Origin of the sequence: Streptomyces sp. CWNU-52B (assembly GCF_047444975.1) — a bacterium.
In the GTDB taxonomy this organism is placed as follows: Bacteria; Actinomycetota; Actinomycetes; order Streptomycetales; family Streptomycetaceae; genus Streptomyces.
The window spans coordinates 507965-563918 of the sequence record NZ_JBLFJV010000005.1; the positions used below are offsets into that span (position 1 = coordinate 507965).

Annotated in this window: 52 protein-coding genes, 1 pseudogene and 1 riboswitch (2 of these 54 cut by a window edge); of the genes and pseudogenes, 27 read left to right on the top strand and 26 right to left on the bottom strand. The window is 71.4% G+C overall.

Annotation, left to right across the window (positions count from 1 at the left end; translation table 11 throughout):
* From ACLVWQ_RS05110 to ACLVWQ_RS05125, 4 genes are all read left to right on the top strand, one after another.
* Nucleotides 1-203: the 3' portion of an ABC transporter substrate-binding protein gene (locus ACLVWQ_RS05110; protein WP_414106937.1), read on the top strand. It extends 1102 nt beyond the left edge of the window; only the last 203 of its 1305 coding nucleotides appear in the window; its start codon lies off the left edge, out of view; its stop codon occupies nucleotides 201-203.
* A 161-nt stretch (nucleotides 204-364) separates the two neighbouring features.
* Nucleotides 365-1225: a carbohydrate ABC transporter permease gene (locus ACLVWQ_RS05115; RefSeq protein WP_414107398.1), complete on the top strand. Its 861-nt coding sequence runs from the start codon at nucleotides 365-367 to the stop codon at nucleotides 1223-1225.
* Nucleotides 1222-2058 carry a carbohydrate ABC transporter permease gene (locus ACLVWQ_RS05120; protein ID WP_414106938.1) on the top strand — a complete coding sequence of 279 codons (837 nt, stop codon included), beginning with the start codon at nucleotides 1222-1224 and terminating at the stop codon, nucleotides 2056-2058. Before ACLVWQ_RS05115 ends, ACLVWQ_RS05120 begins: the two co-directional genes overlap by 4 nt.
* A gap of 179 nt (nucleotides 2059-2237) precedes the next feature.
* Nucleotides 2238-2648, top strand: a complete 411-nt coding sequence (locus ACLVWQ_RS05125) for a MerR family transcriptional regulator (RefSeq protein ID WP_414106939.1) — start codon at nucleotides 2238-2240, stop codon at nucleotides 2646-2648.
* Between the two features lie 17 nt (nucleotides 2649-2665).
* On the opposite strand, the gene ACLVWQ_RS05130 is transcribed toward ACLVWQ_RS05125, so the two are convergent.
* The 5 genes from ACLVWQ_RS05130 to ACLVWQ_RS05150 all read right to left on the bottom strand — a co-directional run bounded on the left by ACLVWQ_RS05130 (nucleotide 2666) and on the right by ACLVWQ_RS05150 (nucleotide 8593).
* The gene (locus ACLVWQ_RS05130) at nucleotides 2666-3100 is read right to left on the bottom strand and encodes a cupin domain-containing protein (protein ID WP_414106940.1); all 435 of its coding nucleotides are present in this window, start codon (nucleotides 3098-3100) and stop codon (nucleotides 2666-2668) included.
* 169 nt (nucleotides 3101-3269) lie between these two features.
* The gene (gene metE, locus ACLVWQ_RS05135; protein ID WP_414106941.1) at nucleotides 3270-5588 is read right to left on the bottom strand and encodes a 5-methyltetrahydropteroyltriglutamate--homocysteine S-methyltransferase; all 2319 of its coding nucleotides are present in this window, start codon (nucleotides 5586-5588) and stop codon (nucleotides 3270-3272) included.
* A 164-nt stretch (nucleotides 5589-5752) separates the two neighbouring features.
* Nucleotides 5753-5997, bottom strand: a riboswitch (cobalamin riboswitch).
* 75 nt (nucleotides 5998-6072) lie between these two features.
* Complete coding sequence (locus tag ACLVWQ_RS05140) at nucleotides 6073-6852, bottom strand: SDR family NAD(P)-dependent oxidoreductase (RefSeq protein ID WP_414106942.1); 780 nt, start codon at nucleotides 6850-6852, stop codon at nucleotides 6073-6075.
* A gap of 44 nt (nucleotides 6853-6896) precedes the next feature.
* Complete coding sequence (locus ACLVWQ_RS05145; protein ID WP_414106943.1) at nucleotides 6897-7550, bottom strand: maleylpyruvate isomerase N-terminal domain-containing protein; 654 nt, start codon at nucleotides 7548-7550, stop codon at nucleotides 6897-6899.
* 200 nt (nucleotides 7551-7750) lie between these two features.
* Nucleotides 7751-8593 carry an alpha/beta fold hydrolase gene (locus ACLVWQ_RS05150; protein WP_414107399.1) on the bottom strand — a complete coding sequence of 281 codons (843 nt, stop codon included), beginning with the start codon at nucleotides 8591-8593 and terminating at the stop codon, nucleotides 7751-7753.
* A gap of 165 nt (nucleotides 8594-8758) precedes the next feature.
* Between ACLVWQ_RS05150 and ACLVWQ_RS05155 the strand changes: the two genes are divergently transcribed.
* A complete protein-coding gene (locus ACLVWQ_RS05155; RefSeq protein WP_414106944.1) occupies nucleotides 8759-9205 on the top strand; it encodes a winged helix-turn-helix transcriptional regulator in 447 nt (148 codons plus the stop codon).
* Nucleotides 9206-9290: 85 nt separating this feature from the next.
* Here ACLVWQ_RS05155 and ACLVWQ_RS05160 read toward each other — a convergent pair whose 3' ends face one another.
* Nucleotides 9291-10829: a glycoside hydrolase family 43 protein gene (locus ACLVWQ_RS05160; protein WP_414106945.1), complete on the bottom strand. Its 1539-nt coding sequence runs from the start codon at nucleotides 10827-10829 to the stop codon at nucleotides 9291-9293.
* A 149-nt stretch (nucleotides 10830-10978) separates the two neighbouring features.
* Nucleotides 10979-11419: an Lrp/AsnC family transcriptional regulator gene (locus ACLVWQ_RS05165; protein WP_414106946.1), complete on the bottom strand. Its 441-nt coding sequence runs from the start codon at nucleotides 11417-11419 to the stop codon at nucleotides 10979-10981.
* Nucleotides 11420-11544: 125 nt separating this feature from the next.
* Between ACLVWQ_RS05165 and ACLVWQ_RS05170 the strand changes: the two genes are divergently transcribed.
* Nucleotides 11545-12468, top strand: coding sequence for an SMP-30/gluconolactonase/LRE family protein (locus tag ACLVWQ_RS05170; protein WP_414106947.1), 924 nt, complete (start codon nucleotides 11545-11547; stop codon nucleotides 12466-12468).
* Between the two features lie 24 nt (nucleotides 12469-12492).
* On the opposite strand, the gene ACLVWQ_RS05175 is transcribed toward ACLVWQ_RS05170, so the two are convergent.
* Nucleotides 12493-13977, bottom strand: a complete 1485-nt coding sequence (locus tag ACLVWQ_RS05175) for a glycoside hydrolase family 76 protein (protein WP_414106948.1) — start codon at nucleotides 13975-13977, stop codon at nucleotides 12493-12495.
* A 312-nt stretch (nucleotides 13978-14289) separates the two neighbouring features.
* On the opposite strand from ACLVWQ_RS05175, the gene ACLVWQ_RS05180 reads away from it, so the two are divergent.
* The 10 genes from ACLVWQ_RS05180 to ACLVWQ_RS05225 all read left to right on the top strand — a co-directional run bounded on the left by ACLVWQ_RS05180 (nucleotide 14290) and on the right by ACLVWQ_RS05225 (nucleotide 27015).
* The gene (locus ACLVWQ_RS05180; RefSeq protein ID WP_414106949.1) at nucleotides 14290-15393 is read left to right on the top strand and encodes a LacI family DNA-binding transcriptional regulator; all 1104 of its coding nucleotides are present in this window, start codon (nucleotides 14290-14292) and stop codon (nucleotides 15391-15393) included.
* Nucleotides 15394-15512: 119 nt separating this feature from the next.
* Nucleotides 15513-17123: an FAD-dependent oxidoreductase gene (locus ACLVWQ_RS05185; protein ID WP_414106950.1), complete on the top strand. Its 1611-nt coding sequence runs from the start codon at nucleotides 15513-15515 to the stop codon at nucleotides 17121-17123.
* 178 nt (nucleotides 17124-17301) lie between these two features.
* Nucleotides 17302-19446: a hydantoinase/oxoprolinase family protein gene (locus tag ACLVWQ_RS05190; protein ID WP_414106951.1), complete on the top strand. Its 2145-nt coding sequence runs from the start codon at nucleotides 17302-17304 to the stop codon at nucleotides 19444-19446.
* Entirely contained in the window at nucleotides 19443-20090 is a 648-nt protein-coding gene (locus ACLVWQ_RS05195) for a hypothetical protein (RefSeq protein WP_414106952.1), read from the top strand. The genes ACLVWQ_RS05190 and ACLVWQ_RS05195 overlap by 4 nt, the downstream gene beginning before the upstream one ends.
* A 3-nt stretch (nucleotides 20091-20093) precedes the next feature.
* The gene (locus tag ACLVWQ_RS05200; protein WP_414106953.1) at nucleotides 20094-21380 is read left to right on the top strand and encodes a TRAP transporter large permease subunit; all 1287 of its coding nucleotides are present in this window, start codon (nucleotides 20094-20096) and stop codon (nucleotides 21378-21380) included.
* A 107-nt stretch (nucleotides 21381-21487) separates the two neighbouring features.
* Nucleotides 21488-22528 carry a hypothetical protein gene (locus tag ACLVWQ_RS05205; RefSeq protein WP_414106954.1) on the top strand — a complete coding sequence of 347 codons (1041 nt, stop codon included), beginning with the start codon at nucleotides 21488-21490 and terminating at the stop codon, nucleotides 22526-22528.
* A 271-nt stretch (nucleotides 22529-22799) separates the two neighbouring features.
* Nucleotides 22800-23966 carry a glycoside hydrolase family 64 protein gene (locus tag ACLVWQ_RS05210; RefSeq protein WP_414107400.1) on the top strand — a complete coding sequence of 389 codons (1167 nt, stop codon included), beginning with the start codon at nucleotides 22800-22802 and terminating at the stop codon, nucleotides 23964-23966.
* A 267-nt stretch (nucleotides 23967-24233) separates the two neighbouring features.
* The gene (locus tag ACLVWQ_RS05215; protein ID WP_414107401.1) at nucleotides 24234-24695 is read left to right on the top strand and encodes a hypothetical protein; all 462 of its coding nucleotides are present in this window, start codon (nucleotides 24234-24236) and stop codon (nucleotides 24693-24695) included.
* 89 nt (nucleotides 24696-24784) lie between these two features.
* Nucleotides 24785-26299 (top strand): MFS transporter, encoded by a 1515-nt coding sequence (locus ACLVWQ_RS05220; protein ID WP_414106955.1) that lies wholly within the window; start codon nucleotides 24785-24787, stop codon nucleotides 26297-26299.
* A 140-nt stretch (nucleotides 26300-26439) separates the two neighbouring features.
* Nucleotides 26440-27015, top strand: coding sequence for a TetR family transcriptional regulator (locus ACLVWQ_RS05225; RefSeq protein ID WP_414107402.1), 576 nt, complete (start codon nucleotides 26440-26442; stop codon nucleotides 27013-27015).
* 112 nt (nucleotides 27016-27127) lie between these two features.
* Here ACLVWQ_RS05225 and ACLVWQ_RS05230 read toward each other — a convergent pair whose 3' ends face one another.
* From ACLVWQ_RS05230 to ACLVWQ_RS05255, 6 genes are all read right to left on the bottom strand, one after another.
* Nucleotides 27128-29200 (bottom strand): flavin monoamine oxidase family protein, encoded by a 2073-nt coding sequence (locus ACLVWQ_RS05230; RefSeq protein WP_414106956.1) that lies wholly within the window; start codon nucleotides 29198-29200, stop codon nucleotides 27128-27130.
* 207 nt (nucleotides 29201-29407) lie between these two features.
* A complete protein-coding gene (locus tag ACLVWQ_RS05235; RefSeq protein ID WP_414106957.1) occupies nucleotides 29408-30604 on the bottom strand; it encodes an exo-alpha-sialidase in 1197 nt (398 codons plus the stop codon).
* Between the two features lie 98 nt (nucleotides 30605-30702).
* Entirely contained in the window at nucleotides 30703-32220 is a 1518-nt protein-coding gene (locus ACLVWQ_RS05240; protein WP_414106958.1) for an alpha-N-arabinofuranosidase, read from the bottom strand.
* Between the two features lie 87 nt (nucleotides 32221-32307).
* The gene (locus ACLVWQ_RS05245) at nucleotides 32308-33195 is read right to left on the bottom strand and encodes a carbohydrate ABC transporter permease (RefSeq protein ID WP_414106959.1); all 888 of its coding nucleotides are present in this window, start codon (nucleotides 33193-33195) and stop codon (nucleotides 32308-32310) included.
* A 2-nt stretch (nucleotides 33196-33197) separates the two neighbouring features.
* A complete protein-coding gene (locus ACLVWQ_RS05250) occupies nucleotides 33198-34106 on the bottom strand; it encodes a carbohydrate ABC transporter permease (protein ID WP_414106960.1) in 909 nt (302 codons plus the stop codon).
* Nucleotides 34107-34258: 152 nt separating this feature from the next.
* Entirely contained in the window at nucleotides 34259-35626 is a 1368-nt protein-coding gene (locus tag ACLVWQ_RS05255; protein ID WP_414106961.1) for an extracellular solute-binding protein, read from the bottom strand.
* 346 nt (nucleotides 35627-35972) lie between these two features.
* Here ACLVWQ_RS05255 and ACLVWQ_RS05260 point away from each other — a divergent pair, with 346 nt between their 5' ends.
* The 3 genes from ACLVWQ_RS05260 (at nucleotide 35973) to ACLVWQ_RS05270 (ending at nucleotide 38868) form a co-directional block, all read left to right on the top strand.
* Nucleotides 35973-37061 carry a LacI family DNA-binding transcriptional regulator gene (locus ACLVWQ_RS05260; protein ID WP_414106962.1) on the top strand — a complete coding sequence of 363 codons (1089 nt, stop codon included), beginning with the start codon at nucleotides 35973-35975 and terminating at the stop codon, nucleotides 37059-37061.
* A gap of 207 nt (nucleotides 37062-37268) precedes the next feature.
* Nucleotides 37269-37880, top strand: coding sequence for a hypothetical protein (locus tag ACLVWQ_RS05265; RefSeq protein ID WP_414106963.1), 612 nt, complete (start codon nucleotides 37269-37271; stop codon nucleotides 37878-37880).
* Nucleotides 37881-37923: 43 nt separating this feature from the next.
* Entirely contained in the window at nucleotides 37924-38868 is a 945-nt protein-coding gene (locus ACLVWQ_RS05270) for a C45 family autoproteolytic acyltransferase/hydolase (protein WP_414106964.1), read from the top strand.
* 88 nt (nucleotides 38869-38956) lie between these two features.
* On the opposite strand, the gene ACLVWQ_RS05275 is transcribed toward ACLVWQ_RS05270, so the two are convergent.
* Nucleotides 38957-40054, bottom strand: coding sequence for a DUF5937 family protein (locus ACLVWQ_RS05275; protein WP_414106965.1), 1098 nt, complete (start codon nucleotides 40052-40054; stop codon nucleotides 38957-38959).
* A gap of 125 nt (nucleotides 40055-40179) precedes the next feature.
* Between ACLVWQ_RS05275 and ACLVWQ_RS05280 the strand changes: the two genes are divergently transcribed.
* Both ACLVWQ_RS05280 and ACLVWQ_RS05285 read left to right on the top strand, forming a co-directional pair.
* On the top strand, nucleotides 40180-40650 hold the full coding sequence (locus tag ACLVWQ_RS05280) for an aminoacyl-tRNA deacylase (protein WP_414106966.1): 471 nt from the start codon (nucleotides 40180-40182) through the stop codon (nucleotides 40648-40650).
* Between the two features lie 97 nt (nucleotides 40651-40747).
* Nucleotides 40748-41386, top strand: coding sequence for a LysE family translocator (locus ACLVWQ_RS05285; RefSeq protein ID WP_414106967.1), 639 nt, complete (start codon nucleotides 40748-40750; stop codon nucleotides 41384-41386).
* A gap of 40 nt (nucleotides 41387-41426) precedes the next feature.
* Here ACLVWQ_RS05285 and ACLVWQ_RS05290 read toward each other — a convergent pair whose 3' ends face one another.
* Nucleotides 41427-41951 (bottom strand): winged helix-turn-helix transcriptional regulator, encoded by a 525-nt coding sequence (locus ACLVWQ_RS05290; RefSeq protein ID WP_414106968.1) that lies wholly within the window; start codon nucleotides 41949-41951, stop codon nucleotides 41427-41429.
* A gap of 99 nt (nucleotides 41952-42050) precedes the next feature.
* Here ACLVWQ_RS05290 and ACLVWQ_RS05295 point away from each other — a divergent pair, with 99 nt between their 5' ends.
* The gene (locus tag ACLVWQ_RS05295; protein WP_414106969.1) at nucleotides 42051-42836 is read left to right on the top strand and encodes an SDR family oxidoreductase; all 786 of its coding nucleotides are present in this window, start codon (nucleotides 42051-42053) and stop codon (nucleotides 42834-42836) included.
* Between the two features lie 49 nt (nucleotides 42837-42885).
* Complete coding sequence (locus ACLVWQ_RS05300; RefSeq protein WP_414106970.1) at nucleotides 42886-43245, top strand: nuclear transport factor 2 family protein; 360 nt, start codon at nucleotides 42886-42888, stop codon at nucleotides 43243-43245.
* A 79-nt stretch (nucleotides 43246-43324) separates the two neighbouring features.
* Here ACLVWQ_RS05300 and ACLVWQ_RS05305 read toward each other — a convergent pair whose 3' ends face one another.
* The gene (locus ACLVWQ_RS05305; RefSeq protein WP_414106971.1) at nucleotides 43325-43963 is read right to left on the bottom strand and encodes a TetR/AcrR family transcriptional regulator; all 639 of its coding nucleotides are present in this window, start codon (nucleotides 43961-43963) and stop codon (nucleotides 43325-43327) included.
* A gap of 66 nt (nucleotides 43964-44029) precedes the next feature.
* On the opposite strand from ACLVWQ_RS05305, the gene ACLVWQ_RS05310 reads away from it, so the two are divergent.
* A complete protein-coding gene (locus tag ACLVWQ_RS05310; RefSeq protein ID WP_414106972.1) occupies nucleotides 44030-44779 on the top strand; it encodes an SDR family NAD(P)-dependent oxidoreductase in 750 nt (249 codons plus the stop codon).
* Between the two features lie 52 nt (nucleotides 44780-44831).
* Here the strand turns inward: ACLVWQ_RS05310 and ACLVWQ_RS05315 are convergent.
* The 7 genes and pseudogenes from ACLVWQ_RS05315 to ACLVWQ_RS05345 all read right to left on the bottom strand — a co-directional run.
* Nucleotides 44832-45065, bottom strand: a pseudogene (locus tag ACLVWQ_RS05315) (SDR family oxidoreductase); the annotation flags it as partial.
* A 160-nt stretch (nucleotides 45066-45225) separates the two neighbouring features.
* Nucleotides 45226-46254 (bottom strand): alpha/beta hydrolase family protein, encoded by a 1029-nt coding sequence (locus ACLVWQ_RS05320; protein ID WP_414106973.1) that lies wholly within the window; start codon nucleotides 46252-46254, stop codon nucleotides 45226-45228.
* 225 nt (nucleotides 46255-46479) lie between these two features.
* Nucleotides 46480-47358, bottom strand: coding sequence for a class I SAM-dependent methyltransferase (locus ACLVWQ_RS05325; protein ID WP_414107403.1), 879 nt, complete (start codon nucleotides 47356-47358; stop codon nucleotides 46480-46482).
* 105 nt (nucleotides 47359-47463) lie between these two features.
* Entirely contained in the window at nucleotides 47464-48696 is a 1233-nt protein-coding gene (locus ACLVWQ_RS05330) for a glycoside hydrolase family 9 protein (protein WP_414106974.1), read from the bottom strand.
* 42 nt (nucleotides 48697-48738) lie between these two features.
* A complete protein-coding gene (locus tag ACLVWQ_RS05335) occupies nucleotides 48739-50352 on the bottom strand; it encodes a sensor histidine kinase (RefSeq protein ID WP_414106975.1) in 1614 nt (537 codons plus the stop codon).
* Nucleotides 50349-51041, bottom strand: coding sequence for a winged helix-turn-helix domain-containing protein (locus ACLVWQ_RS05340; protein ID WP_414106976.1), 693 nt, complete (start codon nucleotides 51039-51041; stop codon nucleotides 50349-50351). The genes ACLVWQ_RS05335 and ACLVWQ_RS05340 overlap by 4 nt, the downstream gene beginning before the upstream one ends.
* A 111-nt stretch (nucleotides 51042-51152) precedes the next feature.
* Nucleotides 51153-51608, bottom strand: coding sequence for a PaaI family thioesterase (locus ACLVWQ_RS05345; RefSeq protein WP_414106977.1), 456 nt, complete (start codon nucleotides 51606-51608; stop codon nucleotides 51153-51155).
* A gap of 163 nt (nucleotides 51609-51771) precedes the next feature.
* Between ACLVWQ_RS05345 and cbiE the strand changes: the two genes are divergently transcribed.
* Nucleotides 51772-53097, top strand: coding sequence for a precorrin-6y C5,15-methyltransferase (decarboxylating) subunit CbiE (gene cbiE / locus ACLVWQ_RS05350; protein WP_414106978.1), 1326 nt, complete (start codon nucleotides 51772-51774; stop codon nucleotides 53095-53097).
* Nucleotides 53094-53843, top strand: coding sequence for a precorrin-4 C(11)-methyltransferase (gene cobM, locus ACLVWQ_RS05355; protein WP_414106979.1), 750 nt, complete (start codon nucleotides 53094-53096; stop codon nucleotides 53841-53843). Before cbiE ends, cobM begins: the two co-directional genes overlap by 4 nt.
* Nucleotides 53844-53887: 44 nt before the next feature.
* Here cobM and ACLVWQ_RS05360 read toward each other — a convergent pair whose 3' ends face one another.
* Nucleotides 53888-55036, bottom strand: a complete 1149-nt coding sequence (locus ACLVWQ_RS05360) for a cobalt-precorrin-5B (C(1))-methyltransferase (RefSeq protein WP_414106980.1) — start codon at nucleotides 55034-55036, stop codon at nucleotides 53888-53890.
* A gap of 18 nt (nucleotides 55037-55054) precedes the next feature.
* On the opposite strand from ACLVWQ_RS05360, the gene ACLVWQ_RS05365 reads away from it, so the two are divergent.
* A complete protein-coding gene (locus ACLVWQ_RS05365) occupies nucleotides 55055-55852 on the top strand; it encodes a cobalt-precorrin-6A reductase (protein WP_414106981.1) in 798 nt (265 codons plus the stop codon).
* A gap of 22 nt (nucleotides 55853-55874) precedes the next feature.
* On the opposite strand, the gene ACLVWQ_RS05370 is transcribed toward ACLVWQ_RS05365, so the two are convergent.
* Nucleotides 55875-55954 carry the final stretch of a precorrin-2 C(20)-methyltransferase gene (locus ACLVWQ_RS05370; RefSeq protein ID WP_414106982.1) on the bottom strand. 1408 nt of this gene lie beyond the right edge of the window, so the window shows 80 of its 1488 coding nt (coding positions 1409-1488); its start codon lies beyond the right edge, outside the window; the stop codon is at nucleotides 55875-55877.

A 55954-nucleotide genomic window follows, 5' to 3' on the forward strand; every position in this document is an offset into this window, starting at 1 on the left:
CGTGGTCCAGCTACGTCACCATGACGGAGCACCCGGACACCTACCTCAACGTCAGCCAGCCGCGCGGGGTCGCCTGGTGGGCCGAGTGGCAGCAGAAGGCCGACGCCGACATCCAGAAGATGGCGCTCGGCAAGACGACGCCCAAGGAACTGCTGGCCGGCTGGGACACGTACTGGACCGAGAAGCGGCAGCAGGAGAAGTAGCCATGCCCACCGCGTCCGAAGCGACGGAAACGACGAAGACGGGCCGGGCGGCGCAGGCGGGGGCCGCCGGCAACGGGGCCTCCGGCAACGGGGGTGCCCGGCCCGTCCGCAAGGTTCAGCCGGGCCGCCGCAAGCCGGAGTTCACCGCGCGGCGCGGCTTCATGATCGCCCTGTTCATGGCCCCGGCCGCGGTCTTCGTGGCGGTCTTCACGTACTACCCGATGATCGCCGGCAGTCAGATGGCCTTCCGCAACTGGAAGCTGACGGACCTGAGCGACACCTCCTGGGTGGGCCTGAAGAACTTCCAGGACGTCTTCGCCGACCCCGCCTGGGGCACCGTGCTGAGCAACACCGGGATCTGGGTGGTCGGCTCGATCGTGCCCCAGCTGGTGATCGGCTTCGCCCTCGCCCTGTGGCTGCGCCGCAGGTTCCGCTTCCGCGGGCTCTACCAGGCGCTGATCTTCTTCCCCTGGGCGATCTCCGGGTTCCTCATCGGCATCCTGTTCCGCTGGATGTTCAACAGCGAGTTCGGCGTCGTCAACGACCTGCTCCAGAAGGTCGGTCTGATCGACGAGCCGGTCGCCTGGCTGGCCGACCCGAAGACGGCGATGTTCGCCGTCCTGGTCGCCAACGTCTGGTACGGGGTCACCTTCTTCACGATCATGATCCTGGCGGCCCTGCAGTCCATCCCCGAGGAGCTGTACGAGGCGTCGGCGCTCGACGGCGCCGGCAAGGTGCGCACGCTCTTCCAGATCACCGTTCCGTACATCCGGGTCACCCTCGCGCTGACCGTGCTGCTGCGGATCATCTGGATCTTCAACTTCCCCGACCTGATCTTCGGGATGACCGGGGGCGGGCCGAACAACGAGACGCACATCGTGACCACCTGGATGATCAAGATCACTCAGCAGGGCGACTACGGCAGGGCCTCCGCGCTCGGTCTCATCGTCGTCGCCACCCTGCTGGTGTTCGCGACCTTCTTCCTGCTGGCCACGCGCGAGAAGCGAGAGGTGAGGTCGTGATCGGCAAGGAGTCCACGGCGGGCCGGATCACCAAGTTCACCTTCCTGGGGCTGTGGCTGGTCTTCACCGTCTTTCCCCTCTACTGGATCACCATCACGTCGCTGAAGGCGCCCGGTGACATCTTCGCCTTCCCGATCGCCTACTGGCCCGAGCACTTCTCGCTGGAGAACTACAGCGGGCTGTTCGGCAAGGCCGACTTCGGCGTCTACCTCACCAACAGCCTCATCGTGGCCACCGTCGCGGGTGTGGTCGCCACCGTCATCTCGATGCTGTCGGCGTACGTGCTGGCCCGGTTCGAGTTCCGCACCAAGTCCGCGCTGCTGATGGCCGCCCTGGTGACCCAGATGATCCCGACGTTCATCGCGCTGGGTCCGCTGTACCTGCTGATGACCGACCTCAAGATGGTCGACAACCGGCTCGGGCTCATCCTCGTCTACATCGCCGTGTGCATCCCGTTCTGCACGGTGATGCTCCGCGGCTTCTTCGAGAACATCCCGGACGCGCTGGAGGAGGCCGCGATGATCGACGGTCTGTCCCGGTTCGGAGCGCTGTTCCGGGTGCTGCTGCCGGTGATGCGTCCGGGGATCGTGGCCGCGTTCATCTTCAACTTCGTCAACTGCTGGAACGAGCTGTTCCTGTCGGTGACGCTGATGAACAGCGACAGCAACAAGACCGTGCCCACGGCGCTGAACGGGTTCATCTCCAGCTTCAACATCGACTGGGGCTCGATGTCCGCGGCGGCGGTCCTCACCATCCTGCCCACGATGGTGCTGTTCGCCTTCGCCAGCCGGCACATCGTCCAGGGCCTCACGGCCGGCGCGGTGAAGGGCTGAGGAAGAGGGCGCGGCGTCGGAGCACCGGACGGCCAGGTGGAGGATCTTTCCCGTACCACGGGGTGGGAACGGCACGTAACCGACCCAATGATCACATACTCTGCAAAGACGTTCCGGCAGCGATCGACGGGGGCCGCCCATGCTCCGGGCGGCCCGCACAGACGAGGAAAGGCGCCCGCATGAGCAGCGAGCACATGCAGATCGGCGAGGTCGGTGCGCGGACGGAGCTGCCGCTGCGCACCATCAGGTACTACGAGACGACGGGCCTGGTCACCCCCTCCGCCTGTTCCAAGGGCGGTTTCCGCCTCTACACCAGGGCCGATGTCGCCCGGCTGCAGGCCATCCGCCGTATGCAGCCGCTCGACTTCACCCTGGACCAGATCCGCGACCTGCTCGCCGTCACCGACCGCCTGGACTCCGACGAGGAGCTGACGGCGTACGAACGGCAGTCGTTGCTGAGGCGGGTCCGGGAGTACGAGCAGAGCGCCGCCTGGCAGGTGGACAGGCTCCGCACCCAGCTGACGCAGGCCGAGGAGTTCAGGCAGACGCTGCGCAAGCGGCTGAACCGGGACCGGGCCGCCACGGTCTGACCGGGGTCACTCGAAGCTCACTCGAAGGGGCACCCGGGATTCGGGGCGTCCTCGGAGAACGGGGCGCCGTGCGGCAGGACGTAGAGCACGGTGAGCACGACCGGCGTGGATCCCAGGTTGCGGCCGATGTGGACGTTGCCCGCACCGGCCGGTTCCTGGACCTTGCTCCCTCGCGGATAGACGCCGTCCGAGGCGCACGTGGCGTCGAAGTGGCTGAGCGTGCCCTGCTTCACGTACGCGTGGAGCGGCCCGTCGTGGTAGTGCCAGCCGGTCGCCTGACCGGGCGGCAGAGTGATCTCCCGGAGTACGTAGTCGGTGTCGCCGACCGTCTTCTGCGCGATCACCGTTCCGGTGACCCCGGGGCCGGGCGGGGTCGCCCGGGCGGTTCCCCCGGCCAGGACGGTGACGGCGGCGACGGCACCGACCACCGCGGTGCGAAGCGAGGTACGCATGGGCAGGGCCTCCGGGTTCGTGGGGCTGTGCGACAACGTGCCGCTGTGAACATAGAGGCAGCCAGGGGCAGTTGGGGCCGTTATCCGCGAATTCCCTTGCTCGGCGGGCGGCGGGTGGCCGGCGGGCCGGGAGGCGGGGCTCGGCCCGCCTCCCGGCCCGCCGTTCGGATCAGGGCGCGGTCAGTTCCGTGCGGACCGTTCGGGCCGCGGCGACCAGGTTCCGCAGGGACGCCCGGGTCTCGGGCCAGGCGCGGGTCTTCAGGCCGCAGTCGGGGTTGACCCACAGGCGTTCGGCGGGGATGGCCGCAAGTCCCTTGCGCAGCAGGGCCGCGGCCTCGTCCGCGCCCGGTACGCGCGGCGAGTGGATGTCGTACACGCCGGGCCCGGCCTCCCGCGGATAGCCGTGCTCGGCCAGTTCGCGGGCGACCTGCATGTGCGAGCGGGCCGCCTCCAGGCTGATGACGTCGGCGTCGAGGTCGTCGATGGCCTGGACGATGTCGCCGAATTCGGCGTAGCACATGTGCGTGTGGACCTGTGTGTCCGGACGTACGCCGGCGGTGCTGAGGCGGAACGCCTCCGTGGCCCACGCCAGATAGGCCGGGCGGTCGGCGGCGCGCAACGGCAGTGTCTCGCGCAGCGCCGGTTCGTCCACCTGGATGACCGAAGTCCCGGCCGCCTCCAGGTCGTTCACCTCGTCGCGCAGCGCGAGGGCGACCTGGCGCGCGGTGTCACCGAGCGGCTGGTCGTCGCGGACGAAGGACCAGGCGAGCATGGTGACCGGGCCGGTGAGCATGCCCTTGACCGGCTTCGAGGTGAGCGACTGGGCGTACGCCGTCCAGCGCACCGTCATCGGCGCGGGGCGGGAGACGTCGCCGGCCAGGACCGGCGGGCGGACGTACCGGGTGCCGTAGGACTGGACCCAGCCGTGCCGCGTGGCGAGGTATCCGGTGAGTTGCTCGGCGAAGTACTGGACCATGTCGTTGCGTTCGGGCTCACCGTGCACGAGCACGTCCAGACCGGTCTCCTCCTGGAAGGAGATCACCTTGCCGATCTCGTCCCTGATGCGCTCCTCGTACCCGGCGCTGTCGAGCCGCCCGGCGCGCAGGTCGGCCCGTGCGGTGCGCAACTCGGTGGTCTGCGGGAACGAGCCGATGGTGGTCGTCGGCAGCAGCGGCAGACCGAGGTGGGCGCGCTGGGCCGCGGCCCGCTCGGCGTACGGCTGGGAACGGCGGGTGTCGGCGTTCGTGACGGCGCCGGTCCTGGCCCGTACGGCGGGGTCGCGGGTGATCGCCGAGTCGGCGCGCGAGGCCAGGTCGGCCCGGTTGGCGGCCAGTTGGGCGGCGATCGTGTCGGTGCCGCCGGTGAGCCCCCTGGCGAGGGTCACGATCTCGGCGGTCTTCTGACGGGCGAAGGCCAGCCAGCGCAGGATCTGCGGCTCGACGTCACGTTCGGCGCTGGCGTCCAGGGGGACGTGGAGCAGGGAGCAGGAGGCGGCCACGTCGACCCGGTCGGCGAGACCGAGGAGGGTACCGAGTGTGGCGAGAGACTTCTCCAGGTCGTTGACCCAGATGTTGCGGCCGTTGACGACACCGGCGACCAGACGCTTGCCGGGCAGCCCGCCCACGGCGGCGAGCGCGTCCAGGTTGGCGGCGGCCGCCTCGGTGAAGTCCAGCGCCAGTCCCTCGACGGGTGCCTTGGCCAGTACGGGCAGGGCGTCGCCGAGCCGGTCGAAGTACGAGGCGACCAGCAGCTTCGGACGGTCGGTCAGGGCGCCGAGGCCGCGGTAGGCGAGCGTGGCGGCGTCGAGCTCGGCGGGTGTGCGGTCCTGGACCAGGGCGGGTTCGTCGAGCTGGACCCAACCGGCGCCCGCGGCACGCAGATCGGCGAGGATCTCGGCGTACACGGGCAGCAGCCGGTCGAGGAGGGTCAGCGGGTCGAAGTCGGCGGCCACCCCGGGCGCGGGCTTGGCGAGCAGGAGGTACGTGACCGGTCCGACGAGGACGGGCCGGGCGGCCAGGCCGAGCGCGAGGGCCTCCCGCAACTCGGCTACCTGCTTGGCGGAGTCGGCCGTGAAGACGGTGTCCGGGCCCAACTCCGGCACCAGGTAGTGGTAGTTGGTGTCGAACCACTTGGTCATCTCCAGCGGCGCCACCTCCTGGGTGCCGCGCGCCATGGCGAAGTAGCCGTCCAGCGCGTCGGCCTCGACGGCGGCGCGGTGCCGCTCGGGGATCGCGCCGACCATGACGCAGGTGTCCAGGACGTGGTCGTAGTACGAGAAGTCGCCGGTGGGCACCTCGTGGATGCCGGCCTCGGCCAGCTGCCGCCAGTTCGTGCGGCGCAGGCCGTTGGCGGTGGCCCGGAGGGCGTCGGCGTCGACGCGGCCCTTCCAGTAGCCCTCGATGGCCTTCTTCAGTTCCCGGTGCTGTCCCTGACGGGGGTAGCCGTACACGGTGGCCCGTGCTGCCGCGGCTGCGGGCTTGGCTGTCACGGAGATCTCCTTCGCGAGACGAATCCCTGAGATCCCGGCGACGGGACGCGAGCGCGAAGGGTGACGAGTCCGACGGGGACGAACCCGCGTGAGACACCGCGGCCGACCGCCGAACCTGTACGCCGACCCGCCCACGAGGTCACCGGGATGTCCGCGCACGAATGGTTCGTACACGGGCAGTTGGCAGGTCTTCGGACTCGCGAGCACGTCCCCCTGCGCGGAGTTCCGAACACGGAAATCCGCGGGAGACACCTACTGGCCGTCGCTTCCCAGGCCCGGCCGGGCCCAGTGCGTGTGACGGCGGTCGTTCCCACTCACCGCTGCGGGGCAGTCCCGGATTCCCACCGGGTTCCCTCTTACGACGCATCCCGCCTGGCGGACGGGGCGAACCAGCTGCGCCGGCCAGTCTAGGGCCTGTCGCCCCCTGCCCGTCCGCCGGGCGGGCGTGAGCCCGGGTGGGTCCGGTACGCGGCGCGGCCGGCGCTCAGTGGACCGAGAAGCCGCCGTCGACGTGGATCGCCTGCCCGGTGACGTACGCCGACGCGCCGCTCGCCAGGAAGACCGCCGCGCCCGCGAAGTCCTCGGCCAGCCCGTTGCGCCCGGTCAGCGTGCGCGCCGCCAGGGCCGCCACCTTCTCGGGGTCCGACGACAGGCGCTGGTTCAGCGGGGTCATCACGAAGCCCGGGACCAGTGTGTTGACGGTGACACCGTGCGGCGACCAGGCCTCCGCCTGCGAACGGGCCAGTGACTCCAGCCCTCCCTTGGAGACGCCGTACGCGCCGCTCTGGACGAAGGCGCGGTGGGCCTGTTGCGAGCTGATGTGGATGATCCGTCCGAAGCCCCGCTCCGCCATCGCGGGGCCGAACCGGCGGCCCAGCAGGAAGGGCGCGTCCAGGTTCAGGGCCATGACGCTGTCCCAGACCTCTTCGCTCAGCTCGCTCATCGGCGGCCGCAGGTTGATCCCGGCGCAGTTGACGAGGATGTCGGGCTCTCCGAAGATCCCGGCTGCCCGCTCGGCGGCCTCGTGCACGCCCGGACGGGTGCTCAGGTCCGCGCTGACCCAGGCCGCACGGCCGCCGAGTTCGCTCAACTCCTCGACCGTCGCTGTCAGTTCGGCCTCCTTGCGCGCCACGATCACCACGCGGGCCCCGGCGCGGGCCAGGGCCTCGGAGATGGCACGGCCGATACCGGAGCTGCCACCGGTGACCAGGGCGACCCGGCCTTCCAGGGAGAACAGTTCTGAGAGGTAGTGCTGCGAGTCCATGGCGGCACCCTAACGGCGGTACCCGGGAGCACGTACGCGACGGGTCAGCCCAGGACGAGTGGGAGCCGCGCGGCGAACTCGCCCAGCGCGGCCGCTTCCGTGCCGGTAGGCGTCCGTCGCCCGGTGCCGACCAGCAGCGCGTCCCTGTCGGAGAACGAGGCGGGGAACGGGGTCCCGGCGATCCTCTCCAGCGCCGCACGGGCCGCCGCGAGGGTCTCGGCGGGCGGCCCGGCTGCCGAGGGCAGCTGCGCGACGAGGTCGAGGTGGTGCAGCGTCCATTCGAGTACGTACACGGCGAGGTAGTCGCCGACGGTCAGCACCTCGTCGCGGGTGCCGACACGGGCGGTGGGATCGGCGAGGACGGCGGCGCGGCCCGCGGCGGAGCCCACGTCGTCGAAGTGGAACTTGAGCCAGCGGGGCTCCCCGTACGCGGCGGCCAGCCGGGGGATCAGCGCGTCGAGGGGATCCTCCCCGGTCGGGGGTTCGACGAGCTGCCAGTAGGTGACCTGGTCCACCGTCGGTTCCGTGTCGGCGGGCGTGACCAGGGTGATCAGGACGTCCTGGGCGTCGATGACCAGATGACAGACCAGGTCCCGTACGAGCCATCCGGCGCAGCCGGACGGCCGCTCGAAGTCCTCGTCCGGGACGTCGGCGACCGCCGTGCGCAAGGCCGTCCAAGCATGCGAGAAGAGATCCACCGCGGCACGGTAATGCGGGACGGCGACGGCGGGCAAGCGTATTCGTACCGCCGTGCCGCGCCGAGCCGGCTGTGGCGGACCGCGTCCCGGTCCGCGACGGACCCGTGGACGACGGGACGTCGGCGCTGCGGATGGAGGTGGGCACGTCGGCGTCCGGTAGTTGATGTTCTCTTACCGGTCCTGTCCGCTCCTGTCCGGGCCTATTCGGTCATGGCGGCTTCCGCGAGGAACGGCTCCAGCAGGCCGAGCAGTCGGGCGGGGCGGTGCAGCGGGATGATGTGCCCGCAGTCCTCGATGACGTGGCCGACGAGCTGATCGGCCACGGGCCGCAGCTGCTGTGCGAGCGTTCCGCCCACCGGCCGGGCGCCGACGGCCAGGGTGGGCACGGTCAGCCGGGCCGTACGGACGGCCTCCTGGATCTGCCGGGCGCTCGACGGCATCGCGCGGTAGTAGGAGAAGGCACAGCGCAGGGCCTCGGTGCCGGTGTACGCGTCGACGAAGGCGTCCCGGACGGCGGGCGCCACGCCCTGCCCGAGGGTGCCGGCGGCGAGGAACCAGTCGATGTACTCGGCTTCGTGTCCGGTGAGTACGGACTCCGCGAGACCCGGTTCCGCGTGGAAGCCGAACCACCAGGGTGCCCCGTGGGCGAGGAACTCCTCGGCGCCCGGCAGCCCGCCGAGGAGCGACTCCATGACCACGAGCCGCCGTACGAGGTCGGGGCGGCGCATGGCGAGCAGGAAGGCCGGCGGAGTACCCGCGTCGATGCCGACCACGGCGGCGGAACTCACCCCGAGGGCGTCGAGGAGGGCTTCGGCGTCGGCCGCGAGGGTGCCCGCGTCGTAGCCGCCCGCCGTTCGCGCGCTCGCGCCGAGTCCCCGGAGGTCCGGTGCGATCACCCGGTAGCGATCGGCCAGCCCGTCCATCACGTCGGTCCACAGCTCCCACGTGTGCGGGAAGCCGTGGAGCAGCAGCACGGCCGGGCCCTCTCCGGCCAGGGCCACATTGAGGCCGACACCGTTGGCCGTGACCTGCCGCAGCTCCACGGCGGGCCGGGGACGTCCGGCCGCACGGTCGGGTGTGCGGGGCGTACTGCTCGGTGCGGTCGGCACAAGGTCCTCCGGGGCTGTTACCAATGGTGACAACAGAACGATAGGTAAGTACGGTGGGGGCACCAAGACCGCACTTTCGACACAGGTGGTGAGCCCGAGGTGACCGCCTCGCCCGATGGACCTCCGCCCCGCGGACGCCGTGGGGACCTCTTCGACCCGCTGTGCCCGACCCGGCGTCTGCTCGACCGGATCGGCACGAAGTGGATGTCGATGGCCGTCAAGGTGCTGGCGGAGGCGTCCCCGGACGAGGTCCGCTTCGCGGAACTGCAGCGCAGGATGGCCGGTGTCTCGCAGAAGATGCTGTCGGTCACGCTTCAGGCGATGGTCCGCGACGGGCTGGTCGGCCGCCGGGTGGAACCGACGGTGCCGCCCCGCGTGTACTACCGCCTCACTCCGCTCGGCCTGTCGCTGGAAGAGCCGTTGGCCATGGTCCGGGCCTGGGCCGAGGAGCACATGGCCGAGATCGACCACGCCAACCGGCGGAGCCAGGAGGACGACGGGGCTGCCGCCTCCACCTCCGCTGTCACCCCCACTGCCACCGGCTGACGCAGCCACGAGCCACGAGCCGCGAACTGCGAGCCGCGAACGGCGGCGGGGAGCGGGAGCGGGAGCGGAAGCAGTGGTCGGCTGGTCAGGCGAGGGCCGGGCGCAGCTCGAACCAGTCGAACGCCACGCTGCCCCGCGTGGCGTACATGCCGATCACACGGCCGGTGAAACCGCCCGCGACCTCGGTGGTGAGATAGCGCCCGTCGAGTTCGGCGAGGATCTCGAACCCGCCGCCGTCCCTCTCGTACCCCAGACGGAGGGTGTCGGGGCCCCCGCCGCGCAGACCGGGCGGGGGAGGCGCCCCAGGGTCGCGCGAGGTGACCGTGGGCGGCAGGACGTCGGAGGTCGTGACGTCGATCCGCAGGGTCAACGGCCCGACGGGCAGGGCTCGTTCGGCAATGGCGTGGCGCAGCGGGCCGATCCTGGCGACCGCGCGGACCGTGCCGTCGCCCACCTCCACCTCGTAGTGGTGCGCCTCGTCCATGCGCACCGCGAGCCCGCCCCGGCCGTCCTCGCCGACGTCGACCAGCGTGCGCGCGCCGCAGTCGGGGTCGCGCTGGCGGCGCCCGACGAAGAGCGCGCCCGGTGTGTCGAGACTGTCCGCGCGGGCGTGCAGGACCAGGTGGCCCGTCCGCTCGTCGAGACGTACGGCCTCCGGGTCGCTCCGTCGCGGCGACACCCAGCACGGTGCGAGCGCGGGGGAGTCGAAGTCGTCCCGGTGCGGCTCCGGCGGCCAGGGGTGCGGCACGAGCGCCGGAGCCGGTGCGCGCAGGTCCAGCGGTCCGGGCAGCGGCCACTCCTCCTCCCACCGTACGGCTGCCAGGAACGTTTCCCGGCCCATGCCGTGGTACATCGGTGTGTCACCCCGGGGCCTGGTGCCCAGCAGCACCATCCACCAGGTGTCGTCCTGTGCCTGTACGAGGTCGCCGTGGCCGGTGTTCTGCACCGGATGACCGGTACTGCGGTGGGACAGCACGGGGTTGGCCGGATGCGGCGCGAACGGTCCGGGCAGCGTACGGGCCCTGGCCACCGACAGGGCGTGGCCGCGTTCCGTGCCGCCCTCCGACAGCAGCAGGTACCACCAGCCGCCGATCCGGTACAGGTGCGGGCCCTCGGGATACTGCAGTCCGCTGCCCGACCACATCGGAACCGGCTCGCCCAGCGGCCGGCCGGACTGCGGGTCGATACGGACCCCGCGGATCCCGTCCGCCGAGAACACGCACCAGCAGGTTCCGTCCTCCTCCCAGGCCAGATCGGGGTCGATGCCCGGAACGCCGACCGGCACGGGATCCGACCAGGGGCCTGCCGGATCCTCGGCGGTCACCAGGATGGTGCCCGCTCCGGCGACCACGGTCGTGATCAGCCAGAAGAGGCCGTCGTGGTGGCGCAGGGTGGGCGCGTACACCCCCGTGGAGGCGGCGGCCGTGTCGGGCAGCGCCAGCTGAGAGGGCCGGTCCAAGGCGTGCCCGATCAGTCGCCAGTGCACCAGATCGCGGCTGTGCCACAGGGGAACGCCCGGCGCGTACTCGAAACTGGACGTCGCCAGGTAGTAGTCGTCACCGACCCGGCAGACGCTCGGGTCCGGGCTGAACCCCGGTATGACGGGATTGTCGAAGAACACCATGGCCGCCCCTGGAGAGTGCTGAGGAGTCAAGTCCGGCAGAAGCATCGGTAGAGGTTCGGGAGGAGCTCGGCAGGAGCTCGGGAGAAGTGGCGTGCGGCCGGGCCGCGTGGGAACGCTACCGCCGTCGCCTCCCGACGTACGGCCGGATCTCAGACCTGGGTGGCCACCGGCCTCTCGAAGAACGTCTCCAGAGCCACCGTCGCCCGGGTGCCACTCACACCCTCGATCTCGTACAACCGGCGCAGCACGTCCTGGAGTTGCTCGGTCGACCCGGCCCTGACCTTGACCAGGACCGAAGCGTCCCCCGCGATGACGTGAGCCTCCTGCAGTTCGGGAATCGCGGCGAAACGCGCGCCGCGGTCGCCCATCCAGGCGGACGAGTCGACCATGACGAAGGCCAGCACCCCGCTGCCGACCGCGGCGGGGTCCACCTCGACGGTCGTGCGGCGGATCACCCCCGACTCGCGCAGCTTGCGCACCCGTTCATGGGCGGCGCCCCCGGAGAGCCCGACCGCCTTGCCCAGGGCGGCGTACGCCTGGGTGGCGTCCGCCTGCAGCAGGCTCAGCAGCTTCCGGTCCACATCGTCCACGTCACTCTCCTCCGAACCAGTCCCTACAGATCTCTTCGGTGACCATATGTCATCCTGTGAAAAGGGGATCAGTCGGGATACTGTTCGAGGCGTATGAGTCGGAACGACTGAAGGAGAACGGACACATGGCCACCGGTCGCCCCGCGCTGTACGAAGTACTCGACGACAGGTTCCGCACGGAGAAGTGCACCGCTGGGGATCTGCAGCTGGAGACACTCCACGTGGGCTCGCGCTGGGCGGAGGGGCCGTTGTACGTGCCGGCCTGGCGGCAGCTGATCTGGAGCGACATCCCGAACGACCGGATGCTGCGCTGGGACGAGCAGACCGGTGCGGTCGGGGTGTTCCGCTCGCCCGCGGGACACTCCAACGGCAACACCCTGGACCGCGAGGGCCGGCTGGTCAGCTGCGAACAGGGCAACCGCCGGGTCACCCGCACCGAGCACGACGGCTCGGTCACGGTGCTCGCCGACCGCTACCGCGGCAAGCGGCTCAACAGCCCGAACGACGCGGCCGTGAAGTCCGACGGTTCGATCTGGTTCTCCGACCCGGACTTCGGGATCACCAGCGACTACGAGGGCGTCCGCGGTGAGAGCGAGATCGGCGCCGACAACGTCTACCGGATCGACCCGGCCACCGGTGAGGTGCGGCTCGCCGCCGAGGGCTTCGGCGCGCCCAACGGCCTCGTCTTCTCGCCGGACGAGAGCGAGTTGTACGTCTCCGACACCGGGGCCGGCCAGATCCGCGTCTTCGGGGTGCAGGCGGACGGCACCCTCTCCGACGGCAAGGTCTTCGCCGAGATCCCGGAGGGGAGCGACGGCCGCTTCGACAACATCCGCTTCGACGACCAGGGCCACCTCTGGGCCGCCGCCATGGACGACGGGGTGCACTGCTACGCCCCGGACGGCACCCTCATCGGCCGCCTCCTGGTCCCCAACACGGTCGCCAACATCCGCTTCGGCGGCCCGCGGCGCAACCGCCTCTTCATCGCGGCCAACGACACGCTCTACTCGCTGGTCATGGGGGTCACGGCGGCGCCGACGGCCCTTTGATCCCGGGCGCACCGCTTGCCTGGCTCAGGGCGCGGCGTTCATCAGGTCCAGGGCGCTGTGCTGGCGAGCGGCGTCCGTCCTGTCCACGGGGCCGTACCAGCGCAGGCCGTACTGGTCGAGGGCGTTGCGGTCGGCGGCGTGGGCCTGTGCGGCCTGCTTGGTGAGATAGGCCGAGTAGGGGCGGTCGGACAGGGCCGCGTTGAGCTTCGCCAGGCCGCGTACGTCCGCGCCCTTGAAGGACGGGCCGTCGGCGCCGCAGTCACCCGACTCGCAGGGGTCCCTGAGGATGCCGGTCGAGGTGTTGAGCCTGCTGGAGACGGTGTTGGCGTCGGCGATCCGGCGGGCGGCGGCGAGCACGGCGGAATCACCCGTGGCCTTGTGCAACTCGGTGAGTCCACCGATGAGTTGGCCCTGGTTGTAGGACCAGACCGTGCTGTCGCCGACCTTGCAGGTGCTCAGACTGAGGCCGTCGCTCACCGTACCGTCCGAGTTGATCATGCCGGTGCCCTGGAACCAGCTCCAGTCCGCCTTCGCGCGCTGGAGGTACGTGGTGTCGCCCGGGATACGGTTGTGCAGGGCCGCGTTCAGCTCGATGTAGAGGGAGTTGGGGATGGCGTTCTTCACCGTCTTCGCGGTGCTCCAGTACACCCCGCCCCCGCAGGTGCTGTCCCAGTAGCCGGCCATGTGGTCCGCGTCGGCCCGCGCCGTCGCCAGATAGCGGGGGTCGCCGGTGAGGTCGTAGGCCGCGATCCAGGTCAGGCCCCACCAACCGGTGTCGTCGATGTAGTCGTTGCGGAACTGCCCTTCGGCGGAGTCGAGTTGCAGGTCGTAGGTCCGGCCGACGGCGTACGCGTAGCTCTGCATGCCGGTGACCCTGATGTTGTCGATGACGGCGTGCAGCGCGTTGGCGGAGTTCCACCAGCCGGTGGTGTCGAACAGGCCGGTGCCGTAGTTGTAGAACTGCATCTGCGCGGTGGCCGCCGCGGTGCGCCGGTCGCCGGCGTTCCAGGTGGACCTGGCCCACGGCGTGCAGACGACGTCGGTACGGTCGGCGGCCTTGCCGCAGGCCCGCAGGGCGCCGACACCGTGGCCGGCCCAGTCGTCGACGTTGTACATCAGGGTCCGCCAGCCGGTCCGGCCCGCCGGGATCTTCGTGGCGCCGAGCCGGCTGTTCGCGGACCAGGTACGGCCGCCGTCGAACGAGCGGTCCAGCCACACCTCGTCCCCGGGGCTGCCGTTGCCGACGGAGGCCCAGCCCATGGCGTCGGCGTCGTCGAAGTGCAGCTCGAACGTGCGCGAGAAGAGCGTGGCGGTGACGGGTCTGCGGTCCTGGCCGCTGAGCGCCGGATCGCGCGCGTCGCAGTACGTGTTGCAGATCGTCGCCGCGGCGGCCGAGGGGGCGGCGGGCGAAGGGGCGGCGGCGGAGGGCGGAGCGGCCTGGAGCAGGAGGGCCGACATCGTTGTCAAGGCGAGTGCGAGTACGGCGAGCGGCGATCGTCTGACGCGCATGGAAGAACCTCCGAGGCTTGCCTAACACTGCGGTGGGGGCACAGGGGCTGATCCTTGGACAGGTCGGCGTGGACGCTAACCGGAACCGGAGGGCAGGTCAATGCTCCAGATGAATGTTCAACCGTGAGTCGCCGTACGCGCCGGCGCCGTAGGCCCCGTGCCTGGGGCCGATCGGCTTCCGCGCCGGCCCGAGAAAGTCGTGTCACACCCCTTGACCGCCGCCGTGGAGGCACCCCAGAGTTCTGCTTATGCGCATTACTTATACGCATTAATAAAACGGTGTCGGCCCTGAGCGGCCGGGTGAGGAGCACGGTGGAACAGCCCAGCAAGCGACCCAGGCGAGGGCGGACCCCCGCGGCGACCGGACGTACCTCCCGGCCGCGGCAGGCGGAGGTCGCCCGGCTGGCCGGAGTGTCCCAGGCCACGGTGTCGCTCGTGCTGTCGGACAAGGCGCAGGGGTCGGCGATCTCGGACGAGACACGGCAGCGGGTGCTCGACGCGGCCCGCAGCCTGGGCTACGTACCGGACCCGGCCGCACAGCGGCTGGCGGCGGCGCGCAACAACCTGCTCGGGGTCTACAGCTTCACGGCCACCTTCCCGACGGACGTGGAGCACTCGTACTACCCCTTCCTCGTCGGGGTGGAGCGAGAGGCCGCCGCGCGCGGTTACGACCTGGTGCTGTTCACCGGGTCGAGCTCGGGCGGTGCCAAAGCCGCCGGGCCCGAGGCGTTGAACCGGGTCAGGCTCGCGGACGGATGTCTGTTCCTGGGCCGGCACGTGCCGATCGCCGAGCTGAAGCGGATGGTCGCGGACGGCTTCCCGGTGGTGCACCTCGGCCGCCGTGAGGAGCTGGAAGGTCTGTCCTGGGTCGGCGCCGACTACGTGAGCGCCAGCAGCGAAGTGGTCCGGCACCTGGCGGAGCTGGGCCACCGCAAGATCGTCCTGGTCCGTGAGGACGACGACGCACCGGCCTCCACGGACCGTCAACAGGGCTTCCTGGAAGGGCTGGCGGCAGCCGGACTGCCCGGCGGGGCGGACGCCGTCCTCCGCAGCGCCGACCCCCGGCGCGAGGTCACCCCCGAACGGCTGCGCCGCTGGGTCGCCGAGGGTGTCACCGCCTTCGTCGCGGAGGAGACCGACACCGGGGCCGCCTGGCGCGCCCTGCGCGCGGCCGCCGGGGAAGCGGGCCTCAGTTGCCCCGCCGACGTCTCCCTCGCACTCCTGGGGAGTCCCCCGCCCGACCTCGTCGCGGATCCGCAGCCCACCGGGTTCGACGTGCCCCGGCACCAGTTGGGTGCGGCGGCGGTCCGGATGCTGGCCTCGCTCGTGGCGGGGGAGGAGGCCGAAGAGCCCCTGGTGGTCTGCGCCTTCCGGGCCGGTGCGACCACCGGGGCCCCACCCGGGACGTCCGGCTGAGCCACGAGAACCACAGCCGGGCACCACCGGTGACGACCGACGGCGACAACCGACAGCGAGAACCACCGGCAAGAACCGCGAGCGAGAACCGTGAGCGGGAACCACCAGCAAGGAGAAGCGTGAAACCGAAAGCCGACATCCTCATCGTGGGCGGCGGACTCGGCGGCGTGGCCGCCGCGCTGGCGGCCTGCCGCGCCGGACGCAGCGTCGTGCTCACCGAGGAGACCGACTGGCTCGGCGGACAGCTCACCTCCCAGGCCGTGCCACCCGACGAGCATCCCTGGGTGGAGCAGTTCGGCACCACCGCCTCGTACCGGCAACTGCGCGAAGGCATACGGCAGTTCTACCGGCAGTGGTACCCGCTGCGGTCCGAGGCGCTCGCTCTGACGAACCTCAACCCGGGCGCCGGGCGCGTGAGCAAGCTCTGCCACGAGCCGCGCGTGGCACTGGCCGTCATCGAGGCGATGCTCGCGCCCCACCGGGCCTCCGGGCGGCTGACCGTCCTCACCGACCACCGGCCCGTCGCGGCCGAGGCCGACAACGATGTCGTACGCTCCGTGACCCTGGAGCACCGCCACGACGGGCAGCGGGTCACCCTCCCCGCCCGGTACGTGATCGACGCCACCGAGACCGGCGAACTCCTCGAACTCGCGGGCGTGGAGCACGTGGTCGGAGCCGAGTCCCGGTCCGAGTACGACGAACCGCACGCCCCGGACCAGGCCCAGCCGCTCAACCAGCAGGGCATCACCGTGTGCTTCGCGGTCTCCCACCACGAGGGCGAGGACCACACGATCGACCGGCCCGCCGACTACGACTTCTGGCGGAAGTACCGGCCCGACTTCTGGCCCGGACCGCTGCTGGGCTTCCAGGCGCCGGACCCGCGGTCCCTTGAGTCCGTACCGCGGACGTTCGAACCCAATCCGGAACTCGACCCGCTGGCCGTGAGCGCGGACCAGAGCGCCGACGCCGGTGACAAGGAACTGTGGGGCTTCCGCCGGATCCTGGCGCGCAGGATGCATCGCCCCGGATCCTTCGACTCCGACATCACCCTCGCCAACTGGCCCCTCAACGACTACTGGTTGAAGCCGCTCGTCGGGGCCGGAGCGCGGACCGGGGCCGAAGCGGTCGCCGGGGCACGGCAGTTGTCCCTGTCGGTCCTGTACTGGCTGCAGACCGAGGCGCCTCGCCAGGACGGGGGCACCGGGTTCCCCGGCCTGCGCCCGCGCCCGGACGTGACCGGCACGCCGGACGGCCTCGCCAAGGCGCCGTACGTCCGTGAGTCGCGCCGGATCAAGGCCGTCACGACCGTCACCGAGCACGACGTGGCGATCGACCTGGTCGGGCCCTACGGAGGCACCAAGCACCGCGACTCCGTCGGCGTCGGCAACTACCGCATCGACCTGCACCCCTCGACCGGCGGCGACAACTACATCGACATCGGCTCGGTGCCGTTCGAGATCCCGCTCGGCGCGCTCCTGCCACGGCGGGTCCGCAATCTGCTGCCCGCAGGCAAGAACATCGGCACCACACACATCACCAACGGCTGCTACCGGCTCCACCCGGTGGAGTGGAACATCGGCGAGGTCGCGGGAGCTCTCGCCGCCCACTGCCTGACCGAGGACGTCGAACCCCACCAGGTCCAGGCCGAGGACAAGCGGTTCGAGGAGTTCGCGCGCGGCCTCGACCGCGACGGGATCCAGCGCCACTGGCCGGACGTACGGGGCTACTGACCCCGCAGGGGCCACCGCCTCGCAAGGCCACCGACCCCGCAGGGTCACAGAACCACGGTGCACACGGCGGCCCCCGGTCGCCGTACCGCGTGCCCGAGCCGGGCGGGCCGGCTGCTCAGCCGACCCCGCCCGGCCGGCGCCCGCGCATGACTGACACAGCACAAGGAGGTGCCCAGACATGACCACTCACAGAATTCGCGTCGGCATCGACGTCGGCGGAACCTTCACCGACGCCGTCGCCGTGGACGCCACGACACTGAGCCTGCTGGGACAGGTCAAGGTCCCCACCAGCCACCACCACGAGGACGGCGTCGCCCACGGCATCGTCGAGGCGCTGGACCGGCTGCTCCAGCAGGTCGGCCGCGACCCCGCCGACGTCGCGTTCCTCGCACACGGCACGACCCAGGCGACCAACGCCCTGCTGGAGGGCGATGTCGCCACCGTCGGCCTGATCGGCGTCGGCACCGGCCCCGGCGCCGTGCTCACCCGCCGGCTAACCGCCCTCGGCCGGCTCGAACTCGCCCCCGGCAAACGGCTTCCGCTCGCCTACGCCCATGTAGCCCACCCGGACGACGCGAACGCCGTCCGCGCCGCCATCGAGGAGGTCACGGCGGCCGGTGCCGACGTCGTCGTCGCCACCGAGCCGTTCGCCGTCGACCGCCCCGAGGGCGAGCGGTCCGTCGTGGCCGCCGCCCGCTCCGCCGGGCTCCCGGTGACGGCCGCCCACGAGATCACCTCGCTGTACGGACTGCACAAGCGGACCCGTACCGCCGTCGTCAACGCGGCCATCCTGCCGCGCATGCTGGCCACCGCCGACCTCGTCGACGCGTCCATCACCAAGGCGGGCATCACCGCGCCGCTCATGGTCATGCGCTGCGACGGCGGCGTCATGGCCCTCGACGAGATGCGCCGGCGCCCGCTGCTGACCGTGCTGTCCGGCCCGGCGGCCGGCGTCGCCGGGGCCCTGATGCAGGAACGGATCAGCGAGGGCGTCTTCCTGGAGACCGGCGGCACCTCCACCGACATCAGCGTCGTGCGCCGCGGCAAGGTCGCCGTCCGGCACGCCACGATGCTCGGCAAGAGCTCGTACCTCAACGCCCTCGACGTCCGCACCGTCGGCGTCGGCGGCGGCTCGATGGTCCGCGTCGACCTGGACCGCCCCGGCCAGGCCCGCGTCACCGCCGTCGGACCGCGCAGCGCCCATATCGCAGGACTGCCCTACGCCTGCTTCGCCGACCCGGCCGAACTGAGCGGGGCGACCCTGGCCACGGTGCGTCCGATGCCCGACGACCCGGCCGACTACGCCGTCCTGGACGCGGCGGGCGGCCGGTACGCCCTCACCATGACGTGTGCCGCCAACGCGCTCGGCCGGGTCCCCGAAGGGGACTTCGCCCACTGCGACCAGGACGTGGCGAAGGCAGCGCTCGCCCCGCTCGCCGCCGCTCTCGGCGTGGACGTGCCCACGGCCGCCGCCCGTGTCCTGGACGCGGGCGCCGAGCAGGTGAAGTCGGTGGTGGACAAGATCGTGCGCGACTACCGCCTCGACACCGACACCGCGGTCCTCGTCGGCGGCGGGGGAGGAGCGGCCACCGTCACCCCGCACCTCGCGGCCCTCATGGGCATGGAGGGCCGGATCGCCCGGCACAACGAGGTCATCAGCCCGATCGGCGTGGCCCTGGCCCTGGTCCGCGAGCAGATCGAGCGGATCATCCCCGGCGCCACCCAGGAACAGATCCTCGCCGTGCGGGCCGAGGCCGAGCAGGCCGTCGTCGCCCAGGGCGCCGCCGCCGACGGAGTCGAGGTCGAGGTGACCGTCGACCCGCAGACCAGCACCGTCCGCGCCATCGCCACCGGCGCCACCGAACTGCGTACCCAGGACCGCTCGCACAGCGCCGACGACACCGAACGCCTCGCCGCGGCGGCCGCCAGCCTCAAGACCGACCCCGACCGGGTCCGCGTCCTCGCCGGCACCTCCGCCCACACGGTCTACGGCACCGAGGTCCGGCGCCGGCTGCGGGCGGCACGGCATCCCGTGCGCGTCGTGGACGCCGACGGAGTCGTACGCCTGCACGCCGCCGACGCACAGGTGGCCGCCACCACCGTGGGGGCCGCCCCCGAACTCCTCGCCCACCTCGTACGCGACGCGACCTCGTACGGGGACGGCGGCGTCCGGGCCCCCGCGCTGCGGCTGCTCCTCGGGTCCCGCATCGCCGACCTCTCCGGGGTCCTCGAACCGCAGCCGCTGCTGGCCCTGGCCCGCAGCGAGATGCGGGACCGCGGCGCCGACGAGCCCGTGGTGGCCGTGGTGGAGGTGCGGACATGACCGGCGCCCTCGCGTCCGGCGCGCGGCGAGCCCGCGCGTCCGTCGTCGAACAGGCCACCACGGCCACCGCTACCGCAACTGCCACCGCCATCGCCGAGACCGATGACCTCGATCTCGCCGTACGGCTGCTCGCCGCCACCCCCACCCACGAGGGACGGGACCCCGCGCTGCTGCTCCGCTGGGCCCGTGCCGCCGACGCGTTCGGCGCGGCCCTCGCACCAGGGCCGTGCCGCGCCCGGATCGTGGAACGCGACGACGGGCTCGACGAACTGCTGCTCGCCCGCTACACCTCGCGCCCGCCCACCGTCGAGATCTGCGTCGACACCGTGGACCGGGCGGAGAAGCTGATCGACGAACTCGGCTGGCGCTCCTGGTATCCCGTGGGATCCGTGCGTGCCGCGGCCCTCGCCCATGAGACCGCGCACGAGCACTTCCACCACAAGGAGACCAGGACCGCCCTCAAGGAGGCGATCGGGCATCACGCGCTGAGGCTCGGCCGCCTCCGCGTCCTGGCCCATGTCGCCGGGGCCGAGGAGATCGCCGCCCACGCCTACGCCCGTACCGTCTGCGGACTCGGCCGCAGCCCACTCCTGCTGACCGCCGCGCTCGCCGCCGCGGTCGGCGCACCCGGAAGAGAGAACTGAGCCATGGGTGTCGTCATCCTGCTCGTCATGGCCGCGGGTGTCGCCGCCATGCTCACCCGCAAGCTGCCCACGGCGTTCGCGCTCGTCATCCTCGCCGTCGTCATCGCCTTCGTCGCCGGCGCCCCGCTGACCGGCAAGAACAGCGTCCTCGACACGGTGCTCCAGGAGGGCGCGCCCGCGCTGGCCGCCACCATGATCGCCATCGTGCTGGGGTCGTGGCTCGGCAAGCTCCTCGAGGAGACGGGCGTCGCCGCCACCCTCGTACGCAAGATCGTCGAGTTCGGCGGTGACCGCCCGGTCGTGGTGGCGCTCGGCGTGCTGGCGGTCTCCGCGCTCGTCGGCACCGTCACCGGGTCCGCTCCCGCCGCGATGCTCGCGGGCCTCATCGGGATCCCCGCCATGATCGCGGTGGGCATCCCGAAGGTGACCGCCGCCGGCACCATCCTCATGGGCATCGCCGTGGGCATCCCCTTCGAACTGCCCCTGTGGCAGTTCTTCTCCACCGCCCTGGAACTGCCGGTGTCGGAGGTCCGCGACTTCATGGTGAAGCTGTTCCCCTTCGCCCTGGTGGCCGCCCTCCTGTACGTGTTCGTCGAGTCGCGCCGCCGGGGTGTGGAGCACACCTGGTCCCTCAAGTCCGTCCAGGACAAGCCCCGTTCGCCGAGCCGCCGGCAGCGCCTCGGCGACGCGCCCTGGTACGCGCTGCTCACCCCGGCCGTGCCGCTGATCCTCGCGCTGGGCTTCGAACTGGCCATCATTCCCTCGCTGTTGGCGGGCGTCCTGTTCGCGCTGGTCACCACCACCCGCCCCCGGGACATGAACAAGCGGCTCCTGCGCACGCTGTACGGCGGATTCGAGGTGGCCGCCCCGCCGATCGCCCTGTTCATCGCCATCGGCATCCTGCTGGCCGCGGTGAAACTGCCCGGCGCCGTCGACGCGCTCGAACCGCTCATGAAGGACGTCAGCCCGCAGAACCCCGTGCTGTTCGTGGCCGTGTTCACCCTGCTGGTGCCGCTGTGCCTGTACCGCGGGCCGCTGAACGTGTTCGGACTCGGCGCGGGGATCGCCGGGGTCCTCATCTCGACCGGGATCTACCCCGCCGCGGTCGTCCTCGGCATGGCCACCTCGTACAACCAGGTCTTCGGTGTCGCCGACCCCACCAGTACGCAGACCGTGTGGGCCGCCCAGTACGCCGGTGTCTCCCCGCAGCAGGTCATGGTGCGCACGCTGCCGTACGTGTGGGCCGTCGCCCTCGGCGGGCTGTGCGTCACCGCCGCGTCCTATCTCTGACCGTCTCCGACCGGCGGTCACCTCTGCGCCGGTCCGGTCCTCGGCACCTCAACTCCCCTCCGTCCTTCCGTCTCTGTGTGTCATCCCTTCTCTCACTGGAGTCGACCATGAATGAGCCGCATCCCGGCCGTCGTCTGTTCCTCCGAGCCGGTGCCGCCACCGGAGCCGCGCTGACCGTGGGCGGGCTCACCGCGCCGGCCGCGTCCCCCCTCACCGCGGAAGGTGCCGCTGCGGCCCCGGCCGCTGCCGCCGCTCCCGGCGGGTTCCCCGACTACCGGTACGTGCGCACCCTGCTCGTGGCGTCCGAGCTGAAGTACCACCCGACGAACGAGATCATCTTCCCGTGCATCCGGGGCGTGGCCGGACGCATCGCCGACCCGCTGGCCAGGTACTACCTGTACTACGGGCCGCACGACCCGCCCGGCGGTATCTGCCTGGCCTACGGGGACTCCCTGGAGGGCCCCTTCACGGAGTACCCGAACAACCCGATCGTGTCGAACAACTGGGCTCCCCACTACTCCGTCTCCCACGTCGCGTCGCCGCACGTGATCTGGATGGAGGCGTCCAAGGAACTGTGGATGTACTTCCACGGAGAGAACAACACGACGCGGGTGGCCAAGTCCAAGGACGGCATCCACTTCACCTACGAGAAGGTCGTCCTGAACACGTCGATGCTGCCCAGCGGCACGACCGAGACGTCGTACGCCCGGGTCTTCGCGCACGAACTGCCCTCCCACGGCGCCCACTTCGTGATGGTCTTCATGGTGAACAACACCTCCAACCACCGGGACATCTACTGGGGCTGGTCGGCCAACGGGCTCACCTGGACCTACTCCCAGACGCCGCTGATCCGGCACGCCGACGTCGGCGCGGTCAACGTCGGCGGGCCCCACCTGCTGTACCGCAACAACACGACGTACGTCGTCTACAACAAGGACAAGGAGAGCGGCGGCGACCTGATGATCACCGAGGTGGGCAACGACTTCAGCAAGCGCAACCACCTCGGCGTCTTCTACAACTCCCGGGACACCGCACCGGAGAACGGCCGCGCGGCCGCCCCGTCGTTCGGCACGGACGGCGGCGTCCCGTACATGGTCTACGAGGCGGGGGAGCGCCTCAAGGGCGCCATCGCGGTGGCCCGCGGCTGACGCGGACGGCACCGGCGGACGGCACCGGCGGCGGCGCACCACTGTGTGCGCCACCGCACACCCGTAGGCGATGTTGGTCTAGACCTTGACGTGTTCTGTTCACGCGGGCACTCTGAGAGCGCTCTCATGGACCAGAAGGGTCCGCTTTCTCTTTTCCTCCACTTGTCGGAGTGCGGCCCCCCAACCGTCCGTCCGTCGTAACTCAACTCCGGTGGCATGCCCACCTGGCAGGAGGACGAGCGTGCTAGCCCTACGGAAAGTACTGGTTGCCATGGTCGCCGCGGCGGCCGTCGCCACAGGACTCACGACAGTGGGTCCCGTGGCCGACGCCGAAGCCGCGGTCCCCACCACCATCCCGCTCGAGATCAAGAACAACTCCGGGCGTGGCGACCAGATCTACGTCTACACCATCGGGACCCTGCTCTCGACCGGCCAGCAGGGCTGGGCCGACGAGAGCGGCGCCTTCCACGCCTGGCCCGCCGGCGGCAACCCGCCGACCCCCGCGCCCGACGCGTCCATCGCCGGGCCGGCGGCCGGCCAGACCAAGACGATCCGGATGCCGAAGTTCTCCGGCCGGGTCTACTTCTCCTACGGCCAGAAGCTCGTGTTCAAGCTGACCACCGGCGGTCTCGTGCAGCCCGCGGTGCAGAACCCGAGCGACCCGAACGCGAACATCCTCTTCAACTGGACCGAGTACACCCTCAACGACTCCGGTCTGTGGATCAACAGCACACAGGTCGACATGTTCTCGGCCCCGTACGCGGTCGGCGTCAAGAACACCGCCGGTACCGTCAAGACCACCGGGCACCTGAAGGCCGGCGGCTACACGGGCTTCTTCGACTCGCTGAGGAACCAGTCCGGCGGCTGGGCCGGTCTCATCAGGACGCGGTCCGACGGCACCGTCCTGCGGGCCCTCGCACCCGGCCACGGCATCGAGGCCGGCGCCCTGCCGAGCACCGTCCTGAACGACTACATCAACCGTGTGTGGACCAAGTACGCCTCCTCCACGCTGACGGTGACGCCGTTCGCGGACCAGCCCGCCACCAAGTACTTCGGCCGGGTCTCCGGGAACGTCATGAACTTCACCAACAGCTCCGGCGCGGTCGTCACCTCGTTCCAGAAGCCGGACTCCGACAGCGTCTTCGGCTGCTACAAGTACCTGGACGCGCCGAACGACCTGGTACGCGGCCCGATCTCGCGCACCCTGTGCGCGGGGTACAACCGCTCCACGCTCCTCACCAACCCCAACCAGCCCGACTCCAGTGACGCGGGCTTCTACCAGGACTCCGTGACCAACCAGTACGCCAAGAAGATCCACGCGCAGATGGCCGACGGCAAGGCCTACGGCTTCGCCTTCGACGACGTCGGTGCCCACGAGTCGCTGGTCAACGACAGCAACCCGACGACGGCGTACATCACGCTCGACCCGTTCAGCTGAGGGACGGGAGCCGTGCGGCGGTGAGGCGGTAGGAGGGACGCCTGCGGCGGCCCGGACGAACGGCGGTCCCCGCATCGGGCCGTCCGTCCGGGCCGTCGTCGCGCCCGGGATGAACAGCCGACGCGCCCCCGCCGTATCCCTTGTCGATCGCAGGTCCGCACACGCGGGACCCGTACGACGGACACGGAGAGGCACGTGGCACAGCAGCGACAGCCAGGACGTACCGGCCACCCCCTCATCGCCCGGCGGACGCGCCGGGTCCGCCGGATGCGTGGAGCGCGCGGTGCCGCCCTGGCCGGCGGCCTCACTCTGCTGTCGCTGGCCACGGCCTGCGGCGGGGACGAGGGCGGTGGCGCCGCGGCGGGCCGGCGGGCGGAGAGCTCCGCGATGTCCGCCCCCTCCGCCGGTGTCGTGGCACCGGCCAAGGTCGAGGTGATCGCCGATCTGACCGGCTGCAAGGTGACGATCCGAACCGACGCGGACGAACTGCGTGAGGGCGTCTGCGACACCGAGGAGGGCGACTACCTCATCACGACCTTCCCGGCGGAGAAGTACAAGCTGACCTGGCTCGACAGCGCCGCCGTCTACGGGGGCACGTACCTCGTCGGCCCGCAGTGGGCCATCAGCGCGAAGCCGAAGACACTCGCGCGCCTGCGCACGCAGGTCGGCGGGACCCTCCAGGACCTGGACGCCACGCGCACCACGGGCCCCGTCCCCAGTACCTCGTAGGGGGCCGGGCGGCAGTTGGTGAATAGCCATTCATCACTTAAGGTGAATTGTTATTCACCTCGTCGTGCCTCGTGTTCAGGGAAGTGCCCATGCAGGATCCGCCACCCAGGGAGTTCTCCCGCACCGGGGGATCCACCCCCTTGGAGAGGCTGCGCTCTCGTCTGACGGTCCCGGTCCTCGCGTACGGCGGCATCCTGATGGCGGTCATGCAGACCGCCGTCGTACCGCTGCTCCCCGACCTGCCACGGCTGACCGGCTCCTCCGCGGCCACCGTGTCGTGGACCGTCACCGCGACGCTCCTCTCGGGCGCGGTGCTCACTCCGGTACTGGGCCGCGCCGGGGACATGTACGGCAAGAAGCGCGTCCTGCTCCTCGCCCTCGGGCTGATGACAGCCGGCTCGGTGCTGTCGGCGCTGACCTCGGACATCCGGGTGCTCATCGCGGCGCGGGCGCTGCAGGGCGCCGCCGCGGCCGTGGTGCCCCTGTCCATCAGCATCCTCCGCGACGAACTGCCGCCCGAGCGCACCACCTCCGCCGTGTCCCTGATGAGTTCCACGGTCGGTATCGGCGCGGCGCTCGGCCTGCCGCTCGCCGCGTTCATCGTCGAGTACGCGGACTGGCACACCATGTTCTGGGTGTCCGCGGGGCTGGGGGCGGTGGGGATCGCGCTCGCCTGGTGGGCGGTGGACGAGTCGCCCGTACGGCAGCCCGGCCGGTTCGACACGCTCGGGGCGCTCGGCCTGGCCACCGTGCTCATCTGTCTGCTCCTCGCGGTCTCGCAGGGAGGTGAGTGGGGCTGGACCAGTGCGCGGATCGTCGCCCTGTTCGCGGGCTTCGCGCTCTTCCTTGCCCTGTGGTGGTGGCAGCAGCTGCGGGCCGAGCGACCGCTGGTCGACCTCAGGCTGGCGGCTCAGCCACGCGTCGCGCTGCCGCATCTGACCGCACTGCTCGTCGGATTCTCCTTCTACGCCAACTCCCTGGTCACGGCCCAGCTCGTGCAGGCTCCCAAGGGCACCGGGTACGGGCTCGGCCTCTCGATCGTCGGCGCGGGGCTGTGCCTGCTGCCCAGCGGCGTGACCATGCTGTTCCTCTCACCGGTGTCGGCCCGCATCTCGACGGCCCGCGGCCCACGGGTGACGCTCATGCTCGGAGCCGTCGTCATCGCGTTCGGGTACGGCGTGCGGATCGTGGACAGCCGCGACCTGTGGGTGATCGTCCTGGGCGGAGCGATCGTGTCGGCCGGTACGGCTCTGGCCTACTCGGCGCTTCCGACCCTGATCCTGGGTGCCGTACCCGCCGCGCAGACCGGCTCCGCGAGCGGCGTCAACGTGCTGATGCGGACCATCGGCCAGGCGGTGTGCAGTGCTGCCGTGGCCGCCATACTGGTGCATCACGCCGGCCCGGTCGGCGGACTGTTCCTGCCCAGCCTGCGGGGTTACCTGCTGGCCTTCGCCATGGCGGGGGCGGTCGCACTGGCCGGGTGCGCGATGGCCATGGCGATACCGAAGAGCGGCAGCGAGCCGGAGCGGGCCGGCCGGCTGACCCGCGGGCGGCGCGGTGGAGCGGCCGCGGACAAGATGCTGGAGGGAGCAGGAGAGTCATGAGGTCCTCGAAGTCCCCCGACACCACCGGACCTGACGGAGCACTCACGACACAGGAGCCCCCGACCGCCACGGCCACCGTGGAATCGGGATCGAGACCGGGCGCGGGTGTGAGTACGGAGGCGGGCGCGGCCGCGGTCGCGATGGGTGCGGCGGCGACGGACGGCGGCCCGGGGCGGCGGGACGCCGAGGCCACCAAGGCGGCGATCCTGCGCGCGGCCCGCCACCTCCTCGCGCGACACGCCCACGGGGACATCACCCTCAAGGCCGTGGCCGACCGGGCCGGGGTCAGCCCGCCCCTGATCGTGAAGTACTTCGGCAACAAGGAAGCCCTCTTCGCCCGGGTGATGTCCTTCGAGGAGGACGCCGCCGCCCTGCTGGACGCGCCTCTGCCGGACCTCGGGCGGCACATGGTCCGGCACGTACTCGTCAGCCAGAGCGAACGGGGCGCCGACCCGCTGGCGCGGATCGTCTTCGCCCCGTTGCACGGCAGCCGCGGAGACACGCTCCGCACCAACTTCCGTACCCAGGTGAGCGAGCGGCTCGCCCGGCGCCTCGACGGCCCCGACGCCGGGCTGCGCGCCGAACTCGCCGTGAGCATGCTGCTCGGCCTCGGCGTGATGTACGGCATCGCGCGAGGCGGAGAGCTGCGCACGGCGGTGCTCGACGACGTCGTCACACGCTACGCACCCGCGGTACAGGCCTGCCTCACGCCGTGAACCGGCGACAACGGGCCGGGGCGGAGAGGGCCCCGGCCGGCTGTGGCACGCCGGTCGACCCCGCGAACCGCGTCGGGCCGGGCGAGTCCGTGTCAGTTCATGACGGTCCGCGTCAGTCGGTGTGGACCTTCAACGCCGTCCGGACGGCGGATTCGAGGGCACCCTCGATCCAGGCGGGCTTGATGGACGTGTGGCACCCCGCGAAGTGCAGCGGCCCCTCCGACGTGGGGATGTCGGGGAACAGCTCCGCGTGCTGGCCGGGGAACAGCACGGAGGCCTCGCCGTACGCGTAGTGGTCACGCATCCACGACTGGGTCTTGCACTTGGTGGTGAAGAACACCTCGCAGCGCCGGCCGAAGACGGCCTGCACACCGGCGAGCGCGCGCAGATACCGCTCCTCGTCCGCGTACGCGTCCCACTTCAGGGCGTCGTCGGACCAGCTGTAGGAGGCGAGGACGATGCCTCCGCCGGCGCTGTCCTCCATCGGATGGGCGTGCTCGAAGAACATGAAGCGGTTGGCGTTGTCGCTCACGGAGCCGCCGCCGCGGACATGAGCGGCCTCGGGGTCGTCGTTCCCCGCGGGGCGGAACGCGCTGAAGCACTCCTTGAGCCCGCCCGGGACGGTCACCCCCAGATCCTTCACCGACCGGTGCGCGCCGAGGTGTCTGCCGTCCTTGACCCCGCCCGACCGGTACTTGGCGTAGAGGTTGTCCTCGATGGAGTTCAGCGCGTCCTTCCACTGCTCCTCGGTGAACTCCCACCAGCGCTGGGAGAACTCCAGCAGCACCTTGGTCGCCGCGTCGTAGTGCAGTTCGGTGATGGCCCTGCGCTTGCCGTAGGTCAGCGGAGGGTCGAAGGCCACGTGGCGCAGTCCGGAGAAGGGCACGGTGACGATCACCTCGTCGCCCTCGAAGACCTCCGTGGCACCGCCCTTCCCGGTCTGGCTCTCCTCGGAGACGGTGTGCACCCTGACCTTGCCGTCGCCGCGCTCGACGCGTACGGCACGCCTGTCGAGCCGCACCTTGCTCTTCACGGGCGCGTACAGCGCGTCGACGAGTGTCGCGGTGCCGCCCTTGAGCTCCCAGAACTTGGTCTTCGGGTCGATCAGGGCGCTGCCCAGGAAGCTGTGCAGGAAGGAGAGATGCAGTCGTGAGGTGAGGTTCTGGACGGTCCCGACGAGGTCGATCGTCCTGGTGTCGAACCCGGCGGCCTCCGTGAGATACCGGTACATGGACCAGTGGCCGTACCGCTTGAGGACCTTGACCCATCCTTCGACGAGGGCGGTGCCCTCCTTGCCGCGGATGAGCTGGTGGGCGGGTTCGAGGGCGTCCGCGAGGATGGCGGCGGCGGTCCTCGTACGGTTGGCGCCCGTGATGCCGAAGGTGTCGTTGATCTTCTCGGGGTTCTTCTCGTAGTCCGCCCGGCGCATATGGACGCCGTTGATGTGCATCCAGGTGCGGTTGGCCCGCTTCGTCGGGTCGTCGACGTCCACGTCCACCAGGAGGAACTCCTGGCGCGGGAGGTCGAACTTCTTGATCAGCGCCATCAGGAGCGGGTGGCTCTCGGGCAGTCGCATCGCCCCGGCCTCGGCGTACTGCTTGGGGTCGGCGAAGGGCTGTTCCCCGTTCTCGTGGCCGCCCTTGCGGAAGGTCTTGATGCGGCCGCCGACGCGGTTGTCGTTGGCCTCGATCACGACGACGTCGTGGCCGGCGCGCTTGAGCAGGTCGGCGGCGAGCAGCCCGGCGGGGCCGGCCCCGACGATCAGGACCCGCTTCGTGGCCCTGGCCCGGCGCGGCGGCAGCCCGTCCTCGATGGCCTTCAGGTAGGACGGGACCAGCGACTTGTCCTGCTGGTCGTAGACGACGATGGCGCGGGCGACCGTGGTGAACGACGCGGGGTCGATGCCGGGCGGCACCGCGGCCGGCGCCGTGGCGGGCGCGACGGCGGGGCGCAGCGCGGTCGCGGGCGCGGCGGTGGCGGCCGTGAGTCCGGCGGCGAGTGCCGTGGTGCCGGTCGCCGTGACCACGAAGCGCCGGGTGGGCCGCGCGCCGGGCGACCGAGGCGCGGGAGGTGCGGCGGGCGAGTTGTGTGAGGCCTCCGGCGTGAGGTGCTGTTCGCTCGATGTGTCCGTGCTCTTCCTGCTCGGAAGGCCCGCGTCCGGAGTGCTCATGTCGTGTGTACTCATCGTGATCATGCTTGGCGTCCGACCGGCGCGGAGCCAGCACATTCACACGGACGAGGAGCTCAAACCACCCGATCCGTCATTTGGCGAAGACCTTTCATGACGCGCCCTCATGACGCGCCGATCACGACGGGCCGATCACGACGGATCTCGTCGTGATCGGCCCGCGGGTCGGCCCCCGGCAGAACTCAGGCCGAACCCAGGCAGAACTCAGACCGACGGCACGGACTTCGTCGCGAAGTACGGCTTGCAGACGCCGCCGGACCAGTCGGTGGCGATCTCCAGCAGGCTGTTGCCGTCCGTCGACGGGAGCAGCGCCGAGCTGTAGTTGGGGCAGTAGTCGACGACCGTCGACCCGACGGTGACGGGCGCCGGGATCTCCCGCCAGGTGCCGCTGCCGCCCGCGCTGTTGACCCAGACCGTCCTGCCGCTGCCCGCGGCCACCGTGCCGTCCTTGTTGTAGAGGACCTGGCCGATCAGGAAGAGCCGGCCCAGCGGATTGCCGGCCTCCGGTGCCCAGGCCACGGTCGGGGCGTGCTTGAAGTACTTGCCGTCGGCCGTCTCGGGCCGGTAGCCGAGGAACGGCCCGCTCGACCAGTCCCAGCCGTCGGCCGAGGTCCGGTAGTGCACGACGCACTGGTACTGCCCGGGGGCCGAGCAGATCTCGTACGACATGAAGTAGGTGCCGTTGCCGAGCTTGCGGACGACCGCCATGCCGGGCCGGTCGGCGACGACAGGGCTGACGACGGTGGCCCGGTGTCCGGTCCACGTCAGGCCGTTCGAGGAGCGCGCGGCCATCAGCTTCTGGCTGTGGGCGACGTCGGTCTCGTCCGAGTAGTGGGCGACCAGCTGCCCGGAGGCGTCCACGGAGAACTCGGGCTCCCACAGGCCCCCGGTGCCGCCCGCGGTCGCGACGGTGGACAGATAACTCCAGGTGCGCCCCACGTCGTTGCTCTTGAAGACGCGCAGGGCCATCCGCCGGTTCGTCTCGTCCTGGCCGACCGAGGCCGCCCACAGCAGGGTGCCCGCGGGCAGCTCCCCGACCTTCTGCGGGAGTTCGAAGAGCGTGGAGCAGCAGAGTCCCTGGCCGCCGGCCGCCTCCGGGTCGGCGACCGCGCCGACCTGGTGGAAGGACGCGCCGGAGTCGGTGCTCTCGTAGACCGTGCCCAGTCCGTTGTTCCCGGAGAACGTGACCACCGACGACAGGACGCGGCCGTTGGCGCCCGAGTTGTGCGCGAGACGGATCGCTCGGGGGTACAGACCGGTGTCATTGCGCAACACGGTGCCGGTCGCGGCGTCGGCCGGCCCGGTCTGTGCGGTGAGCAGGGCTGCCAGGAGCGCGATCAGCGCCGACACGAGAGCGGCCAGGCGGAACGGACGTGTGGGGGTGAGGGGTCTTGCCGACATCAGATTTCTCCCAATGGGGTGGGGGCTGGATCTGTTCGGTTCGGTCGGTGATACCGGTGGTATCGGTGGCAGTAGGGGCGGGAGCCAGGGGTCAGGTGTCAGGCGTCAGGAGTGAGCCGGATGACGTTCCAGGACACCGGGGCCAGTTCCGCTTCGAGCGCGCCGTCGGCGGAGACCTGGGCTCCGCCCCCGGCGCGCGGCGTGACGCGGTGCGGGTCGGCCTCGGTGTTCACGGCGTCCGGGTCCTGGTCGGCCAGGACGAGGTGTTCGAGGACCCGGTAACCGGACAGCGCGCCGCGCAGCTCGGCCCGCAGACTCAGCGACTCCTCCTGGCCGCGGTTGACGGCGAGGACGGTCACCGCGCCGCTCTCCTCGTCGTACGTCACCACGGTGTCGAGCGCCGGTACGTCCCCGTGCCGGGGTGTGTCGATACGGGACCCGGTGACCTCGGTGCGCAGCACCTTCCCGGTGGCGAACCGGGCCGCCTGGGCGAACGGGTGGAAGGTGGTCTGCCGCCAGCTCGCGCCGCCCGGTTCGCTGCGGATCGGGGCGATGACGTTGACCAGCTGGGCCAGGCACGCGATGGCCACCCGGTCGGCGTTCTTCAGGAGCGTGATGAGCAGCGAGCCGACGACGACGGCGTCGGTCACGCTGTAGGTGTCCTCGATCAGCCGGGGCGTCTCGGCGGTCTCCAGGTTCCGCTCGCCGACGAAGCGGGCGGCGTACCAGACGTTCCACTCGTCGAACGAGAGCCTGATGTGCTTCTTGGCGCCACGCGCGGCCCGTACGTGGTCCGCGGTGGCGACCACGTCACGGATGTACCGGTCCATGTGCGCCCCGGACGCCAGGAAGCTGGCGCGGTCGCCGTCGAACTCCTCGTAGTAGGCGTGCAGCGAGAGGTAGTCGATTTCGTCGTACGTCTGCTCCAGGACCTCGCGCTCCCAGGTGCCGAAGGTCGGCATCTCGGCGTTGGAGCTGCCGCAGGCGACCAGCTCGATGGTCGGGTCGACCTGGCGCATCGCCTTGCCGGTCTCGGCGGCGAGCCGTCCGTACTCGGTGGCCGTCTTGTGGCCGGTCTGCCAGGGGCCGTCCATCTCGTTGCCCAGGCACCACAGCTTGACGTCGTGCGGTGCGGTGACGCCGTGCTTGATCCGCAGATCGGACCAGGCGGTGCCACCGGGCTGGTTGCAGTACTCCACCAGGGCGCGGGCGGCGTCGATGCCGCGGGTGCCGAGGTTGACCGCCATCATCGGGTCGAGACCGAGCTGCTTGGCCCAGGTGAGGAACTCGTTGGTGCCCACCTGGTTGGTCTCGATGGAGCGCCAGGCCAGGTCGAGCCGGCGCGGCCGCTCGGAGGCCGGGCCGACCCCGTCCTCCCAGTGGTAGCCGGAGACGAAGTTGCCGCCGGGGTAGCGGACCAGTCCGGTGCCCAGTTCCCGTACCAGGTCGGCCACGTCGGTACGGAATCCGGCGGCGTCCGCCGAGGGGTGGTCCGGCTCGTGGATGCCGGTGTAGACGCAGCGCCCCATGTGCTCGACGAACGTTCCGTACAGGCGCGGGTCCACCTCCCCGATGGTGAACTCGGGGTCGACGGTGAACCGTGCGGTGTGCGGCATGCTGGGGCCTTTCTTCGGGGGAGCGGGGGAGGAGGGGAGCGGGAGGGGGTGAAGCGCCCGGCGTGGTGAACGGCCCGGCCGGTGGGGCTACTTGAGGCCGGTTCCGGCGATGCCCTCGACGATGCGGCGCTGGAACAGCATGAACACGGCGAGGAGCGGGACGGCGCCGAGCACGGCGGAGGCCATCAACTGGGCGTAGGGCACGCCGAACACGTCCTGGACGGAGGTCAGTCCGACGGGGAGGGTCATCATCTCCGGGTCGGTGACCACCAGCAGGGGCCACAGGAAGTTGTTCCAGACCCCGACGAACACGAAGATCGTGACCGCGGAGATCACCGGACGCGAGATGGGCATGACGATCTGCCCGTACGTCCGCAGCCAGGACGCGCCGTCCGCGCGTGCGGCGTCGATCAGTTCCCTGGGGATGCCGTCGAAGAACTGCTTGAAGACGAACACGGCGACGACGTTGGGGACCTGGGGCAGGACGACTCCCCAGTAGGTGTTGAGCAGACCGACCTGCTGCAGCGCCAGGAACTGGGGGATCATGAGGACCTGCCCCGGGATCATGATCCCGGCGAGGAGCAGTACGAACGCGGCGCGGCGCGCCCTGAACCGGGTCTGCGAGAGGGCGAAGGCGGCGAGCGACCCGGCCACCACCGTGAGCACGGTCGTCAGGATCGAGGTGATGAAGCTGTTCGCGTACCAGTAGGGCAGCTTCCCCGCGTCGAAGAGGTCCTTGTACGCCGAGAGGGTGGGGTGGGAGGTGAACCAGCTGGTGGGGTCGGTGATGACCTCCTGCGAGGGCCGGATCGAGGTGGCGAGCGCCCAGGCGAGCGGCACCAGCCACAGCACCGCGAACGCGATGACGGCTCCCAGGGCCACTCGGTTGAAGAGCCGCTCGGCGTCGTACCGCCGGGGCGGTCCGGCCGCGGGTGTCTTCTGCTCGGTCACGGGCGGTGTGGCGATGGCGGTCATGTTCAGCGCTCCTTCTCGGCGCGGCGTACCAGGGCGAACCAGACGAGCGAGACCAGCAGGATCACCACGAAGAGCAGCAGCGAGACGGTCGACGCGTATCCGACGCGGCCTTCGACGAAGCCCGTGTCGTAGATGAGCTGGAGGGAGGACCGGGTGCTGCCGTCCGGGCCGCCCATGGTCAGCATGTAGATCTGGTCGAAGACCTTCAGTGAGGCGACCACCTGGAGGACCGTGACGAGGGTGGTGGTGCGGCCGAGCATCGGCACGATCACATGGCGGATGCGCTGCCAGGGCCCGGCTCCGTCGAGGGCCGCGGCCTCGTGCACGGAGCGCGGGATGTCCTGCAGACCGGCCAGGTAGAGGATGAAGTTGAAGCCGAGGGTCCACCACACGGTGGCGGCGGCGATGGAGATCATCGCCCAGTCCGGGTCGCCGAGCCAGGACGGCGGGGTGTCCACGCCGACCCACTTGGCGACCTGCTGGGCGAGGCCCACCTGGTCGGCGTAGATGAACGTGAACATCAGCGAGACGACCGCCGAGGGCAGCACGAACGGTGCGAAGAAGGCGAAGCGGAAGAACCAGCGGCCGCGGACGAAGCGGTCGGCGAGGATCGCCAGGACCAGACTCAGCAGCACCAGTGGGACCGTCGTCAGGACGGTGAACCACAGGGTGTTCCTGAGGGTGCGCCAGAACTCGCTGTCGCTCAGCACGGCCGAGTAGTTGGACAGACCGGCGAAGTCACCGAGACCCGACTTGAGCAGGCTGGTGTCGAAGAAGCCGGCCACGACGGTGTAGATCAGCGGCCCCACCAGGAAGAGCAGATAGAACAGGGAGAAGGGCAACAGCATCCCCGGACCGGCCCAGCGGTCACCTCTGCCTCGGGTCTCGGTCGGTGCGGTTGTCGTGGCCATGGGACGGCCCTTTCAGTCAGGACATACGGGATCTCACGACGTACGGGGGCCCGATGAGGGCCGGGGGAGGGTCGGTTGACGGCCTGCCGGCCAGGTGCGTTCGGCCGCCTGGCTGTACTGCGCCGTGCCGGGAGGCGGCGGGACGCGGCGGGCTACAGGGGTGAGGGCCGGCTCGCGATGTCGCGCAGTTCACGGCGCATCCGGGCGGCGCCGGCCGTGGGACTGGCGGCGCCGGTGAACACGGAGGTCACCGCGTCGCCGATGATGTTCTGCAGGGAACTGCCCGCGCCCCCGTACCAGGCGACCGGGTCGTAGGCGGCCCCGTCCGCGGCGGCGGCGTAGTGCGACTGCGGTTCCAGGGCCCGGTAGGCGGCCGACCGCTGGGTGGGCAGCCAGGCGGGGATGTGTCCGCCCTCCGCCCACAGCTTGCTGGAGCCGAGCAGGGAGGCGGCGAAGCCCAGGGAGAGATCGAGCCGTTGTGCCGCCTCGGAGGGTGCCTTGGGCAGGACCAGGGCGTGGGAGTCGGCGGCGCAGGCGTAGGGCGCGTCGTCGAAGATCCTCGGCAGCGGCCGCATGTCGAACTTCACCTTGGCGCCCTGGACGGTGAGGACCTGCCAGACACCGTCCATCAGGAATCCGGCCTTGCCGGTGGTGAGCATCGTGATGGCACCCGGACCGTCGGTGGTCGTGGGGACGACCTTCTCCTGGGTGAGGCGCCGGATGTACGCGAGGGCCTCGGCCGCGGCAGCCGTGTCGATGACGACCTTCTTGCCCTGGTCGGCGACGAGGTCACCGCCGCCGATCTGCCGGTAGAACGACCAGAAGAGCCGGAACTGCGTCGAGGCGTCCTTCACCGAGGCGACCGAGCCGCCCCACTGCCCGGTCACCTCCTTGGCGGCGCGCAGGGCGTCGATGAACTCGTCCGGCCCGTCCACGTCCGTCAACCGGCCCCGGCCGTCGAGCAGTCCGGCCTTCTCGGCTATGTCGGTTCGGAAATAGAGCACGAAGGGATGTGTGTCGAGCGGGACGGCGTACAGCTTCCCGTCCAGCTGGGACTTCTTCCAGGGGCGCGCGTCGAACTTGTCCTCGGTCAGGCCGTGTTCGGCCAGATCGGCCGGCCGCAGCTCGGTGAGCAGCCCGGCCTCGGCGAGTGTGGGCACCTTCGACAGGTGGCTGATGGCGACCTGCGGGGGCCGGTCGCCGAGCGTCGCCAGGGTGAGCTTGGTGTAGTACGGGTTGCCCCACACGAAGGTCGCCGACTTCAGGTCCGTGGCCCGGTGTCCGGCCCGGTAGGCGGCCTCCATCGCCAGCAGCCGCTCACCGTCGCCGCCGGTGAAGGGGTTCCAGAAGTTCAGCCGCGACGAGGTGGGCGCTCCGCCGGTGAACCCCTGCGCGAGGGTGCTGTCACAGCCACTGAGAGCGGCGGCCGAGGCCGCGGCGGCACCGAGCGACAGGGTGCCGCGCAGCAGTCGTCGCCGGGACGGGCCGGGCGGGGAGAGGTGCGGCGTGCGGTCCCGCATGGGCATGCGTCCTTCCACGGCAGGGAACTCCATGACTACAACGTTGTAATAGGCGACCGGACTGATCATCTCGATCGCTGGGCTGAGGCAGTTACAACGTTGTATCCCTGCGGAAATGCGGCGTCAACACTTCTGTACGAACTTCCTGTCCGACGGCCCCTCGACGCCTTATCGGGGCATATCACCCAAGCGGGAAGCGAAGCTCTTACAACGTTGCAACGTGGCTTACGCTGAGCAGCGCACCGGTCCGAATCGCGTGATGCCTCGGCGCCTCGGCGCGGCAACGTATCGACGCGTCCCCGCGGAGGGCGGCCGGACGGAAGCCGGGGGAGGGAGAGCGACCACCATGGCAGGAGCACGCCTCAAGGACGTGGCGCAACGCGCGGGCGTATCGATCAAGACGGTCTCGAACGTCGTCAGGGGTGAGGTCCGGGTCGCGGAACAGACCCGGGAACGGGTGCTGCGCGCCATAGCCGAACTCGACTACCAGCCCAACGCATCCGCCCGCCATCTGCGCACCGGCCGCAGCGGAATCATCGCGCTGGCCGTTCCCGAACTGGTCGCGCCGTACTTCGCGGAGCTGGCCGCGGAGGTCATCGCGGCCGCGAAGAAACGCGGCTGCACCGTCCTCATCGAGGACACCGGGGGAGACCCCGCGGAGGAACTGCGCATCGCCTGCGGACTCAGCGACCCGCTCATCGACGGAGTGCTGCTCAGCCCGCTCTGCCTCGACGAGACGATGCTCGCCAACCGCGAACGCCGGGTGCCCCTTGTGCTGTTGGGCGAGCAGTCGTACAAGATCCCGGCGGACCACGTACTGATCGACAACTCCGCGGCGGCCCGGGAGGCGACCGAGCACCTGCTCCAGCTCGGGCGGCGGCGCATCGGGGTCATCGGCCAGCCGGCCGACCGCGCCCATGCGACCACGGTCCAGCGCATGCACGGATTCCTCACCGCACTGCATGCCGCGGGCGTGCCGCACGACCCCCGACTCGTCCCGGACACCGGGGAGTTCACCCGCGCCGACGGAGCCGCCGCCATGCGTGTCCTGCTCGCGCTGGAGGATCCGCCGGACGCGGTGTTCTGCTTCAGCGACCTGCTCGCCTCGGGCGCGATGCGCGCGGCGCACGAACACGGGCTGCGGGTACCTGAGGACCTGGCGGTCGTGGGCTTCGACGACATCCAGGAGACCCGCTACAGCGTGCCGTCACTGACCACCGTGTCGCCGGACAAGCGGGAGATCGCCGAACTGGCCGTGGACGCCGTGCTGCACAGGATCACCACCGACGCGGAGGCCCCGCACACGCGGCTCACGGCGGGGTACGAACTGGTCGTACGGGAGAGCACGCGGTCGGTGGGCGGTGCGCGCGGCCGCCTTGCTCGACCGAGCCCAAGTGCGGGGACCTGGGCGGACGGTGCTTCCCTCCCCGAGTGAAAAGGCGGACCCCGTGCGTCGGTTCTGTCGTCATTCCCTGATGAGCGTCGATCTCCGCCCCGGCCACCGGGGATCCGGCCCCCGGCGCCGCGCTCGGAGAAGCTGGTCCTGGTCCTGGTCCCGGTGGCGGGCTTCGGTGGTACGGCGATGGGCTGTACGGGATGCGCCGCAGAGGCGTCCAGGGCTGGAGAGCCAGGCGTGACGGGGATGAGCGTCTTCATTTTCGTACTCTCCGCCCTGCTGATCCTCATGGCCTGCGTCAAGGCGGACCGCGTCCGCTCCTGGCGCGCGTCATTGAACCCCTCGGCTCCGGAGATCCCCGACGCGGGCTTCATGGTCGCCCGCCTGGTCCTGGTTGCCATGGCCGTCGTCGGCGTCGTCATCGCGTTCCAGGGCATCGCCGTGGAGGACAACGGCGGCTGGAGCGACGACGAGCTGACGAGCGCGGTCGAGGGAGCCACGGACGCCCTGGACGGCAGCTTCACCTACGGTGCCTTTGAGGGCGACGCTCCCGCCGACTTCGGCGGCGAATACGCCAGGAAGGTCGAGGACGAGGTCGTTGAGCACGGTGGTGGTGACGCCCCGCAGTTCGGCGTGGACGCCGCACTCACTCACAAGACGTCCGAGCAGGCGCAGTACCGGATTTCGGCCGACGGAGCGGGGGCGTCCTTCTGCATGCGCGTCCAGCGCACGCATGCGGGATACATCGAGACGGTGTTCAAGCCGGTCGAGTCCGCCCGGGAACGCCGGCGCGCGATCACCGGCGCCTCCCTTGTCGGCGAGGGTGGCCACCTGGTGATTACCTGCCCAATTGGCTAGGTTGCCCTCTCCTCGTCCGATTCCCGCAGGGAGAGTGGCAGCCGTGCGGCAACAGCACAAGACCTTCCAGGCGATCGAGGTCGGCGACGGCAGCGACGGGCGGTGGGCCGCCTACGCCCGGACCCTGTGGCAGGAGATGGAGGGCCTGCTGACCGAGGAGGGCCGCACTCCGGAGGGCGCGGATCGTGTTCGGGCGCTGTTCCGGGCGCACATGCCGGAACTGGTCCCGGTTCTGGACCGCCTGGCCGGCCGACTCGACCGGCCCGAGGCGGAAGCCTTCCTCACCCACGCGGCACTGCGGCCGTTCTCCCCGGCCTGCACCCAGATCGGCCAGAACGGCACTCTGCTGCGCAACTACGACTTACGGCCCGATCAATGCGAGGGGACCATCGTCTCCTCCTGCTTCCTGCGCCCCGTGATCGGGATGCAGGACATGCTGTGGGGCTTGCTGGACGGAATGAACGACGCCGGTCTCGCGATCTCGCTCACCTGGGGTGGACGTTCCGCCTACGGACGCGGCTTCGCCATTCTCATCCTGGTGCGCTACCTGCTGGAGACGTGCGACACCGTCGACGAGGCGGTCGACAGGCTGCGGTCCCTGCCGGTCGCCGTCCCCCAGAACCTCACCCTTGTCGATCCCGTGCAGGCGATGACGGTGTTCGTGGGACCGGACATGTCGCCGACGGTGGCGCCGGACGCCTGCGCCGCCAATCACCAGCACCTGCCGGTGACCGACGAGCAGGAGCAGGCCCTGCGGACGCAGGAGCGGCTGCGCGCCGTTCGCGCCGCGGGTGCCGACGTGGCGGCGATGCTGAAGCCGCCGCTGTATCGACCCGTCGACGAGCAGGGGTCGAGAACGCTCTACACCGCCCACTACCGGCCCGTCGAGGGCCGCGTGACGTACTACTGGCCCGGCGAGTCCTGGCAACAGTCCTTCGGCGACTTCACCCCCGGATCCCGCACCGTGACCCTGGGCCGGGCCGGCTGAGAGGTTTTCCGGGCTTCTGCTCGCCCCTGCACGAATGACGCAGGGCCTCTTTCCGGCGCTGCCCGCGGGGGCTTGCGGCAGCGTTCGCTCAGTCCTCGGGCCTGGGGGCCAGGGTGATGAGGGCGGTGGCGATCTGGTCGAGGCGGGCGGGGGCGAGGGCGTAGAGAACGTAGTAGCCCTCGCGCTGGGTGGTGGTGAGTCCTGCCTGGGTGAGCTGATGGAGGTGGCGGGAGGTGACGGAGGGGGACAGGCCGAGGAGAGAGGCGAGTTCTTGCGTGGTGCGGCTCTGGGCGGCGAGGTGGGTGACGATCCGCAGGCGTGGGGCGGCGGCCAGAGCCCGGAGTGCGGTGAGGGTGTCTTCCTGACTGGCGGGGCGGGCGGTCGAGGCGGGCGCGAGGGGCAGAGCGGGGTAGGTGATCCGCAGGGGCCAGGGGGCGTCGCAGGTGACGCGGACGTGGGGCCAGACGTAGTGGCTGGCGGTGAACGTCACGGGGTGGTCGCGTGTGACGGAGATGTCGTGGTCGTGCGGACGGTCGAGGCGCAGGGTCCGGCGGCCGGGGTCCACGCGGATCTGGGGAGCGAGGGTGCGGAGCATCGGGAACAGGCCGTGGTGGGCGATCCGGGCGCCCGAGCGGGTGATCGACTCGTACAAGGAGGGCTCGATGCGCTCCCACTCCTGGGCGAAGGCGGCGTCCCAGTAGTCCTCCAGCACGGTGAGCGCGTCGTCGAGGACGGGGAGGGGGTCGGTGAGGATGCTCTCCAGGCGTGCCGCCCGACTTGGGTCGCTGTTGCGGTACTCGGTGAGTACCGCGTCGCGGGTGGCGCGGTCGTCGAGGTCGTCGCCGGTGTGGCGGGTGGTGTCGACGAGCGTTCGGGCGAGTTCGGCGGCCAGCAGAGCGGGCGGCAGGCCCCGTACGGCCGCGATCTGGGCCGCGAAGTCGGCGTCGTGATCACCGATGCGGCTTTCGAAGAGGGCGGGGATGTAGTCGGCCACGACGAAGTCGTGCCTGCGTAGACGCCGGCGCAGGGCGGCGGGCAGGCGGCGGCACCGCCTGACCCAGGGGACGTGCAGCGCGTGGTGGCCGGGGTCGGTGAGGACGTGCCAGGAGTGGACGGCTTCGAGCAGGGGGGAGACGGAGAAGGCGATGTCCTCCTCGGCCGTTTCGGCGAAGCGCAGGGTGATCACGATTGCAGGATTTCACAATCAGTTGATCGGAACCGGTCGTCCCGGTCAGGCTCTGGAGCGGATCGCGTGCCGTCCGGCCGCAGGTCGACTCCCCTCCGTTTCGAGCGAAGGCCGCAGGTGACTCCATGAGTACGCCCGAAGCACCCTGGCAGGCCGTACTGGACTCCGACGGCTGCCCGTACACCGTCCACCAGCATGCCGCCGCGCACAGTGTCGCCGAGCGCCAGGCCCTGCCGTTCCCCTGGTCGCAGGCGGTGAAGACGCTCGCCTTCGCCACGTCGGACTTCCCGCTGTTGCTCGTGGTGCTGCGGGCGGAGGACCGGGTGGACTTCGCCCGTCTGGCGGCTCTTTCGGGCACCAGCCGTTCCCGGCTGCGCGTGGCGGACGCCGACCTGCTCGCCGCGGAGGGCCTGGTGCCCGGTGGCGTGCCTCCGGTCAGCCACCGGCCCGGGGTGCCGTGCCTGATCGATGCCGCGGTCGCCCACCCGGGCAGGCCCGTCTACTGCGGTGCCGGATCGGCCGACCGCACCCTCCGGATCAACTCCGCCGACCTGGCCCGCCTCCCCCGCGCCCAGGTGGGCGCCCTCTCTCGGTAGCCGCCCCACCCGCGCGCCGGGCCCGCCCCTCGTCACTGCTCACACCACCGCACCGCCCTTCGCCGGTTGCGCGGCACAGATCAGGAAGTCCCAGCTCATGGTGAAGACGGAAAGCCTTCTCGCGTTCGCCGCGATGTCCCTCGTCGTGATCGTGATCCCCGGTCCGAGCGTCCTGTTCGTCGTCGGCCGCGCCCTCGCGCACGGCCGCCGCACCGCGCTCGCCACCGTCCTGGGCAACCTCCTGGGCTGCTACGCCCTCATCCTCGCCGTCGCACTCGGCGTCGGCGCGCTGGTCCAGAGCTCGACCACCGTGTTCACCGCCGTGCAGCTGGCCGGCGCCGTGTACCTCGTCCACCTCGGCGTCCAGGCGTACCGTCACCGTGGCCGGCTGCGCGCCGATCTGACGACGGGGGAGGGCGAACGGCGCGGTGATCTGCGCACCGTCCTGGACGGCCTGCTGGTGGGCGCCACGAACCCCAAGGGCCTGGTCTTCTTCGCCGCGGTCCTGCCACAGTTCGTGAACCACGACGCGGGGAACATCCCGTTGCAGATGATGGTCCTCGGCCTGATCCCGGCCGGGATCGGCCTGGTCTGCGACACCGCCTGGGGCCTGGGTGCCTCGGCGGCCCGAACCTGGTTCGCCGGCTCCGACCGGCGCCTGTCGATGATCGGCGGCGCCGGCGGCATCGCACTGATCGGCCTCGGGCTCGCCGTCGCCACCACCACCCACCACTGAGCCCGCTGCGACGTCCACCCCGCGCGGGATGCCCAGGGTGTCAACCGGCCACCTCTTCCGTGGGAGCGGCCGGCCGCGCGGGGTAGCGGCTGCGCATCGCGTCGCTGGCTGCGGGGCCCGCGGTGAAGACGTAGGCGGCGCTGTCGTCGAGCCGGCGGCCGGTCTTGGCGTCGACGACGACGGGCTCGACCTCCTCGCCGCTCCGTGCGTCGACGAGGATCATGGTGCGCTCCGTCGGGGCGAGCCGGGCATTGCCCCACGCGGCCAGGGCGACGATCACCGGGCGCAGTGAGAGCCCGAGTTCGGTGAGTACGTACTCGTGCCGTACGGGGTTCGTCCGGTACGGCCGGCGTTCCAGCAGGCCGTCCGCGACCAGGGTCTTCAGCCGGGTGGTGAGCATGCTGGAGGAGATGCCCAGGTTCTCCTGGAACTGGTCGAAGCGGGTGTAGCCGTCGAAGGCGTCGTGGAGGATCAGCAGGGTCCACCACTCGCCGACGTGTTCCACCGTCGTGGACAGCGGGCACTCCCGGTCCTCCAGCCTGATCCGGCTTGCCACGGCGACCATCCCCTTAGTTACTGCTAAAGTCGAAGTTAGTAGCTTCTATTCTAGCAGTCATGACGGGGGCGGTGCTTCGCATGCCCGCGCCCGGAAACGGAGCACCACGTGACCCCAGCCATCAGCGAATCCCTCGAAGGCCGACGCGCCCTGGTCACCGGCGGCACCAAGGGCACCGGCGCCGCGATCGCCCGGCGGCTCGCCGAGGCCGGCGCGACCGTGCTGGTCACCGCCCGCAGCCGTCCCGACGACGTCGAGGAGAAGACGTTCATCACCGCCGACCTGTCCACCGCCGAGGGCGCCGCCCACGTCGCCGCCGAGGTGGACGCCCGCGTGGGAGGCGTCGACATCCTGGTCAACACCCTCGGTGGCTCCCAGGCGCCGGCAGGAGGATTCGCCGCGCTCGGCGAGGACGACTGGGCCAGGGAGCTGAACACGAACCTGCTGGCCGCCGTCCGGCTGGACCGCGCACTCCTGCCGCACATGATCGCCACGGGCAAGGGCGCGGTCGTGCACGTCACCTCGATCCAGCGCCGCATGCCGTTGTGGAACGGCACCCTGGCCTACGCCGCCGCCAAGGCCGCCCTGGCCACGTACAGCAAGGGCCTGGCCAACCAGGTCGCCCCGGACGGCGTCCGCGTCAACGCCGTCTCGCCCGGCTTCGTCCGGACCTCGGCCGCCGACCACCTCGTCACCCGGATCGCCGACGACGCAGGCATCGGCCGGGAAGCGGCGCTGGGCCGGCTCATGGACTCCCTGGGAGGCATCCCCCTCGGCCGTCCCAACCGGCCCGAGGAGGTCGCCGAGCTCGTCGCCTTCCTCGTCTCCGACCGCGCCTCGGCCATCGTCGGCGCCGAACACGTCATCGACGGCGGCACCACACCCACCGTGTGAACCCGCCATCAGCCCACCGTCTGAATCCGCCACCACCGTCAGGAGCGTTGTGCACGACAACCAGCCCCGGACCATCGACCCGGACGACCTGCCCGAGGTGATCACCCGCTACCTCACGGCGCACCGCGCTCACGACACCGCCACGGCGGTCACGACGTTCATCGACGACGCCACGGTGCTCGACGACGGCAACACATATCAGGGCGCCGTCGCGATCGAGCGCTGGCTGGACCGGGCCGCCACCGAGTTCACGTACACCATCGACCTGTCGAACGCTCAGCAGGCCGACGCGGCCCACTACATCGCCACGCACCACCTCGAAGGCGACTTCCCCGGCGGCACCATCGACCTCCGCTATCGGTTCACGCTGCGCGGCGACCTCATCGAACACCTCGCCATCGAGCCCTGAGCCCGCTCCCGCGCCACCTGCTCCCGCTCGCCAGGCACGCCGCCGACGCTGCACCGACCGCTCGCCGCCCCGCAGATCGTCAGGCGGGTGGCCAGTTGCGGAGGGCGGCGTCCGCGACGCGTTGGAGTTCTTCGCGGGTGGCGCCCGCTGCGGCCTGGACCGCGATGCCGTTCCCCAGGGTCATGAGGTAGTGGGCGAGGACGTCCGGGTCGGTGCCCGCGGGCAGGTCGCCTTCGTCGACGGCTCGGCGGAAGCGGTCACGGAAGGACGCGCGGTTGCCGTCTTGCCACGCGGCGAGCGCGTCGGCGGCGGTCCGCCCGAGGTGGTTCGCGACGAGGGAGGCCTGGACGCCGAGGCATCCGGCCGGGCAGTCGTCCTGGGTGGTGCCCTGGACGGAGGCGGTGAGGTAGGCGGTGGCCACCTCCAGGGCGGTGGGCTTCTCCCGTACCTGGGCGCTGTAGGCGGTTCGGCTTTCGGCGTAGTGCTCCAGGGCCTTCCGGAACAGGTCCTCCTTGTTGCCGAAGGCCGCGTACATGCTCGTCTTGGTGATTCCCATGGCGCGGGTCAGGTCGGTGAGGCTGACGCCGTCGTAGCCGTGTTCCCAGAAGGTCATCATGGCCCGTTCCAGGGCCTCTTCGGTGTCGAACCCCCGCGGCCGCCCGATCGGCGCCTGTCCCGTCGCCGCCGTTCGTGTCGTTGTCTTCCGCGTCGCTTCCACGCGTCCACCCTACCCTTCCGTTCCGACCGGAACAGAAAGGTGAACGGTAAGGCGGGAGGGCACGTCATGGGAACGCTCGAAGGCAAGACGGCTGTGGTCACGGGCGGCGGAACGCGGGGCATCGGCCGGGCCACGGCCGCACGGCTGGCGGCCGAGGGGGCGCACGTGTTCATCACCGGTCGGCGCGAGGCCGAACTGAAGGAGGCGGCCGAGTCCATCGGCTCCGCGGTCACCGCGGTGCCGGGCGACATCACGAGGCCGGCCGACCTGGACCGGCTGTACGAGCTGGTGCGTGAACGCGGGCAGGGCCTGGACGTACTGTTCGCCAACGCGGCCACCGCCTCGTTCGCGACGCTGGAGCAGATCACCGGTGAGGACTTCGACCGCATCTTCGAGGTCAATGTCAAGGGCACGCTGCTGACCGTGCAGAAGGCGCTGCCGCACCTCAACGACGGCGCTTCGGTCATCCTGAACGCCTCCACGAACGCCGACCGCGGCGCTCCGGCGTTCGGCCTGTACGCGGCGTCCAAGGCCGCCCTCCGGTCCTTCGCACGGACCTGGGCCAACGAGCTCGCCGGCCGGGGCATCCGCGTCAACGCCGTCTCACCCGGGCCGATCGACACCTCAGGCGTCACCGAACTCGTCGGGGAGGAGAACGCGGCCGCCTACAAGGCGCAGATGGGAACCGACCTTCCGATCGGCCGGATCGGACGCCCGGAGGAGGTCGCCGCCGCAGTGGCCTTCCTCGCCTCCGCGGACAGCAGCTTCGTCCTGGGCGCCAACCTGTACGTCGACGGCGGCGCGAACCAGATCTGACCGGACTGGGCGAAGAGGCTCGCCGTCGGTCGTCGTCGCGCGGCCGGGTTGTTCAGTGCGCGGTGAGGCCGCCGTCGACCCAGCACCTCCGAGCCGGTGACGAACGAGGAGTTGTCGCAAGCGAGGAAGAGGATCGCGGGTGCGACCTCGTCGGCGCGGCCGGCCCTGCGCATGGGAGTGCGTCGGACGTCCGGCCGCCGCTCGCGCGCAGGAGCGGCAACGCCGCCTTCATGCCGAGCCAGGTGCCTTTCTGGTTCACGTCGATGACGCGGTCCCACACCTCTTCGCTGAACCGGGCAGCCCCAGCGCCCAGTCCCTGGACCTGCTCGGCTCCATCCACGCCACATGGCGCCGGTCCCACCGCTGACCGGCCGACGGAGCAGGTGAACGACGGGACGCTCGGAACGGCGGCACTACCGGAGGTCGGGGGGCGTGCTCGGCCGGCGTCAGCGTCGGGCGAGCCGGTGCAGGGCGTGGACGACGGACGGCGCGAGCGTGTCCGGGTGGTCGGCGTCGTGCATCAGGTGGTCCGCTCCCGGCAGCACCACTCGGCCCGGCCCGCCGGCACGCGCGTGACGCAGGGCGGTCGTCAGGTGGTTCGTGGTGGCACAAGGGACCTGGGCGTCGTTCGTCCCGCAGGTCAACAGCACGTCGGTGCCCGGCCGTAGCGCGGCGGCGGTGTCCGGCGGGTAGACCGCGTCATCGCTGTCGACGAACCGGGCGCTCGTGCCCTGGAACGCCTCGAAGAGCCGGGCTATGGGGGAGGGCAGGTCGGTGGTCTCGACCGGCCGGTGCTCGCGCAGTGCGGCCACGGCGGCGTCGATGGCCGTGTCGATGGTGCGTCGCTGTTCCGGTGTGAACTGGCCCTGCCTGGTCGCTTCGGCGATCTGGGCCTTGAGCTGGAGTGCGACCAGGTCCAGCATGCGGATCGCCTGCGGTTGCAGAAGGGCCAGGCCGGCCGGGCGGGGGCGGACGCTGCCGCCCAGCAGCAGTCCCGTCATCGCGCCCTCGCTGTGCCCGACGATCAGCAGAGCGTGCGGGTCGGTCTCCGGCTGGTCGCGCAGCGACTCGTAGGCGGCCCGTGCCTGGCGGACGAACGCGGGAAGGTCGAGTTCCTCCGGGTGCTCCTGGTAGGCGCCGAGCCCGGTGCGGCCGGTGCCGTACTTGTCGAACCGCAGTGTGGCGATCTTGTCTCTGTCGAGGGTGTCGGCCAACTGGGCCAGGGTGTCGGGCGAGGAGGCGGGCGGCTGGTTGCCGTCGCGGTCGGTGGGGCCGCTGCCGGGCAGCAGCAGAGCCGCCCGCAGTCGTTGCCCGGCGCGATGCTCGGGAACGTGCAGGGTGCCGTACGCGGTCGTCCCGTCAGCCGTGAACACGACCTCGCGGTCGGCGGCGGGCACGAGCCCGGGTGTTGCCTCGGCCGGGGTGGCGGTGACGACGGCCAGCGCCATGACGGCTGCTGCCAAGTGGCGAAACATCGGCTCAACTCCTCTGTACATCCACGGCGGCACGCACCGCTTCGTCCTCGGCGAAGGCTCTTGGCCTGCCCATGACCACGACGGTAGACAATTGAAGAACGATCAGTCAAGAACGATCGTTCCTAAATTACGGATCCCCTTCGTGCCACGCCTGCGGCTCTGTGGTCGCTCCGCCCGCTATCGGCTGCGGCTGAAGAGGGAGGCTGCCCTTACAGGGCAATACACCTAGCGCCAGACGAGGATCTCCGTGCTCGGCCCGCGTTCGGAGAACCGGCCCGACGGGGAGACCCGTCGCAGCAGTCGGCGTACGTCCGACTCGAAGTCGTCCCGGTGCGTGCCGAACAGGTGGGGAGCCGAGAACGACATCGAGAAGACTCCCGCGACGACGTCGTCACTCGTGCGCTCCAGCGACTGCCCGCCGGGAACGACGTGCCGTCGGGGACCGGTGAATCCCGCCCGGGAGTACACCGCCGCCTCGTTGCCCGGTGTTCCCTGCGGCAGCAGGCTCCGGCCGGCTCGCCGTACGGGCCCCAGGTAGCGTCTGACCAGTTCGTCCAAGGCCCGGTAGGGCACCGCCGGATGCGGCAGACCTTCGACGGTCCGGGTTTCCGTCTCCACGTCGGAGATGTGCACCAGCGCACCGCCGGGCCGCAGCATGCCCCTGACGGTCGCCGCCACCAGATCGCGGTCCATCCAGTGGAAGGACTGGGCGAGGACCGCGACGGTGAACGTCCCGAGACCGGCGGGCAGATCCTCGCCACGGGCCCGCACCCACCGCGTCTTCCCGCTCAGCCCGTGCTCGGCGGCCGCACGCGTGGCTTCGGCGATCATCCCGCTGTCCGGGTCCACGCCGACGATCTCGTCGAACAGGTGAGCCAGGGGCAGCGCGACGGTGCCGGGTCCGCATCCCACGTCGATGAGACGCCCCCGCCCGTCGGGTTCGGCGAGTCCGTCGAGCCGTTCGTCCGGTGTCGGCGGCGGTGCCGGTTCCAGCGCTTCGGCGACCGCGTCCGCCAGCCCGGGGGCGTACGGGAGTCTCCCGCGCCGGTAGTGGGCTGCCGTACCCAGGAACAGCGTGTCGTCCCACTCCCAGCCGGCGGTCATGTCCGTCTGCCGCCCCTTCACGAGGATCACGGTCCGCTGTGACGGAGCGCTGTGGCGGATCGATGATTCCACGACGAACACTTCCCGTCCGCCGGACCGCGCCGGCTACGCGGTCCGCGCGGTCAGGGTGAAGGCCAGCAGCGCCGTCGTGGTGAAGTCCAGCGCGGGTTCCACGGTCTGCCAGGCGCCCACGTGGTCGAGGTACCGTGCGCCCCTGCCGTCGAAGTCGGTCCAGGCCCCCGCGGGCGGGGCGGCCGCGCACTTCTCCATGGTGGGGAAGCCGTTCAACTCCGCCAGTTTCGACGCGGCGTTGGGGCCGTTGACCACCGCGCCCCGCAGGATCGCGCCCGTCCCGTCGTGGCTGCCCGCGAGGTTGGCCAACTGGTGTTCCGGGCAGTGCGGGTAGACCTCACCCGCACCGATCACGAAACTGGTACCCCACGGGTTGGCGCCGAGGGCCCAGCCCCGCTGCCGCCCGCTGAAGGCCGTGTAGCGCGTGTCCCCGGTGGCCCTCGCGTAGAGCCGGGCGGTGGCGACCAGCCCGAAGGTGTGCGGGACGGCGTCGAAGTCGTCATAGACGGCACCGGCCCCGAACGGGTCGTGCCCGGCGCGGGCGACACCGTCGTCCACCTGGCGGCGCAGATCCCCGTACAGCTCAGCGGCCCCGATCCCGTGCGCGCGGGCGCCGTCCAGGACGGTGGCCAGGTCGACGTGGGCGAGGGCACTGACGTCCGCGACACCCAGCGTGCCCCGGACGTCGGAGCGCAGATACGCCCCCGCCCAGCGGGCCGCTTCGTCGGCCCAGGCACCCTCTCGTTCGTCCCCGGTCTCCCGCGCGGCCAGCGCCAGTTCGGCCGCGGCGAACTCCAGGTCGTCCTGCCACGAGTCCTCCGGATAGAAGGTGGGCGGGAACGCGGTGAGAGGCGGCTCGTCGGGATCGGTGTCGGCCAGGGCGTAGACGGCGGCTGCCTTGTCCAGCCAGCCCTGGGCCTCCTCCGGGTCGGCCCCGGCCGCCGAGTCCGGGCCTGCCGCGCGCTGTGCGGCGAGGGCGAAGGCGGCGGCGACCCGCCCCGCCAGGCTGGGACTGATCGCCTCGCCCGGCTCGGCCGCGCGGAAGACGGGCCGGTGCTTGATCGTGAAGTCCGGGTCACCCGGCGACACGTCGAGCCGGTCGTCGGCCTCCGGCAGCCGCCACACGTCGTGATCCGTGCGTACGGACTCGTTGCCCACGCCGATGCCGACCTGCGCGTAGAGGGTCTCGCCGTCCCCGTCCCACATCTTGTCCAACCAGGCCAGCCCGTGCGAGGCCTCCGCCGACAGCTCGGCCAGGTCCGGCATGTCGCGCTCGGCGAGCAGGAGTTCGGCGACCGCGCGGAGAGTTCATGCGCCCACGATGTCGGAACCTTCATGAGACGAGGATGAGGACGACGGCGAGGACGGGGGCGTCCCGGGCAGATGACCCGGCAGTCGGAGCTCGGCGGTCAGACCGCCGCCGGGGGCGTCCACGAGCTGAGCGGTGCCGTGATGCAGCTCGGCGACCCAGCGGACGATGGCGAGCCCCGCACCCGTTCCCGGGACGGCCTCGGTTCCGGGGCCAGGGACGCTGCCCGATCCCGCGTGAGTCTCCGCCCCCGACCCGGACCCTGATCCCGGCCTCGGTCCCGGCCCTGAGGCGGCTCCCGTCACCCCGGCGGCCCTGGATACCCCGGTGCCGGTCACACCCCGGGCGAAGACCCGCTCCCGGTCCGCGTGAGGCACGCCCGCTCCGTGGTCCCGGACCGTGACCAGCCCCGGTGCCACGGTGACCTCCACGGGCGAGCCGGCCGGGCCACCGTGCCGCTGGGCGTTCTCCACCAGGTTCCGTACCGCCTGGGCCAGCAGATCCGGATCGCCGAGCACCACCACCGGTTCGGAGCGCACCGACACGCTCCCGTGGTCCGGCAGTTCCTCCACCGTGGTCTCCACCAACTGGTCGAGCCGCAGCGGCACCAGCTCGACCCGCTGCGCACCGGACTCCGCACGAGCCCGCGCCAGCAGCCCCGTGACCAGCCGGCTCAGCCGGTCCACCAGCCGGAGGGCCTCCTCGGAGGAACCCTGCCGCTCCACCACGAGCCGCAGCGTCGCCAGCGGTGTACGCAGCTCGTGCGCCGCCTCGGCCAGGAACTGCTCCTGCTGCCCCAGCCCGACCAGGGCCGGACGCATGGCCCGGCCGGACAGCAGATGGCCGACCGCCGCCGCACAGCAGACCAGAGCCGTGCAGCCGAGCGCCAGCCACCGCACGAGGTCGTTGTGATCGTCCTCGCTGCGGGTCAGCTCCGTACCCACGAGCACGGCCCCACCGACCCGGTCGTCGTCCCAGACGGGGGCCGCCGCCCACCGGAACCGCCCGCCCCGCTCGGAGGGGGCGCTGAGGACCACGGTGTCCTCCTCTTCCCGGACGCTCCGCCAGACATGGTCGAGCCAGTCCTTCTCGGGCAGCGCGGACCGGGCGGGCACGACGTTCCACACCGAGGGCGACTCTCCGGGAGCCGCCTGCAGGACGGCCAACACCTCCGCGCTCCGGGCGAGTTCGTCCTCGCGGAGCGGGTCGAGGTGCAGTGCGCCGTCGTCGAACCAGATCGCCCGCGACAGGCCGACCGCGCGGCTGTCGACCTCGTGGTCGAGGCCGGACCTGCGGGACTCGGAGTCGATGCGGATCGCGACGGTGGCGAGTACGACGAGACAGGCCGCGGTCGTCGAGGCGAAGAGGATCGTCATCAGCCGGCGGGTGCGCCGCAGCCGGACCGCGGCGGGTGACGTGGCGGAGTACGTGACGGGGTGCGGGGCTGTCGGACCACCGCGGTCGGCCGTCCCCTCCGCGGGGCGCCGAGGGTCCGGGCGGATCGCGTCGGCGATGTCGCGGAGCCCGCCCACGCCCGTGAGTTGACGCAGTCCCTTCGCGCCGACGAGTGCGCGCAGCCGGTGCGCGCTCGCGAGCGCCTGCCGGCGGTTCACGCGCGTGCCCCGGCGGCCGGCCCCTGGCCGGCTCCGCCCAGCCGGTAACCGACGCCGCGCACCGTCCCGATCGGATCGGGCGGCCCGAGCCGTCGCCGCAACTGGCCGATCAGGACGTCCACCACGTTGGACATGGGCTCGCTCGCCTCGTCCCAGCAGCTCTCGATCAGCTCGGTGCGCGTCACCACCTCGCCCGCGCGCAGCATCAGCACCTCCAGCACGGCGAACTCCTTCGCGGACAGACTGAGCAGGACCCCGGCTCTGGACACCCGACGCCGGGGAAGATCGACCTCCAGGTCGCCGGCCCGCAGGACCGGCAGCCGCGCGGACCGCTCCCTGCGGCACAACGCCCGCACCCGTACGACCAGTTCGGCGAACGCGAAGGGCTTCACCAGATAGTCGTCCGCGCCGTGTTCGAAGCCGGCCACACGGTCGCTCACCGCGTCCAGCGCCGTCAACATCAGGAAGGGCAGCGCCGATCCGGCCCTGCGGTGTTCGGCGAGCAGCGTGAGCGAGTCGCCGTCCGGCACCGAGCGGTCGGCCACGACACAGTCGTAGTCGTTGACCGAGAGCTTGAGATCGGCTGCGGCCAGTGTCCGCGCGAGGTCGACCGCGAACCCCGCGTCACGCAGCTGAGCTGCGACGACGGGCCCCAGTTCGGGATCGTCCTCCAAGACCAATATGCGCATGGCCGGAGCTTAGACGGTGCGGTGCGAGGGCCCGGCGGGGCGTCCGGGCCACCGGGTTCGCCCTCCTCCCCGGGCGCTCAAGTCGGCGTACGGGCCCGGTACTTCACTACGTCACTGCTCCGGTGTGTTCAGGCGGATCAGCGTCTGCTGGCCCGCCGCGACGAGCGTCCGGCCGCCGTCCCGGACGCCGAAGACGTCCAGCCGGCACACGGTCAGCGTGCGCCCCGACTTCAGGACCGTCCCCACCGCCTCGATGTGGTCGCCGACGGCGGGCGCCAGGAGGTTGATCTTGTACTCGACCGTGAGCACGGACGTGCCCTCCGGGAACAGCGTGAACGCCGCGTAACCGCCCGCGCTGTCGGCGACGGCGCTGGTCGCCCCCGCGTGGAAGTAGCCGTGCTGCTGGGTCACTTCGGGCCGGGCGGGGAGCACGATGTGCACCCGCCCCGGTCCGATGTGCGCCAGCCGGGCGCCGAGGTGCGCCATCAGACCCTGGCGGTCGAAACTGGTCCGGATACGGGCCCGCACCTCGGGGCTCGCCTGTTCCTGCTCTGCCGGGTCTTCCACGGCGCTCCTCGATCTCGGGCGGACGGCTTCGGGCCATGAACTCCAGGGCTCACGGCCGGGCTCATGTCATCGACCCGAGCACAGGTGCGCAGGTCGGCGCCCAGTACAGTGCGATCTGCAGCCCCTCAAGGCCCCCGCCCCCCGAACCCCGAGGTACCGAGCAGTGACGCCCGCCCGACCCGGACCGCCGCCCTCCGCCACCGCCGCCGCGGGCACCACCGCTGTCACCGTCGTCGGGATCGGGGCCGACGGGTGGGAGGGCCTTCCCGGCCCCTCCCGCACGGCACTGCGCGCCGCCGAGGTCCTGATCGGCGCCGTGCGCCAGCTGGACCTGCTGCCGCCGGAGTGCGCCGGGGAACGGGTCACCTGGCCCTCGCCCCTGCGCCCCGCCGTCCCCGGCCTTCTCGCGTCGCACGCAGGGCGCCGGATCGCCGTCGTGGCCAGCGGCGACCCGATGTTCCACGGCATCGGGCGCGCCCTCACCGAGGTGCTGGGCGAGGTGCCCGGCGGCGAACTGCGGGTCCTGCCGCACCCCTCCTCCGTCTCCTACGCCGCCGCGCGCCTCGGCTGGCCCGTGGAGGACGTCGAGGTCGTCACGCTCGTCGGCAGGCCGGGCGCCCGCCTCGCCGCCGCCCTGCACGAGGGCCGGCGGCTCCTGGTGCTCAGCGCGGACGCCGCCACCCCCGGTGAGGTCGCCGCCCTGCTGCGCGGGAGCGGCTTCGGCCCGAGCCGGATGCGGGTGCTGGAACAGCTCGGCGGCGCGAGGGAACGTACGACCGACGAGGCCACCGCCGACGACTGGCCGCACCCGCCCGGCGACCCCCTCAACATCGTCGCCGTCGCATGCCGCCGCGCCCCGGGCGCCCTGCGGCTCGGCGCCGTACCCGGACTGCCGGACGAGGCGTACGAGCACGACGGGCAGCTCACCAAGCGGCACGTGCGCGCCGCCACGCTCGGTGTGCTCGCCCCGGCACCCGGTGAGCTGCTGTGGGACATCGGCGGCGGCTCGGGCTCGATCGCCGTCGAGTGGATGCGTACGCACCCCTCGTGCCGGGCCCTCTCCGTGGAGCGCGATCCGGTACGGGCCGAGCGCATCACCCGCAACGCCGACCGGCTGGGTGTCCCAGGACTGCGGGTCGTCACCGGAGCGGCGCCCGCCGCCCTGGCCGAACTCCCGCCGCCGGACGCCGTGTTCATCGGCGGCGGCCTCACCGCGCCCGGCCTCCTCGACGCGTGCTGGGCGGCGCTGCCCGCCGGCGGACGCCTGGTCGCCAACACGGTGACGCTGGAGTCGGAGGCGGTGCTCGCCGACGCCCACCGGCGCCACGGCGGGGAACTGGTGCGGCTCGCGGTCGCGCACGCCGTGCCGGTGGGCGGATTCACCGGGTGGCGGCAGGCGATGCCGGTGACCCAGTGGGCCGTACGGAAGACGTCCGACGCCGCCGACGCGGCCGACGACCTCGCAGGAGAAGCAGGAGAAGCCAGATGACCGTGTACTTCATCGGCGCCGGACCCGGTGCCGCCGACCTGATCACGGTGCGTGGCGCCCGCACGCTCGCCGCCTGCCACGTCTGCCTGTACGCGGGCAGCCTGGTCCCGCGCGAACTGCTGGCCGAGTGCCCGCCGGACGCCCGTCTGATCGACACCGCGCAGCTCGACCTGGACGAGATCACCGCCGAGTCGCTGCGCGCGCACGAGGAGGGGCACGACGTGGCCCGGCTGCACTCCGGGGACCCGTCGGTGTTCAGCGCGATGGCCGAGCAGATGCGGCGCCTCGACGCGGCCGGGGTGCCCTACGAGGTCGTCCCCGGGGTCCCGGCCTTCGCCGCCGCGGCCGCCTCCCTGAAGCGGGAGCTGACCGTGCCGACGGTCGGCCAGACGGTCATCCTCACCCGGATCGCCCACAGCGCCACCGCCATGCCCGAGGGGGAGGACCTGGCCACCCTCGGCCGCGGCGGCGCGCTGATCGTGCTGCACCTCGCCGCCAAGCACGTGGACCGCGTGGTCGGCGAACTGCTTCCGCACTACGGCGCCGACTGCCCCGCAGCGGTCGTCGCCTACGCGTCCCGCCCCGACGAGCTGATCCTGCGCGGCACGCTCGACGAGATCGCCGGGAAGATGAAGGAGGCCGGGGTGGAGCGGACCGCCGTGATCATGGTGGGGCGCACCCTGGGCGCGGAACAGTTCGGCGACAGCCACCTGTACTCGACCGAACGCGAGCGCCCTGTCCGCTGAGCGGGCACCGGGGGCCGGGCCCACCGAACGCCGACGCGTGGCGCTCAGGCCACCGCGCTGCGCCCCACCACGGTGCCGGCCCGGTCGACGCAGATGACGTCGACCGCGACCGGTGCGCCCCGCAGCACGGCCAGCGCCTGGTCGCGGGCCGCCGTCGCGACCAGCGTGCCCAGCGGCACCCCGGCCGCCATGCACAGCTGGAGCGCGGCAAGGCCGGTGTTGGCCTCGGCGATCTCGGCGGCCAGCGCCTCGCTCGCGCCACCCCGCCGGGCGAGCTCGGCCAGGAACCCCTTGTCGACCTGGGAACGGCCCGAGTGCAGATCCAGGTGTCCCGCCGCCAGCTTGGACAGCTTGGCGAACCCGCCGCAGACGGTCAGCCGGTCCACGGGGTGCCGGCGGACGTACTTGAGCACAGCGCCCGCGAAGTCGCCCATGTCCAGCAGCGCGTCCTCGGGCAGCCCGTACTCGGCGACGACCGTCCTCTCCGACGTGGATCCGGTGCACCCGGCGAGATGCGTACGGCCCGCCGCCCGCGCCACGTCCACACCCCGGCGGATCGAGTCGATCCAGGCCGAGCAGGAGTAAGGCACCACGATGCCGGTGGTGCCGAGGATGGACAGACCGCCGAGGATGCCGAGCCGGGGATTCCAGGTGGAACGGGCGATCTCCTCGCCGTGGTCGACGGAGACGGTGATCTCCACATCACCGGTGCCGCCGTGCAGGCCGGCGACCTCGGCGACGTGCTCGCGCATCATCCGGCGGGGGACCGGGTTGACTGCGGGCTCACCGACGGACAGCGGCAGCCCGGGACGGGTGACCGTGCCCACCCCGGGGCCCGCCCTGAAGACCACCCCGGCACCCGCGCTCAGGTGCCGGACCGTGACCCGCACCAGCGCGCCGTGCGTGACGTCCGGATCGTCGCCCGCGTCCTTCACGATCCCCGCCGTCGCGTACGGGCCGGTCGGCCCCTCGCCCAGCTCCTCGACCGCGAGCGCGAAGGACGGCGTCTGCCCCTTGGGCAGCGTGATACCGACCGGGTCGGGGAACTCCCCGGTCAGCAGAGCGGTGTACGCGGCCGTCGTGGCCGCGGTCGCACAGGCACCCGTGGTCCAGCCGGACCGCAGACCGGTGTGCTTGAGTTGGGCGCCCCGGCCACCCTTGGCCTCGCCGGCACCTTGCGCTTCGCTGTTCATGAACGGACCCGGATCTCCATGCACGTACTGATACTCGGCGGAACCACGGAAGCCCGGCAGTTGGCCGGGCTCCTGCACGGTACCCCCGGACTGCGGCTGACCAGTTCCCTGGCCGGGCGGGTCGCCAGCCCCCGGCTGCCCCCGGGCGACGTGCGTGTCGGCGGTTTCGGCGGGACCGAGGGGATGACCGCGTGGCTGCGCGAGCACGCGGTGGACGTACTCGTCGACGCCACCCACCCCTTCGCCGGGACGATCAGCTTCCACGCGGCGAGCGCGGCGGCCCGCGCCCATGTTCCTCTGCTCGCGCTGCGCCGCCCCGGCTGGGTCCGGGCCGAGGGCGACGACTGGTACGAGGCCGGTTCGCTGGCGGAGGCCGCGGGGCTGCTGCCCGCGCTCGGACGGCGGGTCTTCCTCACCACCGGACGCATGGGCCTGGCCACGTTCGCGGACCTGGACGGGCTGTGGTTCCTCGTACGGTCCGTCGACGCACCCGAGCCCCCGTACCCGGCCCGCACGGAGGTGGTGCTCGACCGGGGCCCCTTCACCCTCGACGGGGAACGCGAGCTGCTGCGGCGCCACCGGATCGACGTCCTGGTGACCAAGGACAGCGGGGGCGCCGCCACCGCACCGAAGCTGACAGCGGCCCGCGAGGCGGCCGTGCCCGTGGTCGTCGTCCGCCGGCCGCCCGCTCCGGACGGGGTCCCCGTGGTGACCGGTCCCGAGGCGGCGGCGCACTGGATCGCGGAGCACGCCGCGCGGGGCGCGGGGAACCGCGCGACCGGCCACGACGCACCCACGGACACCTCACCGGCCTGACCCGTCGCGGCGCCGCACCCGCTCACTCCTCCGGATACCTCCGCGGCGTCCACACGATCTCCTCGCCGTCCCCGCGCCGCACGACCCGGGTCTGCGAGGAGC

What these genes read in the sequence shown, in the direction of transcription:
- ACLVWQ_RS05320 (WP_414106973.1), bottom strand. Translation starts at nt 46,254, where the DNA reads ATGTTTCGCCACTTGGCAGCAGCCGTCATGGCGCTGGCCGTCGTCACC.
- ACLVWQ_RS05170 (WP_414106947.1), top strand. Translation starts at nt 11,545, where the DNA reads ATGGCCACCGGTCGCCCCGCGCTGTACGAAGTACTCGACGACAGGTTC.
- ACLVWQ_RS05125 (WP_414106939.1), top strand. Translation starts at nt 2,238, where the DNA reads ATGAGCAGCGAGCACATGCAGATCGGCGAGGTCGGTGCGCGGACGGAG.
- ACLVWQ_RS05190 (WP_414106951.1), top strand. Translation starts at nt 17,302, where the DNA reads ATGACCACTCACAGAATTCGCGTCGGCATCGACGTCGGCGGAACCTTC.
- ACLVWQ_RS05175 (WP_414106948.1), bottom strand. Translation starts at nt 13,977, where the DNA reads ATGCGCGTCAGACGATCGCCGCTCGCCGTACTCGCACTCGCCTTGACA.
- ACLVWQ_RS05330 (WP_414106974.1), bottom strand. Translation starts at nt 48,696, where the DNA reads ATGCCGGACCTGGCCGAGCTGTCGGCGGAGGCCTCGCACGGGCTGGCC.
- ACLVWQ_RS05250 (WP_414106960.1), bottom strand. Translation starts at nt 34,106, where the DNA reads ATGGCCACGACAACCGCACCGACCGAGACCCGAGGCAGAGGTGACCGC.
- ACLVWQ_RS05290 (WP_414106968.1), bottom strand. Translation starts at nt 41,951, where the DNA reads ATGGTCGCCGTGGCAAGCCGGATCAGGCTGGAGGACCGGGAGTGCCCG.
- cobM (WP_414106979.1), top strand. Translation starts at nt 53,094, where the DNA reads ATGACCGTGTACTTCATCGGCGCCGGACCCGGTGCCGCCGACCTGATC.
- ACLVWQ_RS05255 (WP_414106961.1), bottom strand. Translation starts at nt 35,626, where the DNA reads ATGCGGGACCGCACGCCGCACCTCTCCCCGCCCGGCCCGTCCCGGCGA.
- ACLVWQ_RS05285 (WP_414106967.1), top strand. Translation starts at nt 40,748, where the DNA reads ATGGTGAAGACGGAAAGCCTTCTCGCGTTCGCCGCGATGTCCCTCGTC.
- ACLVWQ_RS05265 (WP_414106963.1), top strand. Translation starts at nt 37,269, where the DNA reads ATGAGCGTCTTCATTTTCGTACTCTCCGCCCTGCTGATCCTCATGGCC.
- ACLVWQ_RS05245 (WP_414106959.1), bottom strand. Translation starts at nt 33,195, where the DNA reads ATGACCGCCATCGCCACACCGCCCGTGACCGAGCAGAAGACACCCGCG.
- ACLVWQ_RS05220 (WP_414106955.1), top strand. Translation starts at nt 24,785, where the DNA reads ATGCAGGATCCGCCACCCAGGGAGTTCTCCCGCACCGGGGGATCCACC.
- ACLVWQ_RS05230 (WP_414106956.1), bottom strand. Translation starts at nt 29,200, where the DNA reads ATGAGTACACACGACATGAGCACTCCGGACGCGGGCCTTCCGAGCAGG.
- ACLVWQ_RS05325 (WP_414107403.1), bottom strand. Translation starts at nt 47,358, where the DNA reads ATGACCGCCGGCTGGGAGTGGGACGACACGCTGTTCCTGGGTACGGCA.
- ACLVWQ_RS05235 (WP_414106957.1), bottom strand. Translation starts at nt 30,604, where the DNA reads ATGTCGGCAAGACCCCTCACCCCCACACGTCCGTTCCGCCTGGCCGCT.
- ACLVWQ_RS05160 (WP_414106945.1), bottom strand. Translation starts at nt 10,829, where the DNA reads ATGGTGTTCTTCGACAATCCCGTCATACCGGGGTTCAGCCCGGACCCG.
- ACLVWQ_RS05130 (WP_414106940.1), bottom strand. Translation starts at nt 3,100, where the DNA reads ATGCGTACCTCGCTTCGCACCGCGGTGGTCGGTGCCGTCGCCGCCGTC.
- ACLVWQ_RS05280 (WP_414106966.1), top strand. Translation starts at nt 40,180, where the DNA reads ATGAGTACGCCCGAAGCACCCTGGCAGGCCGTACTGGACTCCGACGGC.
- ACLVWQ_RS05365 (WP_414106981.1), top strand. Translation starts at nt 55,055, where the DNA reads ATGCACGTACTGATACTCGGCGGAACCACGGAAGCCCGGCAGTTGGCC.
- ACLVWQ_RS05240 (WP_414106958.1), bottom strand. Translation starts at nt 32,220, where the DNA reads ATGCCGCACACCGCACGGTTCACCGTCGACCCCGAGTTCACCATCGGG.
- ACLVWQ_RS05260 (WP_414106962.1), top strand. Translation starts at nt 35,973, where the DNA reads ATGGCAGGAGCACGCCTCAAGGACGTGGCGCAACGCGCGGGCGTATCG.
- ACLVWQ_RS05200 (WP_414106953.1), top strand. Translation starts at nt 20,094, where the DNA reads ATGGGTGTCGTCATCCTGCTCGTCATGGCCGCGGGTGTCGCCGCCATG.
- ACLVWQ_RS05195 (WP_414106952.1), top strand. Translation starts at nt 19,443, where the DNA reads ATGACCGGCGCCCTCGCGTCCGGCGCGCGGCGAGCCCGCGCGTCCGTC.
- ACLVWQ_RS05210 (WP_414107400.1), top strand. Translation starts at nt 22,800, where the DNA reads ATGGTCGCCGCGGCGGCCGTCGCCACAGGACTCACGACAGTGGGTCCC.
- ACLVWQ_RS05205 (WP_414106954.1), top strand. Translation starts at nt 21,488, where the DNA reads ATGAATGAGCCGCATCCCGGCCGTCGTCTGTTCCTCCGAGCCGGTGCC.
- ACLVWQ_RS05115 (WP_414107398.1), top strand. Translation starts at nt 365, where the DNA reads ATGATCGCCCTGTTCATGGCCCCGGCCGCGGTCTTCGTGGCGGTCTTC.
- ACLVWQ_RS05215 (WP_414107401.1), top strand. Translation starts at nt 24,234, where the DNA reads ATGCGTGGAGCGCGCGGTGCCGCCCTGGCCGGCGGCCTCACTCTGCTG.
- ACLVWQ_RS05225 (WP_414107402.1), top strand. Translation starts at nt 26,440, where the DNA reads ATGGGTGCGGCGGCGACGGACGGCGGCCCGGGGCGGCGGGACGCCGAG.
- ACLVWQ_RS05140 (WP_414106942.1), bottom strand. Translation starts at nt 6,852, where the DNA reads ATGGACTCGCAGCACTACCTCTCAGAACTGTTCTCCCTGGAAGGCCGG.
- ACLVWQ_RS05340 (WP_414106976.1), bottom strand. Translation starts at nt 51,041, where the DNA reads ATGCGCATATTGGTCTTGGAGGACGATCCCGAACTGGGGCCCGTCGTC.
- ACLVWQ_RS05360 (WP_414106980.1), bottom strand. Translation starts at nt 55,036, where the DNA reads ATGAACAGCGAAGCGCAAGGTGCCGGCGAGGCCAAGGGTGGCCGGGGC.
- ACLVWQ_RS05310 (WP_414106972.1), top strand. Translation starts at nt 44,030, where the DNA reads ATGGGAACGCTCGAAGGCAAGACGGCTGTGGTCACGGGCGGCGGAACG.